Here is a 55469-nt window from a genome sequence, read left to right on the forward strand (position 1 = left end):
CGTCAGCCGGCGTCGATGGCTCGCTGGCGTTGGTCGACACCACCGTTCCGACACCCTTGCTCGCGCCCTCCCGGAACACGAACCGCTGGCCTTCCTCGATGAAGTAGGGTCGGAACTTGAACTCGATTTCTGTTGTCCCGGTGTCGCCGGGCAGGAGTTTGCCGTTTTCGGGCGCAAAGATCGCCGTCTCGCTGAGCGTTTCGAGATGGACAACCGGCTCGTACCCCTCCCGGATTCGGGTTGGGTGGTTGAGCACCATCACCTCAGCCTCGAACGAACGGGTCGCTCTGGGCTCGGCGTGTCTCGGCAACAACGCCATGCCGCGTTCGATCTCGGCTTCGTCGACACCTTTCAGCGCGATGCCGACGATCCGGCCGGCTTTGGCGGCGTCGACGCGGTGGTAATGCATTTCGATCGAGCGGACTTCGACCTCGCGGAACTCCCCGTCGGCCATCGGGCCGAGCAGGAGTTCGTCGCCGGCCTCAACATGACCGGAGTTGATCGTCCCCGAGGCGACCGCGCCGACGCCGGTAACGCTGTAGGTGCGGTCGATATACATCCGGAACTCGCCGTGATCGTCGCTGGCGCGCTTCGGGAGTTGATCAAAGAGGCGGTCGAGGTCGTCCATCCCGTCGCCGCGAACCGCGCTCGTCCGGATGATCGGGACGACCGTCTCGCTGAGCTCCTCGGCAGCGGTCTCGATACTGTAGCGATCGGTTCGAAGCGGGCTGCGCTGGACATCCCGGAGCATCGATTCAACCTCCTTTTCGACCTCGGCGACGCGCTCCTCGCTGACGGCGTCGACCTTCGTGATCGTCACAATCGTCGGCAGGTCGGTTGCCAGCAGGATGCCGAGATGTTCGCGGGTCGTTTTTGTCGGGCCATCATCGGCGGCGACCGCCAGCAAGCCATAATCGAGTTTCTGCCCCACAAGGCCGCGGATCGTCGTTCGGAGCCACGGCTCATGGCCGACGGTGTCGACGAAGGAGACGAGGCGGTTGGACTCTTCGACCACGCGTGCGCGATCACTTTTCCGGTGCGGGTTGTCCATGTGGATCGGCTCGCCGGCCTCGTCGAAGCCATACACCGCATACGAGAGATCCGCTGAGAGACCGCGTTCGACCTCGTGGGGCTGCACGTCGAGAAAGCCCCGGGTCGCGCCGTTGCCGTCGTCGGCCTCGCCGGTGACCAGCGAGCCGACGAGTGTCGATTTCCCGTGGTCAACGTGGCCAGCAGTGCCGATGACGATATGGCCGTCGTCGGCCTCTAACATCGCCCCCTCGCGGATCGTTGCCATGCCGACGAGGCCGCTGTCACCGGCAGCCCACGTCTCCACGTCGTCGATGTGGGCATCGGCCTCCTCAGCGAGCAAGGAGAGGACGTCCATCGTTTCCGAGAAGGCGTCCTGTGAGATGCCGGCGATCCCGCCGTCGTCGGTGACGCCGACGACGTAGGTCGCTTCGCCGTCGCCGGAAAGGACGCGATGCCGGAGTTGGGCGACGAGACTTTCCTTTCGGCCGTCTTCGAGATGGAGGCTGCGAGTAAGACGTTCCTTGAACTCGATGTGACCGCCTTCCTCTTCGCCGTGCGCTAGGGCCTGCTCTAAGGCGGCCCGATCCGCGCTCATAGGGAGGCGTTAGCAAGGGGCGGTAAAAACGCTTTCCGTGGTGTGACAATACATGTCATAAGAGGGTTCTGTACTGATCAGCGGTATGAAAAACGCCGCACACCTACCCTATTCGCCAAGCGTCTCGTAGGCGTTTTTCACCGATTTGAACTCGTCTTCGTCGCCTTCAGGAGCATCAGGGTGGGCGGTTTTGACCTTCTCGCGGTAGGCGGATTTTACCGTCTCGGCGTCGGCACCGGTGTCGACATCGAGGATGTCAGCGGCCGCCGACTTCGAGAGCCCAGTTTGCTGGCCGACGCTTCCACCGCCGCGAGCGCGTTGTCGACGGCGGCGGCCTTGCCCGCGTGTTTGCCGGCGGTTTGCACGCTCGCGGGTGAAGCGACCCTCAAATGGGCCGGCATCGAACCCGCCCGGGCCGCCACCGCCGCGGGTCGATCGGGCGTAGCCAGCCGGATCGGCACGGATGCGTTCAGCGAGCTTCCCGCTGGCCTGATACCACAGGAGATAGGCCGCGCCGCCGAAGGGTGCGGCGACAAGGAGGAAAAACGGGGAGACGACGACCCCGGCGATCAGCATGAGCGCGGTGATCCCGATAAACACCGCCGCGATCCCCATGAGCAGGCCGTCTCGGTTCACACCCGGCGTTGGGGTTCCACCGGTGAAAATCTCTCGGCCGGACGACGCGATCGGATCCAGCGAGGACAGTGATACTCAGTCGTCGCTGCGGTGCTGATTGAGTCGTTGTTTGAGCTGTTTGGCTGACTGACCCGCAGCAGCGGCGAAGTCCTCGCCCGTGTCCTCGCCAGCGAAAATGATCCCCCGCGAGGAGTTGACAAGGCCGACACCGTCCTCGCGGAGGCCATGTTCGACGGCGGCTTCGGCGTCGCCACCCTGCGCGCCGACGCCGGGGACGAGGAAGGGCAGGGAGGGCACCTGCTCGCGGATCGCTTTGAGTTCGTCGGGGCCGGTCGCACCGACGACGAGGCCGATGTTGTTGTGCTCGTTCCACGCGACGGCGCGGTCGGCGACGCGCTCGTAGAGCGTCCCACCCGAATCGAGTTCGAGATCCTGGAAGTCCGTGCGGCCGGGGTTCGAGGTGCGACAAAGGATGAAAACACCCTTCTCGGCGCGATCTAAGAACGGCTGCAACGAATCGTGGCCCATGTAGGGGTTGACGGTGATCGCGTCCACGTCGTTGAGAATGTCAGCGTACTTCCGGGTCGTGTTGCCGATATCGGCGCGTTTGGCGTCCAGCAGGACGGGCACGTCCTTTCCGTGAGCGTAGGCGATCGTTTCCCGGAGGGCGCGCCAGCCGTCGGCCGATTCGTAGAAGGCGGCGTTCGGCTTGTAGCAGGCCGCATGCTCGTGGGTGGCGTCGATGATCCGGCGGTTGAACGCCCACTGCGGGAGGTCGTGCTCCTGTAGGTGCTCAGGAAGTCGATCCAGTTGGGAGTCAAGGCCGACCGAAACGACGCTGTCGATGGCGGCGATGCGGTCGGCGAGGCGATCGAAGAAGGCGGTGGCCATTTGCCGAAGGGTCGCAGGCAACCCTCAAGCGTCTTTCGTGTCGTCCGATACTCGCAGGCGTTTAGCGATGGCTCTCGCGAGGGACGACCGCCATCGGGCGATCAGAGTGCAGCAACACTTGCTCGCTGACACTGCCGATCGCGGCCTTGTTCGTCTCGGTCGGTTTCCGAACGCCGAGAACGATCTCGTCGGCATCGACCGCCTCGGAAAACGAGCAGATATCTTCGGCGGGGACGTTGCCGCGGCTGAACTGCTCGGTCTCGACAGTTGTCACCGCCGCCAGCCGCGAGGCGACGGCGTTGAGCGCGTCCTTCCCGTCGCGGATCGCCTCGGGATCGGCGTCCTCGTCGTGGATGGAGTTGATCGCATAGACGGTATCGGCCTCATCGATGCGGTCGAAGAGATAGTCACAGAGGGCCGCACTCGTATGCACCGAATCGGTCGCAACGACGAACGTTGTCATGGCTGTCCGGATGTCGCTGGGCGGGTAAACGCTTACTGACGACGTGGCCGCCGAACACCGGAGACCGGTGCCGTTTAGCGGCCACCGAGCGAGAGTCCGGTATGACCGACGATCCCCTCCGCTGGGAGACGCTCGATACCGACATCGACTACACCTGTCCCGGCTTCGACGTGCGGCGCGACGACGTTCGACTGCCTGATGGCACCGAAACCGACTACCACTACGTCGACGAGTCACCCGCCGTCGTCGTCCTTCCGCTGACCCCCGACGGCGATGTCGTCGTGATTGAGGAGTGGCGGCAGGCGGTCGACCGTGTCAACCGCGGACTGCCTGCTGGCTCAATGGAAGGCGACGAGGAGCCAACCGACGCGGCCCACCGCGAACTCCGCGAGGAAACCGGCTACGAAGCCGATCGAATCGAACACCTGTTGACGGCCGAGCCATCAAATGGGATCGCCAACTCAGTGCATCACCACTTCGTTGCCTCCGACTGCGAGCCGACAGCCGAGCAGGAACTTGACGATAACGAATCAATCCGCGTCGACACGGTTGATTACGACGACTATCTCGACAGCGTTGTCGACGACGAACTGAACGATGGGCGGTCGGCACTGACGCTGTTGCAGTACGAGTTCACGCAGCGTGACTAACGGAATAAAAATTTGAACAAAGTTTTATTCCGTTTCAGCTACGATCTTCTGTATGAAAGAGCCGAGTGCGTCGGTGACCGCCGACAGCGGCGAGCCAGCCCCGGCGTTCGACGCGTTGACGCCGATAGACGAACTGACGCGTGGTGAGCGAACCCGTGACGACTTCTTCGACGCCGTGATCGGCCTGGATTCGCCAGCGACGGCCAGCGAGGTCGCCGAGCGTGCCGGCCACGGCGTCGACGCCGCCCGGGAGTATCTAACGTGGTTCGAGCGGCTCGGCGTCGTGACGAAAGTCACCGAGTCGCCGGCGACCTACGAGCGCAACGCGGCGTATCTGGAGTGGCGGCGCGTCCAACGCCTGCAACGGGAGTATACGACCGACGAACTGCTCGCCCAACTCCAAACTGCGACCGAGACCGCCGAGGAGTACGCCGCCGAGTTCGACGCGGACGCACCCGACACGGTATCGATTGCGGGCTACGCGGCTGATACCGACCAGTCAATCGAGGCAGTCTGGGAAACACTTTCGGCGTGGAAGACGGCCCGCCGCCGGATCAACCTCCTCGAACAGGCGATCACGGCTGCCGACGCGGCGGCACAACAGTCCGCGGTATGACCGGCGGCGACCCCAACGAAAGCGGAACACCATCGCCCGATGAGAGCGGCGCGGCGATCGATTTCGACCGGCTCGACAGGCTCGCCGACCGCCTTACCGGCGACAGCCGGTTTACCCGCGTTGTCGCCGAGCCGACTGTCGCCCCGGAGCAACTCCGCTGTGTCTACGCCAAGGAGCTGTATCCCCCTGAGATCAAGTCGGCACGCGTCGAATTCGTGTGGTTCGAAAACGGCGATTTCTCCGTTCATTACCACGAACGCCACCGAACCGGCTCATTCGATCACCGCTGGGATTGTCACCCCTCAAGCCACAACACGCGCGATCACGTCCATCCGGGGCCGGACGCGCCGACGCCGGGACAGGACGCCACCCATCCGCAGGACTGGCGCGACGTGCTGTCGATGGTACTTACCGAAATCGAACAGCGACAGCACGGGTTTTGGCGCGAGTAGCCGACTCGCCGAACGCAATCCTTACCGCCCAGCCCGCGGTAGCCGCGAGCAATGCGCGACCACTTCGAGATCCGGGACGCCGACGCCGCTGGGCGGATCGGCCGACTGGAGGTTCCACGGGCCGGCCGAACGATCGAGACGCCCGCGCTCATGCCGGTGATCAACCCCAACCGGCTCACGATCGAGCCCGCCCGCCTCGAAGCCGAGTTCGGCGTCGAGATCCTGATCACGAACTCCTACATCATCCGCGAAACCGAGGCACTCCGCGAGCAGGCACTCGACAAAGGCCTCCACGAGATGCTGAACTTCGACGGCGCGATCATGACCGATTCGGGTTCCTTCCAGCTCTCCGAATACAGCGACGTTGAGGTGACAACCGAGGAGATCATCGAGTTCCAACACGCCATCGGCTCCGATATCGGCACGCCGGTCGACATCCCGACACCGCCGGATGTGAGCCGCGAGCAGGCCGAATCGGAGTTGGCGACGACCCAGCAGGCCCTCGCCGACGCCGAAGCCATCGATGTCGGCGAGATGCTGCTGAACGCGCCGGTGCAGGGCTCGACGTACCCTGATCTCCGTGAGGACGCCGCCGCCCACGCGGCCGCGACCGATCTCGACGTGTTCCCGGTCGGCGCGGTCGTCCCGCTGATGAACAGCTACCGGTACGACGATATGGTCGAGGCCGTTGCCGCCGCAAAGCGCGGTCTCGGCGCGGATTGCCCGGTGCATCTCTTCGGCGCGGGCCACCCAATGATGCTCGCTTTAGCCGTCGCGCTTGGCTGTGACCTCTTCGATTCAGCCGCTTACGCGCTGTACGCCCGCGCTGGGCGGTATCTGACGGTCGCCGGTACCCAGCAGCTCGATGAGCTCGACTACTTCCCCTGCTCGTGTCCGATCTGCAGCGAGCGAACGCCCGCCGAGCTCCGAGCGGAGGACGACGACACCCAAACACGACTGCTCGCCGAGCACAATCTCCATGTGACCTTCGAGGAGCTCCGCCGGATCAAGCAGGCGATCCGGAGCGGCAATCTCCTCGAATTGGTCGACCGCCGCGCCCGCGGCCATCCGGCGATGTACGACGGCTACCGCGCGCTGTTGGATCACGCCGACCAGCTCGAAGCCGAAGATCCGGTCTCGAAGGGGACGTTCTTCCACACCTCCGCCGAAAGCGCACGCCGACCCGAGGTGCTGCGCCACCACGAGCGACTCGACCGGCTTGCGGTTCCCGAGACGCTGCTGCTGACTGAGGGTGGCGCGCCAGACGACGACACCTATGACGCAGCGTGGCGCGTTGTCCCGCCGTTCGGCCCCTTCCCGCGGGAACTCTCTGACAGCTACCCATTTACCGCAGCCGTCCCCGACAGACCCGACCGCGCAGGGCAAGTGGCCGCGGCCGACGGCGTTCGGGCGCTCGTCGAGGCCAACCCTGACACCGCGTTTACACTCGCTGTCGACGACTGGCACGCCGACGCGCTTGCTCGGGTGCCGGAGCGGGTGGAAGTGGAGTCGCTGTCGACAATCCACGACGGCGAGGATTAGTCGGCTGTCGCCAGGTTCTCGTCGACCTGCACCCGCCACAGATCGGCGTAGGCACCGTTTGTCGCCAGCAGGTCATCGTGGCTCCCCTGTTCGATGATCTCGCCGTCATCCATGACCACGATCCGGTCGGCATCCTGGATCGTCGACAGCCGGTGGGCGATCACGATCGCGGTGCGGTCGGCGATAAGTCGCGAGAGGCTGGCTTGGATGTGCTGTTCGGTTTCGGTGTCGACATCGCTGGTCGCCTCATCGAGGATGATGATCGCGGGATCGTTGAGGATCGCCCGCGCGATGGCAAGCCGCTGTCGCTGCCCGCCGGAGAGCTTCACGCCGCGTTCGCCGATCTCGGTGCGGTAGCCGTCCGGGAGATCCTGGATAAATCGATCGGCTTCGGCGGCATCGGCCGCCTCGACAACAGCGTCCGGAACCGACTCACCGTTCCGGAGCGCGGTCAGCGTCTCCCGATCCCCGTAGGCGATGTTTTCGGCAACCGTCCCGGAGAACAGATACGGCGATTGGCCGACGATGGCGATCCCCCGCCGGAGCGACTGGCGGGCATACTCTCTGACATCAACGTCATCGACACGAACGCTGCCGCTGTCAACATCGTAGAACCGGGGGACAAGTCTCGTCAGCGTCGACTTCCCGGCCCCGGTCTCGCCGGCCAGTCCGATAGTTTCACCGCGCTCGATCGACAGCGACACGTCGGTGAGCACCGGCTCGCGGTCGTCGTAGCCGAAGGTTACGTCCTCGAAGTCGATAGCGCCGCGGATGAACGCCGGGTCGTGTGGGTCGTCGGGATCGTCGATCATCGGGGCGTGGCCGAGCAGCCCGAAGACGCGTTCGGCACTCGATTTGGCCTGCTGGTATTTGTTGGCCGACCGGCCGATTCGTCGCATCGGCGAGTAGAGCCGCCGGAGATACAGGAAAAACAGCGCGAACGAGCCCGTCGACAACGCACCGGCGTCGCCGAGGAAGATGATATCCCGTCCGCCGACAAAGAGGATGGCGACAAAGGCGACACCGGTCATCAGCCGGAGGGCGGCGAAAAATCCGCGTCGGAGCCGGAGGGCGCGGATCTGCTCGTCGTGGTACTGCTCGCTCTGTGTGGCGACCCGCTCGTGTTCGAACTCATAGCGATCAAAGGATTTGATGATATCAACGCCGGCGATGTTGTTTTCGAGGCGGCTGTTCAGCCGGGAGACGGTCTCCCGGATCGACTGGTAGCGCGGCTCGATCCACGTGAGAAACCCCGCGCTGGCGAGGCCGATCAGCGGCACCGGGAGCAGCGCGATCGCGGCAAGCTTCGGCGAGTAGCTCCACAGGATGATCGTGATCCCCGAAACGGTGGCGACAACGCGGATGAGTTGGCGGAACTCGGAGTTGAGGAACTGTTCGAGCCGGTTGATATCGCTGTTGAGCACCGACAGCATCGCGCCGGTCTGGTGGTTGACGAAAAAATCCATCGAGAGCCGCTGGAGGTGGTCGTAGGCGTCGTTACGGAGATCGCGCTGTACCTTCTGGGCGGTCGATTGGAGCAGATACCGCGAGGCAAACCGGGTGACCGATCTGATGAGATACGCCACCGCCGCAATGACGACGAGTCGCCGGAGGAGTTCGAGCCGGGCGGCCTCGCCGACGATCGCCCCGGTCGGCAACAGCCCCACGTCGGTCAGCAAGCCGGGATCGGCCTCGCCGAGCACAACACGGTCGATGGTCGCCGCGACGATCAACGCCGGAACCAGTCGGGCAAACCGGGTGACGACCGCGGTCGTGACACCGACGAGCAGCCGCGGCCAGTACCGCAGCGCGTACGTGATGAGACTGACCATCGGGTGGCCGTCGACGGTGTCACGAATGTGCTCGAACCCCCCGTGGTCGTCGGCCATGCGGTCGGTTGCGGCGCGGGCGGCCTAACGGTAACGCTCCGGGTGTGGTGGTTACACCCAGTCACTCGTTGGGAGACGCTTCCGGCATCCGGTCGGTGAAATCCCACGTGTACAGCCGGTTGGGGTCGATCCGGATTGTGACCTCGTCGCGCTCGGGTGACAACAGCCGGTCGGCGAGATCGGAGTCGGTGCCGCCGAGATATCGCTCCAACAGCTCCCGAAGCAACGCCTTCTCGGGGTCGGCCTCGACGGTGGCGGTTCCGTTGCCGCGAACCCCCTTGTACGGCGGGTCGTTGGTCGATATCTCGAAGGCGACATGGTCGTCATCGGCGAGATAGTCGACCACATCGGCGTTCGCGCTGGTCGCACACCAGAAGGCATCGTCACGATACAAAAACCACAGCGAGAGCATCCACAGCGACTCGCCGTTGGCGTGACAGGAGAGCCGCAGCGGCACCGTCGCCGAATCGAGGAAGGCTTTGGTTTCGGCCTCGTTCCACGCGCCGGCAAGCCGATCCATACCGACCTATCGGGCGGCAGCGCGAAAAACGCTCGGCCCACGCGCTCAGTTTGGTCGATTCCAAAGGCAAGATAGTTGGCCGTCGGCGGCCGACGGGTGGCAATGACCGACTACTTCGAAGTCCTCGACCGCGACGGGGCCGCCCGGATCGGCGAACTCCGGCTTGCCGAGCCGGTGACGACGCCGGCCCGCGTTGACGACGTGCTCGTCGACAGCGGGAGCCTGTGGAACGCCAACCGCGAGGTTCCCGACGGCGACGAGGCGTCGCTGACGATCCTGCCACACCGATCGCTACCGGCCGGTACCCGCGAGGAGGTACAGGACGCCTTCGGCACCGACCACGCTGACACCGATTTTCCAACGGCCGCTGTCGTCGCCAGCGAGAATCCCACCGAACAGGGAACTGACGCCTACATCCTCAGCGACGCCGCGGGGTTCGTCGGCCACGGCGAAGGGTTCAAAGACGCGATCATCAGCGCGAAAGAGGCCCTGCCGGCCGACACCGCGCTCGTCCTCTCGGGCGTCGCCACGCCGCGAAACGTCGCCCTGCTTGCGTACGCCGGCGTCGACGGCGTCGACGCAAAGCTGGCGAAGGTCAAGGGCAGCCAAGGCAAGTACCTCACCAGCGACGACGAGGCATTTCTTGAGGATCTCGACGAACTCCCCTGTAGCTGTCCGGCCTGCCAGCAGCCCCGCGACGAGTTCGACCGCGAGGACTGCATCGACCACAACGTCGCCGCCCTCGACGCCGAACTCCGGCGCGTCCGCGAGCGGGTTCGCGCGGGTCGCCTGCGAGACTATATCGAAGGTCAGGCCCGCCACGACAACTGGCTGACCGCCGCGTTCCGCGAGTTCGACGACCAGTACAGCTATCTCGAAACCCGAACGCCCGTCTTCCGAACCAGCGAGATTTCGGCGGCGACGAGCGACACCCTGCGGCGCGTCGAGATCCAGCGGTTCGCCGAGCGCGTGACCACTCGCTATCGCAACCGCTTCGACAACCCCCTCGTGCTCGTCCCGTGTTCGGCCCGTAAACCCTACAGCGACTCCCAGAGCCACGGCCAGTTCCACGACGCCATCGGCTACCGCGGCCACACCGTCTCGATGACCTCGCCCATCGGCGTCGTTCCGCCGGAACTCGAACTCACCTACCCCGCCCAACACTACGACTCGGTCGTCACGGGTCGGTGGTCAGAGGATGAAAAGGAGTTCGTCGCCAGCGTGCTCCGGCAGTATCTCCAGCGCAACGACTACCCCCGCGTCGTCGCCCACGTGCCTGACCACGGCTACCGGGATATCGTCGAACGCGTCGAAGCCGACAGCGACCTCGACTTCGAGTACACCGTCGAAGGCCATCCAACCGATACCGACTCGCTGGCAAACCTCGCTGGCGCACTGGAGGGTGAACTCAAATTCTCGAAACGGGAACGCCAGCACAACACGATCAAAGCCATCGCCGACTACCAGTTCGGCGAGGACGCTGGCGACGCACTGTTTGGCGATATCGAGATCCAAACGACCGGCCGCTACCCCAAACTCCAGATCCGCAACGGCGACGGCGACCAGTTGGCGACGATGGTTCCGCAGTACGGCCTGCTGGCGATGACACTCGCCGGCGGTGACCGCTGGCTCGCAAGCGACGCGCCGACCAAGACGGTCGACATCGAGGGCTTTGTGCCTCACGGCAGCGTGCTCGCCCCGGGCGTTGTCGACGCCAGCGACGACATCCGGCCGGGCGACGAGGTCGTCATCCAGGGATCGGCCGCCTTCGCTGTCGGTCGCGCGGAGATGAGCGGCCCGGAGGTGGTCGACTCGACCCGCGGCGTCGCCAGCACGGTGCGACACGTCCGTGAGCGATAGGGTCGACAAGTGGCTTATCCAGCCTCGCAGTCGTGTTCGATCAACGTCTGCCGGTACGGCTCATCGTACTCGCCGTCAACGGGGCTATCCTGGATCATCCGGTAGAGCGTGATCGACTCGGTGGGTTGGTCGTAGCGACTGGTCGCCTCTCGGCAGGCCCACTCAGCGTATCCCCGTCCGATGGCTCCGTCGTTGTCGCCGCTCACCGCGGACATGAACTTCCGTTCGCGGAACGATTCGTAGGTCGTCGCCGCATCCGGCGGGCGGTCGAATGAGGGGCTGTCGCCCAACGCCGCCACCGTCGAGCCGTTCTCCAGCGTCGCGTTAGTGATAAACCAGCTGTAGGAGTCCGTCGGATTCGGCGCGTACAACCCCCACGACTGATCGAGGATCGCCGTCGCCTCATCCTCGTATGGCGGATCATACTCGGCAACGTGGCCGACACCGTAGAGCAGGACAAAGGCGAGGGCGAGAACACCCAGCACCGTCAGCAGCGAGGCTGCGTAGGCTCGACTGAAGGAAACGACATCGCCGCGCCCCCGACTGCGAAGCGTGTCAGCAAGCCGGCGTTCGATCGGCTCACCACCGAACCACCAGCCGAGTCGGTGTGCCGGTGGCGGTGTCGTTACCGACTCCGGTAGCACGCGGACGGCGGCATTCCAGAACGGCGGCGTCAGATACGGGATCACCGCGGCCGTCAACACGAAGGGGAACAGTCCGACCATCAGCGTCGGTACCATCCCGAGGAACGCACCGATGTAGACAAGCGCGACCGCCGCCCTGAGCCGCCCAGCAGTCAGAAACAAAAAGACGATCGAGCCGGCCAGCAGTGTCACCCAGCTATAGTTGAGGAGTTCCAATAGCGTCGGATAGGCACTCAGGTAGTTGCCCAACAGGACGGTCATCTCGTCGTTGGCAAAGGCGATCTGGAGAGCCTCGCCGGCATACCACGTCTCACCCTGGTGTTTGAGCACCGCGTTCTGGGTAAAGACGACTAGCGGTTGAGCAAGGACGGCGGTCGTCGCCGCGCTTATCACCGTTTCACGATACTCACCCCGGCGAACGGCATCAATCGACCACCGTTCGCCGAGCGGCGTTAACAGCGTCAGCGGCAGCAGCGTCCGCAGGAGGATGTCGCCGCCGTTGAGCACCGCTGGATTGCGCGCGTGCAACGACACCAGCAGGACGAACGAACAGAAGCCGACGAGCCGCGTGCGGTAGCCGACAACGAAGGCGAGCGCGAACAACCCGGCCAACACGAACAGCAGGGCTTGGAACCACAGCGCGCCGGAAAGTGCGTGAATCGACAGCCCGGCAAACTGTGTGTAGGTTGCCTCGTGAACGGCCAGCGGGTAGACGCCGCTGTCGGTGTAGTATTTCTCGATGCCGGGCGCGCGGTGGGCAAGATCAATGAGCAGAATGGTTCCCAGCAGGATCCGCATGGCGGCCAGCGCGCGGGTATCGACGCGGAGTCGACGACGGGCAGCGGCGATAGCCGGTGCGAGCGGCCCGCCGGAGCCGAACAACCGGGTCGCCGACGCGCGGAACCGAGCGAGGGGCGAGGCGTCGGTCATACGTCCAAGGGAGAGATCACGTATCGTGCCGACAGTACTGCCGGCAGGTGCTTCGAGCCGCGGAGAACTGGCTGTAGCAACATACTCGGGGCTACAATGCGCGGCAGATAGGTTTTGTGTGTCAGCGACCACACGCAGAGCGGCGACGGTTGCAACGGCATCATTGCTGTATCGATATTGACAGCGGACGCTGCCGATGATTCCACTGCTTGCGGTCGATTATCGCGTGAGCGAACCCCCTATGTTGCTACAGTCCCAAGTGATCGTATGGGCATTCCACTGGCGATGGGGTGGCGACACCTGCTGTTTGAAAACTGGCGGGTCGACCCGGATGTGATCGCCGAACGGCTTCCCGAGACGCTCACCGTCGACACCTACGACGGGTCGGGCTGGCTCTCGGTCGTGCCGTACACCAATGTCGCCGTCCGGCCACAGTGGTTGCCGGCCGCGGTCGGCCAGCCGCTGCCGGAGCTCAACCTGCGCACCTACGTCACCTGCGATGGCGAGCCGGGGATCTACTTTTTCAGCCTCGACGCACAGGGGGTCGCCGGCGTGCTCGGCGCGCGGGTGACCCAACATCTCCCGTACTACTACGCCCGGATCAGCCTCGAGGGTGACGGCGACCGAATCCGGTTCGACAGTCGCCGTCGGCATCCCGGCGCGCGGCCAGCCCACTACGCCGCGACCTACGGGCCAAGCGGTGAGGCCTTCGAATCGAGTGAGGATCCACAGGCACAGTTCCTCACGGAACGCTACCGGTTTTACACCGAAGGATCGGATGGCACGCTTCGCTACACCGATGTCGACCACGAGCCGTGGACGCTGTATCCGGCCGAGGCCGAAACAGAGACAAACACACTGTTCCGCGCCGACGGGTTCGAACACCCGGACGGTGAACCAGTGCGATACTACAGCCCCGGGGTTGATGTGACCGCCGGCACAAGCAGTCGGTGGACTGGAGGCACCCAATGAGTAATCAACCGGCGACAACTGACGACGATCCGCTGGCCGAGCTTGGCGGCCGGCCGGTGTTGCTGTTCGATGGCGTCTGCAACCTCTGCAATCGAAGCGTCCAAGAGATCATCCCGCGAGACCCGACCGGCAAGATCGCGTTTGCGCCGCTGCAGTCGAAGATCGGCCGCGCCCTCCAAGATCGACACGGCTTCGACACCGATGACCTCGACACCGTCATCCTCGTTGAGGGCAACTCGGTGCAGACGAAATCCGACGCGGCGATCCGGGTCGCCGAACTGCTGGGGTGGCCCTACGCCGCGCTCGTCCTTGCTCGATTAGTACCGCGAAGCGTCCGCAACGAAATCTACGATTTCGTCGCCGACAACCGGTATGACTGGTTTGGGCGGAAAGACCAGTGTATGGTTCCTGACGAGGACGTAAGCGATCGGTTTCTGGAGTAACACGGCGACGACACCGCATGAGGAGAGCTGACCAGTCGGTGTCGACGCTGTGGCTTGCGGTCGTCGTGCTGGCAGTCGTGATGCTCGTTGCCTCCGTGATTCCGGTTCCGGCAGCGACGCCACGGACAGATCCGACCGGCAGCGTCGACACCACGACACTGCTCCATATCGTCGGCTACGCGACGCTCGCGGCAGGCGGAGTCATCGCGGTCGCACGCGAGGGATGGCCGGGGGGTCGTCGGCCGCGTCGCGTCGAAATCAGTGCTGTCGCCGGCGTCGTCGCCCTCGTCGCACTGTTCGGCGTCGGCACCGAACTGCTGCAGGCGACGATTCCGTGGCGAACCTTCGCAGTCGCCGAAGTCGGACTCAACGCCGCGAGCGCGGCGGGCGGCGGCCTGCTCGCAACGATGTGGTTTTACCGCCCAATCGAGTAAGGCTGGCAATGAGCAAGCCGAGTCCGGAGGTCTACGAGGAAGACCGCGGGATGGACGCCCACAACTCCGTCATGCGGGAGATTCGTGGGCTGAAGGAGAAACACTACGACCCCCACGAGCCGACCCGCGTCTGGCTCGACGAAGACAACACCCCCGGCGGCGTCTACGACTCGCTGACGATCATCCTCAACACCGGCGGCTGTCGGTGGGCACGGGCCGGCGGCTGTACGATGTGCGGCTACGTCGCCGAAAGCGTCGAAGGCGGCAGCGTCGCCCACGACGCCCTGATGGATCAGATTCAGGTCTGTCTTGATCACGAGGCCGACAACGTCGACGAGCCGGCCGAATTGATCAAGATATACACCTCCGGCTCCTTCCTCGACGAGCGCGAGGTCGGCGCGGAGACGCGGCAGGCCATCGCGGAGACGTTCAGCGACCGCGAGCGGATCGTCGTCGAATCGCTGCCCGATTTCGTCGACCACGAGAAGGTCACCGATTTCACCGATCACGGGCTCGCGGTCGACATCGCGGTCGGCCTCGAAACCGCGACCGACCGTGTGCGCCACGACTGCGTGAACAAGTACTTCGATTTCGCCGACTTCGAGGACGCTTGTGCGACCGCACAGGACGCTGGCGCGGGGATCAAGGCCTACCTGCTGATGAAGCCGCCCTTCCTCTCAGAGCAAGAGGCCCGCGACGACATGGTCGACTCAGTCCGGCGGTGTGCGGCGGTCGATGGCTGTCACACGGTGTCGATGAACCCCTGTAACGTCCAGCAGTACACGATGGTCAACGAACTGTTCCGGGCGGGTGGCTACCGGCCACCCTGGCTCTGGTCGGTCGCCGACGTGCTGGAACGAACCGCCGATGTCGACGCCATCGTCGTCTCCGACCCGGTCGGCCACGGCTCGGATCGCGGCCCCCACAACTGCGGCGAGTGTGACGACAGAGTCCAGAAAGCGATCAAGGACTTCGATCTGCGACAGGATCCCTCGGTGTTCGAGCAGGTCAGTTGCGACTGTGAGCGAACGTGGGAACTCGTGATCGAGGAAGAGACGAGCTACGCGATGCCGTTGGCGCGGTAGCGATACGTCCATTCTTTCGGTTCACTCATCCTCAAGAATTTCCTCGCGGCTGAACGTCTCACTGTCGCCCGTTCGGCGGGCGTACTCGACGGCGGCGATCTCCTTCCAGCTTTCACGGGTCAGTCCCGGATGTTTGACCGTATCGCGGAGCGCGTCGCGAATGAACTCACTCCGACTATTGTAGCCCTCTTCCTGCCATGTCGCGTCGATATCTTCGAGAAAGGATTCCGTTAGTCGGATATTGATATTCGTTTTCGCTGGCTCGCCGCCGTCATTTGTATCTGTACTCGACATACATACGAATTACGCGCTACAATAAAAAACGTTCTGTCAACGTATTAATCAGCACGGCACCCGACAGTGACAACAGGAATGTCGAAACAGATCCAGCTCGATGACCGCGTTTATCAGCGGCTCGAATCGATCAAGGACGACAGTGAGTCGTTCAGCGACGCTATCGAACGGCTACTCGGTGAACAGTCGTTCAGCGACCTCCGGGACGTGTCCGATAACAACCAAGTCAACGAGATGCGGGCAGCTATCGAGGAGACGACAGCCGAACCTGACCGATAGGAACCGAGTGAAGGGCGAAAATAAAACTCTCAGGCCCGGAACCCGGTCAGAATGTTCTCGCCATCAGTACCGCCAACATCGGGCAGCGTCGCCCGCTCGGGATGCGGCATCAACACCGCGACCGAGTCGCGCTCGCCGAGGATACCGGCGACGTTGTGCGTCGAGCCGTTCGGGTTCGCCTCATCAGTCACGTTGCCGTCAGCGTCACAGTAGCGGAACAGCACGCGATCGTTGGCGACGAGGTCGTCGTATCGCTCCTCGGTGATCTCGAAGCGACCCTCGCCGTGGGCGATAGGGATCTCGATCACGTCGCCCTCTTCAAAGTGCGCTGTCCACGGTGTATCGGCGCGTTCAACCCGCAAGTGGACGTGTTCACACTGGAAGCGCGCGCTCTTGTTCGTCGTGAACGCGCCCGCGGTGAGGCCGGATTCACAGCCGATCTGCGCGCCGTTGCAGACACCGAGGACGGGTGTGCCGTCGGCGGCCGCGTCTCGAACCTCGTCCATGATCGGTGAGCGAGCGGCCATCGCGCCGGCCCGGAGATAATCGCCGTACGAGAAGCCGCCGGGGATGACGACGCCGGTGGTGTCCGCAGGGAGGCCGTCCTCGTGCCAGACGCGTTCGGCGTCGATATCGAGATATCGGAGGGCGCGAACCGCATCGCGGTCGCAGTTCGAGCCGCCGAACTGGATGACCGCGACCGTCATGCGGACTCCGCGGCGGGGGCCGCCGACACCTCGTAGTCGTGGATCGTCGGATTCGCCAGCAGGCGTTCGGCCATCGACTCGGCGCGCTCCTCGGCTTCGGCGGCGTCGTCGGCTTCGAGATCGATCTCGAAGCGATCGGCCGACCGGAGTTCGGAGAGTTCGAAGCCGAGCCGTTCGAGGGCCTGCTTGGTCGTCTCGGCTTCCGGATCAAGGACGCCGTGTTTCAGGCGGACGGTCACGGTCGCGGTGTAGGCGGTCATTACCGTCGACTGGGTGAGGGGCGCGAAAAACTCTTTTGAACCGGCGGTTCGGAGCGAGTTGGCGTCGAAGCGATCAGGCAAATAGCTGTCGGGCGTCGTCGACGGCCTCGACGAGTGCGTCGATCTCCTCGCGGGTGTTGTAGACGTAAAACGATGCCCGGGCGGAGGCTGCCGCCCCAAGGGTGTCGTGCAGTGGTTGGGTACAGTGGTCGCCGGCGCGGATCGCCACGGCGAAATCGTTGAGGATGCTGGAGAGATCGTGGGCGTGGACGCCGTCGACGTTGAAGCCGACCAGCCCGCCGCGGTCGTCACCCGGCGGGCCGTAGATCGTCACGTCGTCGTAGCGGTTCAACTGGTCGTAGGCGTACTCCGCCAGCAGTTCCTCGTGGGCCTGGATGTTTTCCATCCCGATATCTTCGAGATAGTCGATGGCGGCATCGAGGGCGATCGCCTGGGCGATCGAGGGGGTTCCGGCCTCGAACTTCCACGGGAGGTCTTCCCACGTCGACTCATCGTAGGTCACCTTCCGGATCATGTCGCCGCCGTAGAGATATGGCTGCATCGACTCAAGGATGTGTTCCTTGCCGTAGAGGACGCCGATCCCCGTCGGCCCGAGCATCTTGTGGCCGGAAAAAGCCAGGAAGTCGGCATCGATCTCGCCGACATCAACCGGTCGCGTCGGCACGGATTGGGCCCCGTCGACAAACGAGTAGGCGTCGACCTCATGAGCCATCTCGGTGATCTCCGCGACAGGGTTGATCGTCCCGAGGGCATTGGAGATGTGGACGAGCGAGACCATCTCCGTGGAGTCGTCGATCAACTCGGCGGCGTGTTCCATATCGAGGCGACCCTCGTCGTCGATCTCGATAAACCGGAGTTCCGCGCCGGTGCGCTTGCAGATCTGCTGCCAGGTCACCAGCGAGGCGTGGTGTTCCATCTGTGTGGTGACGACCGAATCGCCCTTGCCGAGTTCGGCCAGCCCCCACGCGTAGGCAACGAGGTTCATCGCCTCGGTTGTGTTTTTGACAAAGATGATCTCCTCTCGGCCGTCGGCACCGATGAAGTCGGCGACGTTGTCGTGGGCCTCCTCGTAGGCAACGCTGGCTTCCTGGCTCAGTTGGTGGATGCCGCGGTGGACGTTGGCGTTGTAGCTGTAGTAGTAGTCAACGATGCTGTCGACGACAGCTTTCGGGGTTTGGCTGGTCGCGGCGTTGTCGAGATACACCAGCGGTTCGGTGTCGTCGTCGCCCTCGCCGGGGGTGGTCACGTCGCCGCCGACGTTGCGGTCGAGCACCGGGAAATCGGCCCGGATCGCCTCGACATCGATCGGATAGGCGTCCTGCGTACTCATTGAGCCTCTGTAGGGGCCCCGGGGGTAACACGTCTTCGGTTCGCCTAAGAATGCGAAATGAATGACGGTTTCGTTGCTCGCCAGACGCAACTCACAACCACAACAGTTGGGCGTGTTCGGTGCCGTCAACGTCCAGCACCCGATCCTCGTCGATGAGGCCGGCGTCGACGGCGACGCCGACCGACTCCTCGCCGACGAGATTGCCGACGGTTGCCCCCCGGAGGGCGTCGATAACGGCCTCGGGGTCGGCGTCGGTCGCCTCCTCGCCAGCGTAGAACTCCTCAGTTACCTCCAGGGAAATATCGCCGTCCTCGTAGGTCTCGCCGAGACAGTCCTCATCGCAGACGGAGACGAGCGCGCCCTTCGGCGTCTCCCGTTCGCGCAGTAGCATTAGAACTCCTCGGTCAACTCTTCCTCGGCGTCGGCACGGATCTCCTCGGCCTGCTCGATGGCTTCCTGGGCCTCCTCCTCACGACCAAGCTCCTCCAGGGCACGGGCTTTCTCCTCAAGAATCTCGGCGTTACGCATCCCCAGGCGGAGCGCGTTGTCGAAGGCGTTGAGCGCGTCCTCAGTCAGCCCGCGTTCACGGAGGAAGAAGCCGCGGTTGTACCACGCCTGCGGGAATCGGGGGTCGATCTCGACGGCGCGCTCGGCGTGTTCCAGTGCCTCCTCGGTGCGACCGAACTCCCACAGCGCGTAGGCGAGATTGGTTTCGGCGGTCGCCGCGTGCTCGGAGTCCTCATCGATGCGAAGAGCCTCCTCGTAGGCCCCGATCGCCTGATCGTACTCCTCCAGTTGGCCGTGGGCGACGCCCTTGTTCACCCAGGCCTCCTGGGCCTCGATAGAGTCCTCGTCGGCAAAGCGGGCGGCGCGCTCGAAGGCAGCGGTGGCCTCCTCGAAGCGGTTGATCTCCATGTAGGAGAGCCCGACATCGATGAGCTCCGGCACGTCGACCTGCTCGGCAGAGACGTTGTGCTTGTCGAGTACGTCGGTCAACACGCGAGAGTCGACCGGGTCGACCTGGTCGGGATCGACACCCAGATCCGTCGGATCGAGGGTAAACTCCTCGTAGTCCTCGTCGACGCCTTGTCCCTCGGAGAAGGCATGTGAGCGATCGTCGGCATCGTCTGTCATACCCGCTCGTTCGACGCCGCGTCGGGTAAGGGTTGCGTCAGGCGGCGTTGGGATCGTCGGCTCTCCGACGTTGGGTCGATCGGCCGTGATGTGGCTGCGCGTTACGCCAGTTTGTAGTAGACAGAGGTTCCGTCGTCTGTCTCCACCTCTTTGGTGGTCACGACCCCTTCCTCGACGAGCTCGGTGAGTGCGTCATCGATATCGTTGACGACGATCGTCGTGGCGGCCACGTCGCCGGCAAAATCGATCAACCCGTCAGCGAACGAACCGAGTGAGCTCTGGGTTCGATCCATGAACACGGGGGTGTAGTCGACGCCGAGGACGATCTCACGCTCGGTGAAGGCCCTGTCCGGTCGCTCGCTCAGAAACGACGTGACGAGATCTTTTTCGGTTTCGATGGGGTCGACCTCGTCGTCGGCACTCGGTTCGTCACCGCTCTCATCGACAGCTCCGGCATCGAATTCATCGGTGGAGATTGGCATTCTGTGTGTGGGTATGACGACGAGGAGTAATTACCTGTCGAACATCCTGAGAGACGCGACACGAGCGCGCCCAAACGCCTTTTTCGCCACCGCCGCAAGGGGTCGGTATGCGATACGGCGTTGTGGCTGACATCCACGGCAATCTCCCCGCCTTCGAAGCCGTGATCGAGGCGATGCCCGCGGTCGACCGATGGCTCTGTGCCGGCGATATCGTCGGCTACAACCCCTGGCCCGCCGAGTGCGTTGACCGGATTCAGGAACTCGACGCCGCGACCGTCATGGGCAACCACGACCGCGCGGTCGCCAGCGACACCGGCTTTCGGTTCAATTCGATGGCCGCCGCCGGCGTCACCTACGCCCGCGAGGAACTCGACGAGGACGCCATCGACTGGCTCGATTCGCTCCCGAATCGCCGAACCATCGCCAGCGGTGAGATCCTGATCGTTCACGGCCACCCCGAGAATCCGGATCGCTACACCTACCCCGATGAGTTTTCGCCTGGAATGTTGGAGGACAACGCCCGCGTGACGATCACCGGCCACACCCACGTGCAGGGCGTCCGGGAGTTCGACGAGGGCGTCGTGATGAACCCCGGCAGCGTCGGCCAGCCACGCGACGGCGACCCGGAGGCCGCGTTTGCGGTGCTCGATATCGACGAGAGCGACGACGGGGGCGGCACCGCCGCCATCGATGTCGAAACCCACCGCGTCGCCTACGATATCGATCGCGTGGTCGACGCTGTCGAGGAAGCGGGTCTCCCGGAAAAGATCGGGACGCGGCTGCGTAGCGGGCGGTAGCCAACCGTTTAGCCGCTATACCTCGCGTTGGACGATCTCTAAGGTCTCTTCGCGGTCGTCCCAGGCGACAAACAGCGCGACCGAGGTCGCACTCGTGATCACGTCATGGAGGTTGATTCCGGCGTCGGCGATCGGCGTGAGGACGCTCTGGATAACCCCCGGTCGGTTCGGGAGTTCGCCGCCGGTGACCCGGATGACGGCGATGTCGTCCTCAACGGTGACACTTGAGAGCGTGTTGCCGCTGACGACCCGCTCGTGGAGGACGGGTTCGGCCTCGTCGGCCAGCTCGCTGTCGACGTAGAAGGTGATCGAATCCATCCCGCTGGCGACGGCGTCGATGTTGATCCCGGCGTTCCGCAGCGCGTCGGAGAGATCCGCCAGAATGCCGGGGCTGTTGCGGATCGACCGCCCGGCGACGGTCAGACAGGCGAGTTTCTGTTCCTGCATGTCGATGAGGTTCTGGAACTCGCCTTCGATCTGGGTGCCGCCGGTCAGCAGATCACCGTGTTGGTAGTGGACGACCCGCACATCGAGGTGTTCGTGTTTGTACGACAGCGCACTCGGGGCGACGACCTCCGCCCCGCGGAAGGAGAGATTCCGGAGTTCGTCGACCGAGATGCGGCCGACGTTGCGCGCGCCTTCGACAACCCGGGGGTCGCCGGTCATGACGCCCTCGACGTCGGTGACGATGACGACCTCGTCGGCGTTCATGTAGTTGCCGAGCATGACCGCGGTCGTATCCGAGCCACCACGGCCCAACGTTGTGATATCGCCGCCCTCGTTTTGAGCGAGGAAACCGGTGATGACGGGAACCACGCCGTCGAGTTTGTCGGCGAGGGCCGTGGCGCGTTTCTTCGTGGCTTCAACGTCGACCTCGCCGACATCGTTGGTGATGATCGGCCACTCGTCGCTGCCGGGCTCCAAAAAGAGGGCGTTGACATCCCGCGCAGCGAGTGCAGCCTTCAGCATCCGGACGCTGGTGCGTTCACCCATCGAGACGATCTCCGCGCGATCCTCGTCGGAGACATCGAACTCGATGTCGTCGAGCAGATCGTCGGTTGTCGATCCCATCGCGCTGGCGACGACGGCGATCTGGTGGCCGGCCTCAACGGCAGCGGCGATCGAATCCGCCGCGCGGTTGATCCGCTCGCCGGTGCCCAGACTCGTCCCGCCGAACTTGGCGACGACCCGCATCAGCACCCCTCCTGTGTCGCTGTAGCCAGCCCAGTGCTCCCGATATCGTAACGACGCATGCCCGCCCGTTGCGTGGGGACCTGCATAACGTTGTTCACTCCGTGTTGCTGGGGCGTCGCCGTCACGGCGAGAGCCACACCGGAGTCGGCTGGCTTTTTGTCCGCCGGCCGTCGAGAAACGCGTATGCAAACGCTGACCGAAAAACGGGTCTTCGGCGCGAAAACCGGCGTCACCGACGTGTTCGTCGCCACCGACGCCGGCGTCGCCGCCGTCACCGTCTCGGCCGACCAGATCGGGGCGTTCGGCCTTGCCAGCCGGGAGCCGGCGACCGCGGTTGCGGCGACGGCCAACCGACTTGTCGTCGGCACCGACGAGGGGGTGCTCGCGGCTGATATCGACGCAGCCGACCGGGGTGCCGACGTGGCGGATCCGACGTTCGAGTCGATCGGTGGCGACGCGATCGGCGCGGTATCAGCCGTCGATATCACACCAGAGGAGATCGTCGTTGCCGACGGCGACGGGGTCGTCTACGGCGGCGAGCACGCCGGCGCGATCACCGAGCCGCCGGTCTGGGAACGCCTCGGGACGACCGACGGGGGTCGCGCCATCGACGCCGGCCTGCTCGCGGCCGCCGACGGCGTCTACCGCATCGATGACGACGGGCTGACCAACACCGGCCTCACCGATGTCCAGAGGGTGACCGGCGTCGGCCAACCGCTGGCGGCGACAGCCGACGGCCTGTTCCGGCTGGGTAACGGCTGGCAGTCGGTCGCCGATGGCGCGTTCCGGGCGGTCGCCGCCGACGGTCACGGCCACGCCCACGCCGTCGGCGAGGCGGGCCTGCTCGTTCGCTCGGCCGAGGAGGGCGCGTGGGCGACGACAACCCCACCGGTCGAGGCACCGATCGTCGATCTGGCGGCCGACCGCGGGATCGTTGTTGGGATAACCGACGACGGAACGCTGTGTGTTACCGCCGGCGACGGGTGGCGACATCAGCGGCTCGGTCTGCCCGGGGCCCAGGGCGTCGCCATCGGTGGCGGCACGGATGGCTCGTAAGCGACGCACACCGAAACCCCGTTTAGGGGTGGCTGAACTAGGGCTCGTATGGCTACGATCGTACCCGCGCCGAGCTCCCAGTCGGTGGCGGCCGCGCTTGCGGCAACCGGCGTCGGCACGCTGACGACCCCGACCTACGAGTGGTTTACCGACGACGAAACGCTGCTTTCGGTTCCCGAGTTTGACGACGACAGGGCGATCATCGTCGGCTCGACAGCAACCAACGATGCCCACATCGAGTTGCTCCAACTCCAAGATGCGGTTCGGGAGGCCGGCGCGACCGACATCACGACGGTCATCCCGTATCTCGGCTACGCCCGGCAGGATCAGGCGTTCAAGCCCGGCCAGCCGGTCTCTGCTCGGGCGATGGCGAAGGCGATCTCGACCGGCACCGATCGGGTGCTCGTTGTCAACCCCCACGAGCCCGACGTGACCGACTTTTTCACCGTGCCGACCGAAGCGGTCGATGCGGCCGCCGCCCTCGCCGACCCGCTCGACGACCTCTCAGAGCCGCTGTTTGTCGCCCCCGACGAGGGCGCGACATCGCTGGCGACGACGACGCGGGACGCCTACGGCCGCGGCGATGTGGACTACTTCGAGAAGGAACGCGACTACGATACTGGAGAGGTCGAGGTGACACCGAGCGACGCCACCGTCAAGGGACGGGATGTGGTGCTCGTCGACGACATCATCGCCACCGGCGGCACGATGAGCGGCGCGATCGACGCCCTCCACGACCACGACGTGGGCCGTGTCTACGCGTGCTGTATCCATCCCGTCTTGGCTGGCGCGGCACGAACAAAACTCGCCGCCGCCGGCGTCGAAGCGGTCATCGGCACCGACACCATCGAACGTGCGGTCAGCGATGTGAGCGTTGCCCCTGCCATCGCCGACGCGATCGGCGAGTAGGTGATGAGCAGCGACGATCCGAACGACAGCGAGCCGTCGATCAGCCACCCGACGGAGCGACACGTCATCGAGTCGGACTGCACGCGCTGTCCGAATCTGGTCGACTCCCGAACCTGTATCTCGTGGGGCAACGGCCCGCTGGATGCGACGCTGTTCGTTATTGGTGAAGCACCCGGCGCAGGCGACCCCGATGCCGATATCTGGAAGGGTGGCAACCACACCGGCTACGCCTACACTTCCCGGCACTCCGGGCGGCGGATTCGCCGGCTAGTGGCCGACCTCGGCTATGATGACGACGCCTACTACACCAACGCTGTCAAGTGTTTTCCCGAGGCCGACGGCTCAAACCGCGAGCCGACACCGGAGGAGCGTGCGAACTGCCGGACGCACCTCGAAACTGAACTCGACCGCGTCGACCCCGAGATCGTGATTCCGACCGGAAAACACGCGACGACAACACTGCTGGCGTTCGAAGATCGGACTGTGGATAGCTTTCTTGAGCTCGTCTGTAAGCGAATCGAGTGTCCCACGCTCGGCGTGACCGCGGTGCCGATCCTCCATCCCTCCTATCAGGAGGTTTGGCAGTCCCGACTCGGGTACGACGACGAGGAATACCGGAATGCGATCGCCGCGCAACTGCCGTAGTTGCATGTCGCCACACCGCCTACAGGCAGCGAGACGAGCAGGTAACAGACGAGTCGGCCGGCCGATCAAACCACGGCCTGGCGGATTGAAAGGGCGAGGTACGCTCGACGAACCCCGGCGACGTAAGCACCGCAACGAACGAAGTGAGTGAGGAGCGCAGCGAGCCGCGGGAGTCGAGCGTGCCGAGGGCTTTCTACATCTATCTCTCGTACGCAACTGTGTCTCTGAATACGATGCCCGCACCGTCACCAACGTTCATAATCTCGCCGCCGAAACCATCGCATATGCCCACGATCTTCGAGCAGATCGTCGACGGCGAGATCCCCGGTCGCATCGTCCACGAAACCGAGACCACGCTGGCGTTTCTCGACGCCAACCCGCTTGCGCGGGGCCACACGCTCGTCATCCCAAAGGAGCCCTACGAGCACCTCGACGACATGCCGGCCGACGTTGCCAGCGACGTGTTCGGCGTCGTCCACGAGTTGACGCCGACCATCGAGGACGCCGTCGACGCCGACGCGACCACGATCGGGATGAACAACGGCGAGGCCGCCGGCCAAGAGGTGCCCCACGCCCACGTCCACATCATCCCGCGGTTCGACGGTGACGGCGGCGGCCCGATCCACGCGGTCTCTCCCAGCCGGCCCGATCTCTCGGATGCCGAACTCGACGAGATCGAAGCGGCGATCAGCGAGGCCTGATCGGCTCGCGCTGGGAGTTCGACCCATACCGTGGTCGCGGTATCGGATAAAAAATGTCGACAAACCCGCAATCTTGTTAGCTATCTAACTATTATCCCACTCGGTGCTAGTACCAGGTGTTGCACCATGGCACCGGAGTGTCCCCGCTGTCCCGAGTGTGACGGACAGCTCAAACGCGAGGCCGAGGAAACGGTTTGTGGCGACTGTGGGCTCGTCGTCGATGCCGATCGGATCGACCACGGCCCGGAGTGGCGATCATTTGACGACAGCCGGACGAACCCCGAACGAACAGGTGCTCCGCTGACGGAGGCCCGCCACGACAGAGGCCTGTCGACGGAGATCGGCTACGACCGGAACCTCAGCGAGCACCGCCGCCGGAAGTTCATCCGGCTGCGACGCCAGCACAACCGCGCCCGCGTCGGGCGGAAACGCGACCGCAACAAGATCTACGCGTTCAAACAGATCCGGCGGCTGATCGGCGAAAAATCGCTGCCGGATTCCGTTCACGATCAGGCCTGTCGGCTGTTCCGATCGGCACAAAAGGAGAGCCTGCTACAGGGTCGCTCGTTGGAGGGGTTTACCGCGGCCTGTGTCTACGCTGCCTGTCGGATCAATGCGGTGTCACGGACGATCGAGGAGACCGTCGCGGCGGCGAAAGCCGACCGCGGGGAGTTTCGGGCGGCCTACGACGCGCTCAACCGAGAGCTCGGATTACCCGTCACGCCGACCAGCCCCGCCGAATACCTCCCGCGGTATGCGACCGAACTGGGGGTGGCGACGGCGGTCGAACGCCGCGCCCGCGAGCTTGTCGACCGCACCCAACAGGAGGGGATCGCCAACGGTCGCAATCCGAGCGGGGTTGCCGCGGCCTGTCTGTACACCGCCGCCAAGGAACACGACGCCGAGGTGACCCAACGCGAGATCGCCGATATCGCCTCGGTGACACCGGTGACGATCCGGAACACGTTTCAGGAGTTGGCGGCCGACCCACCAAAACAGTAGCTGGCGGCCGATCCGCCAACACAGTAGCCGGTAGCTGCTGAAACCGCGACGCCTCGTTAGACGGCCTCGCGCTCCGGGTCAGGAAGGAGATACACGTCCGGGCCATCCTTCAACACCGACACCGTCTCGGCGTCGGGATCGACGAAGTCGGGGCGGGCGACGGTTTTTGCCTCGTAGGTGTCGGGATCGAGAAGCTGGATCGAGTGCTCGTCTTCGACGGCGACGACCGTCGTCTCGACGGCGTCTCGTCGGTGACCGATCGGATCGACGGTTGGCAGCCCATCGCCGTCACCACTTGCCTCGTAGGGCTCACCGGTTGTGAGCCGCCGACCTGTCAGGTTGTTGTGCGCGCTCCGCACCAGTACCGGCCCCTCGCCGTCGCCCGGGTCGACCACATCGCCGGCGGTGTATTTCGGCAGCCGGGCGACGAAGGTGACCCGGTAGACCTCGTTGCCGTCGCTGTCCTCGGTCACCAGGGTTGGGTGGTCGTCGACGGTGCCGCCGAACCGGTCGGTGATGCGGTTGGCGACGGCCTGGCCGAGTTTGTTCGTCGAGAGCTTGATCGTCGGGCCGGCGTCGTCGTCGGTGTCGATCTCGGTGATAAACGCCTCTCGGTCGCCGTCGGCTTCTTTGCCTGCGACGTAGCTTTCAGCGATCTCGATGGCCTCGGCGGCCTCCTCGTCGGTTGGCTCACGATCCTCGGCGCGCACTTGGACGATGCTGGCGTAGTAGCCACCGGCGATCCGCCCACAGCGATCACAGACCTCCGTGGCGATCCGGACGGGCACGATCAACTCCTCCTCAAGCAGGGTCTCACGAACAACCCCCGAGAAGGTGCAGTGCATCCGGATCGTCGTCTCGTCGACCTGTTCGGGCTCGACACCCCACTCGACGTTGTCGGCGTCGATGTGGACGGACAGCGATTCGCTGACCGCGTCGATGGCGATATCGGTGTAGTCAACGGCACCAACATCGACCCAGCGGTTGCCGCGGTGTACCGCGCCACAGCGACCACAGACCGTCACCTGCACGCGCTCGGGCGCGTCGATAAAGTCGAATTCGTCGAAATAGCAGCTGTCACAGAGCGCGTCGCTGTCGGCCCGCGGCGCGCCGGGCCGGGGTTCGGTCCGCTCGGCGACCGTCTCGCCGCACTCCGGACAGAAGCCGCGTGACTCAGTCATGATCGGCTGGTAAACGTGGCGACTGGTTAAGCGGCGCGAATCGGCTGCCGTCGCCGCCGCGACCTCACCGCTTATGTGTGGAGAACCCGACGCTGTCAGTATGGGTTCAGGCTACACCGTTGGGATCGATCTGGGGACGACACGCAGCGCGGTTGCCTACGTCGCCGGCGGCGACCCGGAGGTGATTACGACGGGCAACAGCGGCGAATCGGTCATCCCCTCGGTGGTGCAGTTCACCGAGGACGGCGAGGTCAACGTCGGCCAGACGGCCGCCAATCTCGCCGTCCAACACCCCGAACGGACGGTCACCGAGATCAAACGCGAGATGGGAAGCGAGGAACCGATCTCGGTTGCCGGCGAGGAGTACCTCCCCGAACAGCTCTCCAGCCTGATTCTCGAACACGTCATCGATGAAGCCGAGGCGAGCATCGGCCGCGACGTTGACAGCGCGGTGATCACGGTGCCGGCGTACTTCGACGATCCGAAACGCACCGCAACCGAGACCGCCGGCGAGATCGCCGGCCTTGAGGTCGAACGCCTGCTGCCGGAGCCAAGTGCAGCCTGTCTCGCCTACGGCCTTCACGAGTCGAAACTCGGCTCCGGCGAGGCCGAACTCGCCTTCGTCTACGATCTCGGCGGGGGCACCTTCGATGCGACGCTCGTCGAGATCGATTACGAGATCAACAGCGTCGAGACCCTCCACACCGGCGGCGACAACCATCTCGGCGGCAGCGACTGGACCGAGCGGATCGTCGAGTGGATGATCGAGCAGATCCACGCCGACACCGGGGTCGACATCGAAGACAATCCCGAACAGTTAGCGCGGATTCGACAGGAGGCCAAAAGCGCGAAACACCGACTCTCTGATCTCCCGTCGACCGACGTGAGTGTCCCCTTCGTCGTCCCCGAGCAGTCCTACACCTTTGCGGAGACGCTGAGCCGCGAGCAGTTTGAGGAGCTGACTGCGGATCTCGCCGCCGCGACAACCGAGCCGCTGGACGACCTCTTTTCGCGGGCCGATTACGCGCCCGAAGACGTCGACAAGGTGCTTCTCGTCGGTGGCTCAGTACGGATGCCCCACATTCAGGAGCTTGTCAGCGACTACTTCGGCCAGGAGGCCTCAAATGAGATCAACCCCGAGGAGGCCGTCGCCCTCGGCGCGGCGATCCAAGCCGAAATTATCGATGACAGCGGCGCGGACGCCTCGGCGATGCTGCCCGGCGAGACCGACGACATCGTGTTGATCGATGTGGTACCGCAGTCACTCGGGGTTCGGCTCTCGGATGGCTCGATCGACCACATCATCGAACAGGACGAACAGATCCCGACCTCGACACGAAAGGAGAGCTACGGCACCGTCGAGGAGGGCCAGACCTCGGTACAGATCCGGGTCTATCAGGGCGAAAGCGACACAGCCGCGGAAAACACCAAGATCGGCACCGCCGTGTTGCGGGATATCCCGCCGCGGCCGCCGGGTGAACCGTCGCTGGCCGTCGAGTTTCGGATCACGACCGACGGCCAACTGGAGGTGACCGGCGAGGATCTCAAAACCGGCAAGCAGGTCGAAACCGCGATCGAATCGGCGCTCAGACACTCCCCCGAGGAGATCGATGACCTCGGCGAGGAGCTCCCGGCACTGCGTGAGCCCTAAATGCCAGACAGCTACGGAGGAACGCCGTCGGCGGACTCCTACTACGAGCGACTCGGCGTCGACCGCGATGCCAGCGAGGAGACGATCAAGCGCGCAAGCAAACTCGCTAAGCGTTCGGTTCACCCTGACAACAACAGCAGCGAGCAGGCGACCGCCGAACGCGAGTTCGACCGGGTGACCGATGCCGCCGACGCGCTGACCGACAGCGAGTCGCGGGCCGCCTACGACACCTTCATCGACGACCAAGGAACAGCGACCGGCACCGATCGCTACGAGGAGTGGGACGCGGCCGGCCGACCGAAGTCGCCGACAGCGTGGCTCTCGGAGCCGCGATCGGGCGGGTCGTCGACAACGAACACATCGACGACACAGACAGCGGATACCTCGACCACGGCGTCGACAGCAGACACATCCTCGCGCACACGCACGGACGCGAGTCAGCAAACGAACGCGAATCGCCGGCCAAACGACCGCCGGCGGCCGGGCGAACAGACAGCAGCGTCGACATCGGCCGAGGAGACAGCCGAGACGGCGGCGGACGACGGCTACACCGCGGCCGCCAGCACCCCGGAGACCGAAACCGGGGAGACGACCGAGACAGCGTCGACAACGCCAACCGGGCGGCCGAACTCCAAGCGCGCGCCGGAAAGCGTGTTGGGTGAAGACCCCGAGGAACTGTACAACAAATACGTGCTTGACTCCGATGCTGCGTGGGGGTCAGGCGAGACCGAGGCGGGCCAGGCTGGCGGCGGTAGCGGTACCGGGGGCGTGGCACCTTCGGTGCCGGGAGCCGTTGTGTCGCGGTTCGTCTCGGCGGAGGTCGCCGCCGACATCGATCGGGTCGCCGCCGCGCCGAAACCGTGGTGGCTCCGTGGAAGCCTCGCTGTCGTCCTGTTGGCCCTCGCGGTGGTGGTCGGCCCCATCGCCGAACGCCTCGCGTTGCTTCCCGTTGTCGCGGTGCCACGGATCGGTCTGTGGCTGTATCCGACGCTTGCGGCCGCGGTGACACTCGCTCCGGAGCTGGTTCCACTCGAAACACCGGCCGGCTGGCTGGCGGCCTACGCCGGGCTGTCGGTCGGCTACGCCCTGCTTGGGCGGCGGCTCCGGATGGGTGGACAGTCGTAGCGGTGACCGGCTGCTTCGGTAAGGTTTAGCCCGTTGAACAACTACCTGTAGGTATGCAATGGAAGACAGATTGGGGACTCCGTGGACGCATGGTGTTCACGATGTTTCTCCTGTTCGCCCTCTACATCGTCTTTATCGGTGTGCTGGCGGTCTACTGGGGGAATCTCCTCGGGATCGTCGTCGTGATGGGGCTGTTCTCGATCGCCCAGCTCTTCTTCAGCGACAAGATGGCCCTCTACAGCATGGGAGCCCGCGTCGTCGATGAAAACGAAGCCCCCGAGCTTCATCGGACGACCGAACGGTTAGCCCAGCAGGCCGATCTCCCAAAGCCACAGATCGCCATCGCCGACACCCGCGTGCCAAATGCGTTTGCGACGGGTCGCAACCAGAAAAATGCGACCGTCGCCGTCACCCAGGGGCTGTTGAACACACTGAACCAAGAGGAGCTTGAGGGCGTCATCGCCCACGAGCTCGCCCACGTGAAAAACCGCGACGTGATGGTGATGACGATCGCCTCGTTCCTCTCGACGCTGGCGTTCATCGTCGTCCGCTGGGGCTGGCTGTTCAGCGGTGACGGCCGGAATCAGGCACCGGTGTACGTGGCGATCATCGCCTCGCTGCTCGTGTGGGTCGTCTCGTTCTTCTTGATCCGCGCGCTGAGCCGGTACCGCGAGTATGCGGCTGACCGCGGGGCGGCGTCGATCACGGGCAACCCCTCGGCGTTGGCCTCCGCGCTGATGAGCATCGATGGCCGGATGGATCGGGTACCGGATGACGACCTCCGCGATCAGGCCGAGATGAACGCCTTCTTCATCATCCCGATCCGCTCGGGCTTTATCGGCAAACTCGCCAGCTCCCACCCGCCGACCGAAAAACGGATCGAGAAGCTCCGTGAACTCGAACGCGAGCAGGAAACGGCCTGAACCGATGACGACCGCCGCGCGGAGCCGCGACGACGACCCTTTTACCGCCGGCGACCAACGATTAGCCATGGGTTTGATGGACACCGTCCGGTCGATCTTCGGCGTTTCCGCCGAGGCTGACGCGACACGGAATGCCGATCCGGAGGATCTGTTCGGGATGTCGACGGCGTATATGACGATGGAGGCCGATCTGGGCTACGAGAATGCGGGGCAGGCCGCGCTCTGCTTTTCGTCGGTCGACAGCACGGATTTCAGCGACACCGTCGATGAGGTGAAGTCGATCCTTGAGGCCGGCGAATCCGACACCGGGACGACGTTTGACACCCACAGCGACGACCACGGCTACAGCTGGGTTGTCCTCGACGACACCGACCCCGAGGATCTGTTGACAACGATCCACTTCGCCGCCGACACGTTCATCGAGCAAGGATACGGCTCCCGACTGCTGGCGGCCGTCTTCGCCTTCGACAAAAGCGGTACCGACCACGCCTACTGGATCTATTCGTTCCGCCGAGGGGCGTACTACCCCTTCGTTCCCGAGGGCGACCACGAGCGCGACAACCAAGCCGAGTTCAAACTCCAGTCGGTGCTGGACGGCGAACTCGACATCGAAGCCGACGAGAGCTACTGGTACCCGCTGTGGCCCGACCGCCCCGGCGGCTACCCGTGGGAGTAACGCGCACAGTAGCCCGGCCATAATTCATATATTGTATGCAGTCCAACGGTATGGTGAGGCATGGCACGAACCACCGCCACCATCCCGGAGGATCTCACCGATCTGATGGACGGAGCCATCAGCGCGGGGATCTTCGAGAACAAAAGCGACGCCATCCGCCACGTCCTCCGCGAATATTTCGAGGAGCACCAGAACGCACGGATCGCGGCGGCGGTCGCGTTGTACGACAGCGGTGAGATCACGCTCGGCACGGCGGCCCGGCTTGCCGATGTCAACCGCTTCGAGATGCGGGACATCCTGCGAGAAGAGGAGGTAGCACTCCGCGTTGGGCCAGAAGATATGGAGGCCGCACGCGAGGAGATCGAGACCGCCCGCAACCTCGAATGACACCGCCGCCGACACACCCGACCGTTCTCAACACCACCGTTTTGTCGAACTTTGCGCAGGTAGATCATGTTGAGTTGCTGGTGGCTCTCCCGCGGGTCGTCACGGTGGAAGCGGTGGACGAAGAGCTCAGCACCGGTGCTGAAACGCATTCCTATATTGACCACGCGCTGGCTGTCCTCGGCGAGGAAATCCCGGTCATCAGCCCTGCGTCGGCGGCAGCACAGATCGAAGCGGAACTGCTCGAATCGCTCGATCCCGGCGAAGCACAGGCGTTGGCCGTGGCAGCGGTCGGGAACGGACTCGTCGTCACCGATGACGGCGACGCACGGACAGCCGCGAAACAGCGCGGCATCGACCTGACCGGCTCCATCGGTGTCCTGGTTCGATCTGTCGGCAACGACCGGCTCTCGGTATCGACGGCTGATAGCTATCTGAAACAGTGGATCGATGACGCCGGGTTCCGGTCGCCCGCACACGATTTCGAACGCTTTCTTGACCGATAGCATCGCAGGGTGAGAGTCGACAACGCGAGACGGCCACAGCAGCACCACATTTCACTTTCACTCCGCTGTTAACGAGGCTTTATATGCGAAAGCGAGCAACGTCAGGACACAATGGCTGAGGATGAACTCGAAACGCTGCCCGGTGTCGGGCCGGCAACCGCGGACAAGCTCGTCGAATCAGGATACGACAACTACCAGAGCATCGCCGTCGCCTCCCCCGGCGAGCTCTCGAATCAGGCCGATATCGGCGACAGCACGGCCAGCGACATCATCAACGCCGCCCGCGACGCCGCCGACGTTGGCGGCTTCGAAACCGGCGAGACGATCCTCGAACGCCGCCAGGAGATCGGTAAGCTCTCCTGGCAGATCGATGAGGTCGACGACCTGCTCGGCGGCGGGATGGAAACCCAGTCGATCACCGAGGTCTACGGCGAGTTCGGCGCGGGCAAATCCCAGGTGACCCACCAGATGGCCGTCAACGTCCAACTCCCCCACGAGCAGGGCGGGCTCCGCGGGTCGGCGATCTTCGTCGACACCGAGGACACGTTCCGCCCCGAGCGGATCGACGACATGGTACGCGGCCTCGACGACGAGATCCTCCAGGCAACCTTAGAGGATCGGGAGATGGAGGGCTCGATCGACGACGAGGAGACGATGGAAGCACTCGTCGCCGACTTCCTCGATCGGATCCACGTCGCCAAGGCGTTCAACTCCGACCACCAGATCCTGCTGGCCGAGAAGGCCAAAGAGCTCGCCGGCGAACACGAGGACAGCGAGTGGCCCGTCCGGATGGTCTGTGTCGACTCCCTGACCGCCCACTTCCGCGCGGAGTACGTCGGCCGCGGCGAGCTCGCCGAACGCCAACAGAAGCTGAACAAACACCTCCATGACCTGATGCGGATCGGCGATCTCTACAACACCTCGATTCTCGTCACCAACCAAGTTGCCTCCAACCCTGATTCGTACTTCGGCGATCCGACCCAGCCGATCGGCGGCAACATCCTTGGCCACACCTCCACGTTCCGGATCTACCTCCGGAAATCGAAAGGTGACAAGCGGATCGTCCGGCTTGTCGACGCGCCGAACCTCGCCGACGGCGAGGCCGTCATGCGCGTCCAGAATGAAGGCCTGAAACCCGAGTAACGCCACCGATTCTCGATTGTTACGCCGGTGTCCCGTATCGCTCGCAGTGACAACCACGGTCACCCTTCACCGCGCTGTCGCGTGCCCGCACCGTCACCGGTGACTGGCAGGAAGACGCAATCTCCAGATGAAACGATCGTGGCTGGCGGGGAAACATCCGTTTCGTTCCACGGCAGAAATCGGTTCGTCCAGCGACCGTCTGCGACCTTATATGCATATTATTTGATCCTATATTTGACGCTCGTATATAATTTGGATGTTATTTCTTGAATTGTCAACGGATACCATTATATATGTCGGCTCCATGAGCTACGATCGTGATTCAGAGCACAAACACACGGCGTGATCACAAAATGACCATGAATTGTAAACCAAGCACACGCAGTTCAACGGAGCAACCACAATGACAGAGCTAGCCACAGCAGTCGAAGCGATCAACAACACCTGGATCCTGACAGTATCGTTCCTGATCTTCTTCATGCACGCGGGCTTCGCCATGCTCGAAGCCGGGCAGGTTCGGTCGAAGAACGTCGCCAACCAGCTTACGAAAAACATGCTGACGTGGGCGGTCGGCGTCACCGTGTTCTTCCTGATCGGCACCGGCTTTACCAGCCTCGTGACCGGTGGCGGCTTTGCGCCGGCGGCCGGTGCTGGCGGCTACGTCAGCTGGTTCTACGGAGCAGTCTTTGCGATGACGGCTGCGACGATTGTCTCAGGGGCGGTTGCCGGACGCGCAAAGCTCCGCGCGTACGTCACCTACACCTTCCTGCTGGCCGCGGTGATCTACCCGATGGTCATCGCGATGACGTGGTCGGCACCCGGTGCAGGGCTCGTCGAGCAGATTACCGGCACCGCCTTCGCCGACTTCGCGGGCGGGACGATCGTCCACGGGATGGGCGGGGTCGCCGGCCTCACGGCCGCCGCGATCCTCGGCCCGCGGATGGATCGCTACGCCGAGGATGGCTCACTGAACGTTATCCCCGGTCACTCGATGACCTTCGCCGTTCTCGGCACGCTAATGTTGTGTTTCGGCTGGTACGGCTTCAACGTCGGCACCGCCGGCGCCTTCGATCTCGGCACCGGTGCCAACTCGCTGAGCCTCATCGTCATGACAACGACGATCGCCATGGCGACCGGCGCGATCGGCGCGGCCGGCGTTGCCTACCTCAAAGCCGGCAAGGTCGATACGCTGTACACGGCCAACGGGATGCTCGCCGGGCTGGCCGGCATTACCGCGATTCCGAACACCACCTCCTGGTGGGGCGCCATCGTTGTTGGCCTCATCGCCGGTGCCCAGCTCCCGATCGTCTTCGAGTTCGTCTCCGAGAAGCTCAAGATCGACGACGTCTGTGCGGTCTTCCCCGTCCACGGTAGTGCTGGTATCCTCGGCACGCTGATGATGCCGTTCGTTGCGGTGCCGGGTGCGGTCGACTCGGTCGCCAATCAGTTCATCGCCCAACTCGTCGGTGTCGTCATCATCTGTGGCTGGACGCTCACCGCGACCGCGATCATCTGGTACGCGTTCAAAGCGATGGGCGAGGCACGTGTCACCCCCGACCACGAACAGGACGGCCTCGACATCGCCGAACACGGCGTCGAGACCTACCCCGAGTTCGGTGGCGACCGCGTTGCCACCGACGGCTTCGGCCCAACTGACGACGACGAGATCCGCACCGACGGCGGTAGCGACGACCACGAGATCCGCACCGACGGCGGCGAGGATCCCGATCTGAAGATGGTGTTCTCGGTCGTCCGCCCGGAGAAACTCGGTGACGTGAAGAAAGCCCTCGCCGAGGTCGGCGCGCCCTCGCTGACGGTCACAAACGTCTCCGGTCGTGGCAGCCAGCCCGCCAAGAAGGGGAGCTGGCGCGGCGAGGAGTACACGGTCGATCTCCACCAGAAGGTCAAAATCGAGTGTGTCGTCGCCGATGTCGACGCCGAGGAGGTTGCCACCGCGATCAAGGAGGCCGCCAACACCGGTGAGCCGGGCGACGGCAAGATCTTCGTGCTCGATGTTGAGGACGCGATCCAGATCCGCACCGGCAAGGAGGGCACCGAAGCGGTCTGATCGACAGCTGCCGACACACCGCTGACTGATTTCACCACACCAAGCCCACCGAATCCGACGACACTCCTGGTAGTTCACCTGGCAGGATTCTGTCCTGTCGTCCCTTTTCACGACTCGATCGTCCCGAAAAGCGGCAGCACTCGAATAGCTGCCGTCAGACAGCCGCCCGCACCGATGAGTTGTCGATAGCCACAAGTTCAGGGAGCGAAAACGCTCGGTATGAACCACGAGCAGTCACGCGAGCTGTACGGCCGGGCACTCTCGGTGTTGGCCGGCGGTGTCAACTCCTCGGTGCGGGCGACGAAACCGTACCCATTCTTCATCGAGCGCGGCGACGGTGCCCACGTCGTCGACGCCGACGGCAACAAATACATCGACTATGTGATGGGGTATGGCCCGCTGCTGTACGGCCATGATCTGCCGGAGCCGGTCGCCGCAGCGATCCAGTCGCATGCCGCCGACGGGCCAATGTACGGCGCGCCAACCGAGATCGAGGTCGAACTCGCGGAGTTCGTCGCCCGCCACGTCCCGAGCGTCGAAATGCTGCGGTTTGTCAACTCCGGCACCGAGGCAACCGTCTCGGCGGTCAGACTCGCCCGCGGCCACACCGGCCGCGACAAGATCGTCGTCATGCAGGGTGGCTACCACGGTGCTCAGGAATCGACGCTCGTCGAGGGCGACGCCGACAACCCACAGCCCTCAACCGCGGGCATCCCTGAAGAATTCGCCAAACATACCCTCCCGATCCCGTTTAATGATCCCGCGGCCGCCGAAGCGGTCTTCGAAGAGCACGGCGACGATATCGCGGCCGTCCTCACCGAACCGATCCTTGGCAACATGGGGATCGTCATGCCCGTCGACGGCTTCCACGACACCCTCCGAGAGCTCTGCGACGATCACGGCTCGCTGCTCATCTTCGATGAAGTGATCACCGGCTTTCGGGTCGGCGGCCTCCAGTGTGCCCAAGGCAAATTCGGTGTGACGCCGGATCTGACGACGTTCGGCAAGATCGTCGGCGGCGGGTTCCCGGTTGGGGCGATCGGTGGCCGCGCCGAGCTCATCGAGCAGTTCGCGCCCTCCGGGGAGGTGTTCCAGTCGGGAACGTTCTCCGGGCATCCGGTGACGATGGCGGCCGGGCTGGCAAACCTGGAGTACGCCGCCGAAAACGATGTCTACGACCACGTCAACAGCCTCGGCGAGCAGCTCCGGAGCGGACTCCGGGATATCCTGGCCGATCAGGCCCCGGAATACACCGTCGTCGGGGCCGACAGCATGTTCAAGGTGATCTTTACCCGTGATGGCGCGACCGATCGGGGCGGGGAGTGTGGCGCGGGCTGTCGACAAGATCCGGACTGTCCACACTACGATCACTGCCCGAAGACCGGCGCGGACGTTGCCGACGCCGACACCGAGCGGTGGGAGCGGCTGTTCTGGCAGGCGATGAAAGAGCAGGGCGTCTTCCTGACGGCCAACCAGTATGAATCGCAGTTCATCTCCGATGCCCACACCGAGGCCGACATCGAGGAAACCCTTGCCGCCTACGCCGAGGCGCTGTAGGTCGCTGCCGGAACTGATGGGCTTTTAGACGGTGAGCCCAGAGAGGGCTGTATGTCATCAGCCACGACCGTCAGACTCGCAACGCGGGGCTCGGATCTCGCCCGCCGGCAGGCGACGACGGTCAAATCCACGCTCGACTCCCGTCGCCGGGAGGTGACGCTCACCGAGGTCGACACCCGGGGCGACCAGATCCGCGATGAGCTGATCCACCGCCTCGGGAAAACCGGCGCGTTCGTCCGCGCCCTCGACGAGAAGGTGCTTGACGGCGACCTCGATGCAGCAGTGCACTCCCTGAAAGATATGCCAACGGAGATGCCAGCCGAGCTTGTCGTCGCCGCCGTCCCCGAACGCGTCCCGTCCGGCGATGTGCTCGTCACGCCCGATGGCCGCGATCTCGACGACCTCCCGGAGGGCGCGATCGTCGGCACAAGCTCGCTCCGGCGGAAGGCCCAACTGCTGGCCGCTCGCCCGGATCTGGAGATCGTTGCCCTCCGCGGCAACGTCGACACCCGCCTCGAAAAGCTGCTCGCGCCATCGTTGCAGCGGGAACACCAGGCGCGACTCGAAGCGGTCGGCAAACTTGACGACATCGTCGGCGATGCGGCCGCTGTCGACGACGGCGACAACGCTACCGACGATGACAACGCCAACGACGCTGACGCCGACAGCGAGGACTACGACCGCTCACCCGAGGAGTGGTTCAACGATCGCACCGATCTCGAACGCGACGCGATGGGCCGGAAGGTCGACACCGAGATGGATGCAATCGTCCTCGCGGAGGCCGGCCTGCAGCGCAGCGACCTGCTTGAGAGCGTCCCAACCCACCGGCTGCCCAGAGAGCAGTTCGTCCCCGCACCCGGCCAGGGCGCGATCGCGGTCACCGCCGTCGATAGTGAGGTAATCGACCAGCTTCGGGAGGTCGTCGATCACCCCCGCAGTCGGATCGAAACAACCGCCGAGCGAACGGTGTTGGCCGAGCTCGGCGGGGGCTGTATCGCGCCGATCGGGGTCAACGCGATTCTGCAAGGGGAATACGTCCACACGCGCGTGCAAGTGCTCGGCCCCGAGGGCGAGGAGACAGTCGAGGCAACGCGGAATCTCCCGGTCACCGACCACGCCGATGCGGCCGCCGATTTCGCCGCCGAGCTGCGCGAGCGAGGGGCTGCCGAGCTGATCGACGCCGCCGAAGCCGACGCGGCCACAAGCGACCCTGGGACACAGGAGGACGATGGCTGACGTGCCAGCGACGGTCTATCTCGTCGGGAGCGGCCCCGGCGATCCGGAGCTTCTGACCGTGAAGGCAAACCGCCTGCTGTCGGATGCCGATGTCGTCCTCCACGACAAGCTTCCCGGCCCGGAGATCCTTGAAGCGATCCCCGAACACAAACGCGAAGACGTGGGCAAACGCGCCGACGGCGAGTGGACGCCACAGGAGTACACCAACCGCCGGCTCGTCGAACTCGCCGAGCAGGGCAAAACCGTCGTCCGGCTGAAGGGTGGCGACCCCTTCGTCTTCGGCCGCGGCGGCGAGGAGATGGAACATCTCGCGGCCAACGAGATCCCCTTCGAGGTCGTTCCTGGGATCACCTCCGCGACCGGCGCCCCCGGTGTCGCCGGGGTGCCGCTGACCCACCGCGATCACGTCTCCAGTGTCTCCTTTGTCACCGGCCACGAGGATCCAAGCAAGGATGAATCGGCCGTCGACTGGGAGGCACTGGCCGACACCGGCGGGACGCTCGTCGTGTTGATGGGTGTTGGAAAGCTCCCGCTGTACACACAGGCATTGCGGGATGCCGGGATGGCTCCGGAAACACCGGTCGCACTCGTCGAGCGGGCGACGTGGCCGGAGATGACCGTCGCCACCGGCACCCTTGATTCCATCGTTGAGGTACGCGACGAGGTCGGGATCGAACCGCCGGCGATCACCGTGATCGGCGACGTGGCTGCGACACGGGCGGAGGTTGTCGACTTTCTGTTGAACCGGAGCGACGACCAGCAGACGAGGGCCACCAACCGATGAGCCAGGAGGTCCGCGTGGCCGTCTTCCGGCCCGACGATGACCGCCTGACCGACGCCGTCGGACTCCTTGATTCGCTCGGCGCGACACCGATTGCTGATCCGATGCTCGAAATCGAGCCGACCGGTGCGGTACCACAATCAGATGCCGACTACGTCGTTTTCACGAGCAAAACCGGTGTCGAGCTCGCCGCCGAGGCGGGCTGGCAGCCCGGCGACGCGACGCTTGTCAGCATCGGCTCGGGGACGACCGCCGCCGCCACCAACGCCGGCTGGACGGTCGACCGCGAGCCCGACACCTACAGCTCCGCTGGCCTCGTTGAGCTGTTGGCCGACGATGTTGCCGACAGCCACGTCAACGTCGCCCGCAGCGATCACGGCAGTCAGGTGTTACTGGATGGCCTCGCCGACGCTGGCGCGAACGTGACCGAAACCGTTCTCTACCGCCTGGTTCGCCCGGCTGATGCCGGCGAGAGCACCGAATTGGCGGCTAACGGAGAACTTGAGGCGGTCGCATTCACCTCCTCACTGACGGTCGAACACTTCCTCGATGCGGCTGCCGATCGCGGCCTCCGGGATGCCGCCATCGATGGGCTCGATGGGGCTGTTGTCGGCACGATCGGCGAGCCGACCCGGGAGACCGCCGTCGACCACGGGATCGATGTCGACATCGTCCCCGAGGAAGCGACCTTCGAGGCGTTAGCAACCCGGGTTGTTGAGGCAGCGGCACCCAGTTACACCGAGTGATCGGACGCGATCGGGAGCCGGAGGCTTATATCCGATACCGCACAACCCACAGTCGATGGCTTCGAGCCCCGTTCCCGAACTCGCCGAGCCGGCGGCCGCCTGCGCCGAGCGGCTGCTGGCGGCCGACAGCGTGGTGCTGGCCTCGCATATCGACGCCGACGGGCTGACGAGTGCCGCCATCGCGGCGGCCGCACTCGAACGCGCGGGGATTCGTTTTGAAACTATGTTTGCCAAACAGCTCGACGAGGAGGAGATCGCCGCGATCGCCGCAACCGACCACGACACCGCGTTGTTCACCGATTTCGGGAGCGGACAGCTCGATATCATCGCCGACCACGAGGCTGCCGGCGATTTTACTCCCGTCATCGCCGATCACCACCAACCGGCCGACGCAACGACCGAGTTCCATCTTAACCCGCTGTTGTATGGGCTCGACGGCGCGACCGAACTCTCGGGAGCCGGTGCAACGTACGTTCTCGCACGCGCGTTAGGAACGACCAAGTCGGCGACGGACGGCGCGACCCGCTCGGCAACAGACGGCGGCGTAACCGCCGACGCGACAGCGACCGATGAGCCGGGCCAAGACAACCGCGATCTCGCGGCTCTCGCGGTCGTCGGCGCGGTCGGCGATCGGCAGTCCGGCGTCGACGGGCTGACCGGCGCAAACGAGGGGATCGTCGAGGAGGGGGTTGCTGCCGGCGTCGTCGAGGCCGGCACCGACATCACCCTCTACGGCAAGCAGACCCGGCCGCTGCCGAAGCTGCTGGAGTACGCCACCGAGGCCCGAATCCCGGGGATCTCAAACGACACCGCTGGGGCGATCAAGTTTCTCTCCGAGTTGGATCTCCAGCTCGAAACCGACGACGGCTGGCGGTGTTGGGTCGATCTCACCGATGAGGAACGACAGACGCTGCTCAGCGCGCTGATCCAGCGCGCGGTTGCCAGCGGCGTCCCGGCCGATCGGATCGACGATCTCGTCGGGACGAGCTACCAGCTGGCCGCTGAGGAGCCCGGCACCGTCCTGCGGGATGCCAGCGAGTTCTCGACGCTGTTGAACGCGACCGCCCGGTACGAGCGCGCGGATGTCGGGCTGGCGGTCTGTCTCGGCGACCGCGAGGAAGCCTTCGAGCAGGCCCGAACGCTGCTCCGAAACCACCGAAAGAATCTCTCACAGGGTGTCGACTGGGTTACAAGCGAAGGCGTCACCACCGAGGACAACATCCAGTGGTTCGACGCCGGCAACGAGATTCGGGCGACGATCGTCGGCATCATCGCCGGTATGGCCATCGGCGAATCGGGGGTACGCCGCGATCAGCCGATCATCGGGTTCGCCGAGGACTCCGACGAGGAGATCAAGGTCTCCGCACGCGGGAACCACGCGCTCACCGCCGAGGGGCTGGATCTCTCGGTTGTGATGCGAGATGCCGCCCGCGCGGTTGATGGCGACGGCGGCGGCCATGACGTGGCAGCCGGGGCAACGATCCCGGCCGGGAAACAATCAGCGTTCGTCGCTGTTGCTGACGAGATTGTTGGCGAGCAACTGTCGTCGTAAGGAATTATTGGCCGCCGATGTCGCGAAACATCACGCGGTAGTCGTCGGCCGACAGCGTGTCGGCGAGATCAAGCAGTTCGTCATCAAGGGCTTCGAGGCGATCGAGTAGCTCGTCGTACTCGTCGCTGGCTTCGAGTTCGGAATCGGATTTCTGTGATTCAAGCAGCGCGCGCTTTGAGGCCAGCGACGCCGCCTCCTGTAGCAGATCGCCATACTCAGATCGGGTGAATAGCGTGTCGACGGCTTCCATCAGCTCATCCCGCGTGACGGGTTTGAGGATGTAGAGATCGAAGCCCATGTCGATGATATCGAAGTCGGGCTCAACACCGGTGACCATCGCCACTCGGCACTCCATCTCTTCGTCCTCGATAACGTCGAGAACGACTTCCCCAGGTTCGTCCGGGAGCCGCCGATCCAGAAGGACGGCGTCGATCGAGTCCGGTAGCTCCTCGCCATCCGGGGCGGTCTCACCGTGAAGCACATCGATAGCTTCCGCGGCGGTCGTCGTGGTAACGACGGTGTACTCCGGTTCGAGGAACTTGTTGTAGAGATGGGTGACGGTCGGATCGTCCTCAACCACGAGGATCGTTTCGTCGCTCATCGTCGGCCCACCCACGGCTCCATCCCGGTATGATCGGCCGGTCGGACGCTATCCACCCGCATATGTGTTGTGAGGCTCATGACGCAGCATAAATCCGTGTCAGACAGTCGTCTGACGGCTCTGGGCATGTATGGATGTTTCAGAGAAATAAAGGTATGCACTGCGGCCGGTGGAGGCTCCGGAGCCGGTGGGCTCATTTAGGGGGCGGTCGTATGGCTCCGCATGCCAGAGACAGTACAAACCGGCGTCGACGGCCTCGATTCGATTCTCGGCGGTGGGATCGTCAACAACGCGACCGTCCTCGTCAGCGGCAATCCCGGGACGGGGAAGAGTCTCTTCGGGATCAACTACCTGTACTCGGGTGTCGTCGACCACGACGAACGCGGGATCTACATCTCCTTTGAGGAAAACGCCGAGGATATCAAGATGGCCGCCGAGTCGATCGGCTTCGATCGGTTTGGTGAGCTTGTCGACAACGAGGACATCAAGATCTACGACAAACGCGAGATGCTGCAGGACGGCAACTTCAGCGAAACGATGGATCGACTGCTTGAGGTGTTTACCGAGGAAGACTACGATCGGCTCGTCTTGGACTCGCTGACGATGTTTCAGCTGTTTTTCGAGGACGAACGCGAGAAACGCACCTACCTGCTGAAGTTCTCGGATATCCTCAAACAACACGGCCTGACCTCGCTGTTGATCAACGAACAGGGGGCGGTGTTTCCCGACACCGAGATCGGCCTCGAAAACTTCCTCACCGACGGCAACATCTACTTCATCCAGACGCCGACCGACTCCGGGGTGAATCGGTACGTCTGGGTGGCCAAGATGCGAAAACAGGATATCGACACCGACATCTTCCCGATGGAGATCAGCGACGGCGGGATCACAGTCTACGAGAAGGCAAGCGGCTTTTCGATGATGGCTGGGGAATCCGGCCCCGGCGACGACGGGCCGTCGTTTTGAGAAGCCCTAATTCGACATCGTCCGCCAGACATCGTCGAGTTTGTTTTTGACCGCCGATCGTTCGGCGATATCGACGGAGACACCCCCATCGAAGTTGACCTCGACCTTGTCGACGTTCCGGCGGTAGACCTTGATTCGGCGGTGTTCATCCGACAGCGGCCGATCATGGAGCGTCAACAGATCGGCGTCGGTGAGTTCATCGATCCGCCGGTAGCAGGTGGCGATTGGCACGTCAAGTTCGTCGCTGAGGTCTTGAGCGGATTTCGGCTCGGTTGTCGCCGACAGGATGTCCGTGTTGTACTTGTTGCCAAGCACCTCGATAAGCTCATCCGATGCCATTCTGTGATAATTACCGGTGACTGGGTAAAAAGCGTATCGGTGGCCGGTATGACGGGTGCGACGATCGGCGGCTATCACAGCTAATAGTCACGGTTGAGTTAGGTGAGGGATCACAGGAAGTCGTCCGCTGACCGGTACCGTGCGTGTGATCGGTGTCAGCGGTAGCAACTGTCACGCACAGGGCTTACCGGCTGTATCGACCGATAACTATCGTGTTGGGGGAGGCGCATTCCGGAGGCAAACTGTCGTTAGTTTTAACACCATAGCCATCTAACGTAACGATATCAGACTGGAGTGCGGGCGGTATCCAGTCGGGGGAACACACCATGTTCAGCACAGCAAGCAGGGGTCAAGTGGGGATCGGTACCCTCATCGTGTTCATCGCGATGGTCTTAGTCGCAGCTATCGCTGCGGGGGTTCTGATCAACACCGCTGGACTCCTCCAGGCGCAAGCACAGTCCACAGGTGAAGAAACGACGGCACAGGTTAGTGATCGGATAGCGATCGGTGAAGCGGTTGGCTATGATACAAGCTCGTCCACTGGGACGGACGCAGGAAAGATCGATACCATAAATGTCTCAATGCGGCTGGCAGCCGGTGCTGATCCGATCAATCTAAGCGAGGCATCGTACACCCTTGACACTGACGGGAGTGCAAGAGTTATTAGCGGTGTGAATTCGAGTGATCCGTTAACGTTCTATCAGGTACAGGGCTTTGATGAGAAACCACTGATCCTAGCAGATCAAAACGATCTCATGGTTGTCCAATTTAACCTTAATGACACTTCCGGCAATAGTAATGGGATAGAGGGTATCAACGCTATCGAAGATGGTGATGATATAACAATCATCGTGCAGGCTCCGGCAGGTGGGAGCACCTACGCTACCCTGAAGGCACCACGGCGGATCAACCAAGGCGAATCTTACATCCTCTCCTAAGTCCTGTTTCTCCCGCTGGATCAGTTTCCAACTTTGATTCCAATGTGGCTGCACCCTGTTTGCGGCACCACTGTTTGATAGATAGCAGAACTAATCCAATGTTGTGACGTAGTGAGTTGGGTTATTTCGACTATTCTCTCCCCATGAGAGCAACAACTCACCATCATTCTGTTTCGATTACATTATTCTCAGAAAAGATAATTTGAAGACCATTTTTATGTGACTCCTCGGTTGATGTTCAGGTAACGCCTGCCCTGTTCCGGGTCAGGCAAGTCACACTATGTTCGAGTCAGCCACCCGAGGTCAGGTCGGCATCGGGACGCTCATCGTGTTTATCGCGATGGTACTGGTCGCGGCGATCGCGGCTGGTGTCCTCATCAACACCGCCGGCCTCCTCCAAGCACAAGCACAGCAAACCGGCGAGGAAACAACTGCCGAGGTCAGCAACATCGTCCAGATCAATCAGGTGATCGGCGAAGACACCACCCCCGACGGGCGGATCGATATCCTCAACGCAAGCGTCCGGCTCGCCTCCGGCTCCGATCCGGTCAACCTGAGTGAGGTCTCCTATACGGTCGAAACAAACGGGAGTGCGACCGTCATCAATGGGAACAACCAGACAAACAACGCGGTCTCGCTGTTCCAAGAACAGAGTCTTGAGGATGGGACAAGCATCCTCTCGGAGCAGGAGGATCTCATGGTCGTCCAGTTCGATCTGGCAGAATCGTCCGAGCTGGATCCGCTTGGAGAGTCTGATACAATCACCCTCGTCGCGCAGGCCCCCGCGGGCGGGAGTACATACAAACAGCTCCAAGCACCCCGCCGGATCAAGGACGGTAACTCGTACATCCTCTGATGAGGCAATAGGTCGAATCGCCGGGGCTGACTTGTTGTGGGTAGATCTACTCGTGATCGGTGGTTGATCGATTGAACCATCGGCGTAATCCGAGATATTATTACTCCAAGACATAGTATAGCAGCCATATCACCGTCATTTTTATTATCATGTACCGACAAAGGTAGCCTAACGTCTGACCTTCAGTGGGTTCAGGCGGGGTCAACCATGTTCAGCACAGAACGCCGCGGCCAGGTAGGGATAGGTACGCTCATCGTGTTCATCGCGATGGTGTTAGTGGCTGCGATAGCCGCTGGCGTGCTTATCAATACCGCTGGCCTCCTGCAAGCACAGGCTCAACAGACAGGCGAAGAGACCACCGCCGAGGTGAGTAATGTTATTCAGATCGGTTCAGTTGTTGCAAAAGATACCGGTTCTGGTAATGGCAAACTTGATCAAATAAATGCAAGTATCCGTCTTGCGTCGGGAGCCGACCCGATTAACGTGAGTAAGGCGTCATACACGTTAGCCACGGCCGGGAACGCATCGGTGATCAGCGGCAATCCAGATGAAAGTGATGTGCTTGATAGCATCACTGAAAAACAGGGGGATGTGGATAACAAAATCATCGCCGACCAGGAAGATTTGGTTATCGTCAGCTTTGATCTTTCGGCCGGCAGCTCCAATCTCCAACCACTCAAGGCTAATCAGGAGTTGGAAATAATCGCTCAAGCCCCCGCGGGCGGAAACACATACCGGTCACTCACGGCACCACGCCGAATCAAGGATGGTGAATCCTACATCCTCTAAGATACCTGCGGCTCACAACCCACCGTCGCGACGTGGGTGGAACACACTACGGTAGCATCGGCACGCCCGGTGCCGGCTACTGTATATGGGTTTGGTACGCTTGCGCCCGGACACTCTCGTTCTGGGCTTTTCTGAGAGAACACAAAACTCGCTACTGCCAAGAGTAGCGTCAGGCCTGGTCGTTGCTGGTTTGTGACTTACTGTTGGCTGCGTAGATAGTCACTTCAAATTGTACTATTATCAGGACAGATAATTTGGTAGTCATTTTTATACCGATCCACTGTCACCGTTTCAGTACCGTCTGGTCCAATTACGGGCTCAGGCGTACCAAACCATGTTCAACACAGACGACCGAGGTCAGGTGGGGATCGGAACACTCATCGTGTTCATCGCGATGGTTCTGGTCGCAGCGATCGCGGCCGGTGTTCTGATCAACACTGCAGGCCTCCTACAAGCACAAGCACAGCAAACAGGTGAAGAGACGACTGCTGAAGTCAGTAATGTCGTCCAGTTTGGAGAGATTGTCGGGATCGAAGACGACGGTGACGACCAGATCGAAACGCTGAATGCGACGCTTCGACTGGCGTCGGGCTCTGATGCGATAAATGTCAGCCAGGCGTCGTACACGATCTCGAGTCCTGAAGGGAATGCAACAGTCGTGAGCGGAAACGAAAACTCAAACGGGGCGATCACTCTCAGCTCGAAACAGAGTTTGGAGCCTGGTGCCCAGATCCTCGCAGAACAGGAGGATCTAATGGTTGTCACAATCGAGCTTGACGACCAGAACGGCATCGAACCGCTTAATTCCTCAGAACGAGTCCGGATTGTCGCGCAGGCTCCCGCTGGCGGGAACACGTACACGGAGCTGAAGACACCACGCCGGATCTTCGACAACGAGTCGTACATCCTCTAAGCTGACCTCGATCCTTTCCCCATTTTTTATCGAACAGCCTGATAGCAGCGGCGTTGTGCCGACCGACTACGATCGACAACCCTCGGTCGCCACGACAACAATTATTACGATCGTGGGAATTGGACATCGTATGGATCGACGACGACTCCTAATGGCCGGAAGCACAGCGGTCACAGCCGGACTTGCTGGCTGCAGCGGCCTGCTTGGTGGTGGTGGCTCTGAGGACGAGGAACCCGCACAACCAGAGATCACTCGCATCGGGATCGAGATTACCGGTGGGCAGGGACAGGTCACTGGTACAATCTCGAATCCGACTGATAGTCGTGTGACCCTCGATCTGTTCGTTCGTATCTATTCGAGCGTAGACTCTCCTGGAACGCTACAGGATCAGAGTCCGGAGGAAGAGCTCGATCGACCTGACATTGGTATTCCAGCAGGTGAGGACGGTGGTATTTTTCTTTCTATCCCGGAGGTGATTACAGTCAGCCGTCTCAGTGATAATCTCGAGGCTGCGCTTGTTGAGGCCGGTGAGACGCCAGCCGAAAGCGATTATCGGTGGTACGGCCCCGATGCTGCCACGCTCAACGGAGAGGGCCAGTAGCAACCTTGCTGAGTAGTCGGCCACGACGCGACGGCCTGATCGGTGGAATATTCACGCGAGGTGAGGACAACACTCTTTATCATACCGACGGAACGCATCGATATGAGCTCGGATGATCCAGAAGACGATCTCCAAGAGAAAGGGATTCTTGCGCCCGACGAGCTCGATATCAGCGATCATCCGAAGGTCGAATCGCTCTCGGAGGGCCGGTACGTCGTCTCGGCGGAGGGGACACCAGACAGCCCGGAGGCTGCGCAAGGCGACCAGTCGAGCGCTGAGAAGACACAGCTACCGGCGAGTGAAACGGACGCAGACGACGCGGCCGACGAGGACGACACCGAAGTCGACGAGGACGAGATCGACGACACCGACGACAGTGGTCAGGAACCGACGACCGATAGCGATGAAAGCGAGTCCGGTTCCGAACCGCCAGCTGAGAGATCGGATGACACCGACGACGGGGAGACAGCCGAGCCGCCAGCCGTCGAGTTAACCCAACAGACGGTTAGCCAGTTTCTCGCGGAGTCGCTGACCTCGACCGAGACCTCCTATGGGTTCGATGCCACGGTCAACATCGAAGGGAACGTCAAGCGCGGGCGGATGAGCTCCGACGATGTTGCCGAAACCTTGGAGGGCCTGTTGCGGTGGTACGCCGAACAGACAACCGACGAGATGGAGCCGGAGGCCGCCCTCGGGATCATCCTTGCCGGCAGCACACTTGAGGTCGAGTATCCGGTACAGAGCGTCTACGCGATGCTCAAGCGGTATGAACTGGAGCCGGATGACTCGATCAGTGAGCTGCTGGCGGCGATCCGCGAGGAGGGATCGTTCACCGTCCCACCATCAGACAGCCGGTGATCGGCCGCGGTTCCTTTCAGACATGATAGCTATAGGGGAGCGTTTATATTACCTCGGGTGTCCTATGTTCGATATATGGCAAAGCGTGTGATGATCGCTGACGACTCGGAGTTCATGCGGAACCTGCTCCGGGAGATACTCGAAGACGACTTCGAAATCGTCGGGGAAGCCGAAAACGGCGTCGAGGCGGTCGACCTCTACGAGCAAGAGGAGCCCGACATCGCCATGATGGATATCGTCATGCCGATCCGCGATGGGATCGAGGCCACAAACGAGATCACAAACAACTACGACGACGCCAAGGTGATCATGTGTACCAGCGTCGGCCAAGAGGAGAAGATGAAGCAGGCGATCAAGGCCGGCGCGTCGGGATACATCACCAAACCGTTCCAGAAACCGAACGTCCTCAACGAGATCAACGACGTCATCCCAGCCTAGCATGAAGGTCGATATCCGCGAGCTGGGGCAGTTCAACCACCTCGCGTCACAGGGCGCCGAGCGCGCCGCGGAGTCGCTGTCGCAGCTCGCGGGCGTCCAGATGGATGTCGATGTGACAGACGTGAGTCTCGTCACCGAAAACGTGCTCGCAGAGACGTTCACCGACCGATCGTTTGTCGGCGTCGAACTCGGGCTCGAAGGCGGGCTCGAAGGCGAAACCGTCCTGGCCTTCGAGCGCGAGCGCGCGATGAAACTTCAAGACCTCCTCATGGACGTCACCGACAACGCCGACTCCGAGGAGCGGCTGGCGAAAAGCAGCGTGACTGAGCTTGGCAACATCATGATCGGCGGCTTCATCGACGGCTGGGCGAACCATCTCGGGACGGCAATCAACATGACGCCGCCGCGGTACACCGAAGCCAACGGGCCGCGCATCCTCCCGGATCAGGCCATCGAGGCCGCAAAAAACCACGGCGTGTTCCTCTTCGAGAGCAAGCTGACCGGGATGGATGTCGATCTTGATTTCTCCCTGTATATGTTGCCGGAGTACCGGCAGTTCGTCCAACTGCTGTCGGGCAACGATCAGGGCAACCAGATCCCGGTTAACCGACTCAGCACCTTCGAGGAGCTGGCAAAGGAGGGGGCTGGCAACGCCGCCGACCAGATCGGGATGATGACCGGCCTCGACACCAACGTCGACGTGAGCCGACTGCGGTTTGTCCCGCTGGCCGGCGTGCCGAAACAGGTCGGCAACGACCAGTTTGTCGGCGTCGTCTTCGAGCTCACCGGGCTCCCCAGCGGCTATCTCGTCGTCTTGTTCGGCGAGGACTCCGCGACAACGATCGCGAATGCGATGATGCCCGGCGGTGGGACGGAAGATGAGATCGGTGAGATGACCGAAGGCGCGATCAAGGAGCTCGGCAACATCATGACCAGCGGCTTTATCGATGGGTGGGCGAATGTCCTCCAGACAAGCATCGAACACTCCCCGCCAAACTTCGTCCACGACATGGGCGAATCCATCATGAGCCCCGTTGTTGGCAAGCTCGGCCAACAACAGGATTACGCCTTTGTCATCGATTCGACGATCGAGATCGACGGCAACACGGGACAATGCGACATCTACGCACTACCCAACGAGCGAGAACTCGCCCGTGCGCTGTCGGCACTGCCGGCGCGGGACTAATCGCCAGGAGGATCGCGTGACACGGGATCGGCGGCGCGCTGACAGTCCGCCAACGAAACAGGTCGGCATCGCGGAGTACGCCGTGGTAACCGATAACACACGACTGTCGACCAGTGGGGTCGGCTCCTGTCTTGGGATCGTGCTCCGGGATTCGTTCAACGACGTATCCGGGCTGATCCACGTCATGCTGCCGACAGCCGCCGAGAGCCGCGACGGCAACCCCGCGAAGTTCGTCGACACGGGGCTTCCGCTGTTGATCGAGGAGATGGTCGAGGCGGGTGCAAGCAAACGCCGGCTGGAGGGGTGGGTCGTCGGCGGCAGCGAGATGCTGTCGTTTTCATCGGACAGCGACAGCATCGGGAGCCGCAACATCGCCGCCGCAAAACGGGCCTTCGAGCATTACGGGATCGATGTTGCGGGGACTGATGTCGGCGGCAACCACGGGCGATCGATCCGCTTCGATCCGGCGCGTGAGTCGGTGGTGATCCAGACGGCCGACGACAACACGACACAGACGATCTAATGCCGTGTAGAAATATCAGTTGTGATATGTGTCTGACGGGAACTATCAATGATGAGAGTTAAATGGGTGGTTTCAAGTGTATCGGTGGTGATAAACCGTTACAATGGGTCTCGGAATCGCACTCCTCGTCGCAGCACCCACGGTTGAGATCGGCTCTCAGTTGGGGGGAGCGCTCTCGGTGTGGGCTGTGACGACCGCAACCATCGGCTTGGTCGGGGCGAGCATCATCGACCGCATCCTCGAAGGCGAGGAAGAAGCCGGTGGGGGCGGCGGCGACGGGGGTATGGACGGCGACCTTGGTGGGGGAATGGACGATGACCTTGGCGGCGGGATGGACGATGATCTCGGCGGGATGGGTGACGATCTCGGCGGTGGGATGGACGATGACTTCGGCGGTGGGATGGATGACGACTTCGGTGGGATGGACGATGACTTCGGCGGTGGCGGTGGCGATTTCGGTGGCGGTGGCGGCGGCAACACCGACGAGATCGCCCACCAGGTCGAGGAGCTAGAAACTGAGGTCTCGGATCTCTCCTCGACAGTTGGCACCATCCGCGAGGAGAACACCGAGATCAGCGAACGCGTCGAGGAGGTCGAAGAGGATGTCCGCAATCTGCTTGACATCTACGAGATGGTGACCCGTGGCATCAACCCCTTCGTCGACGACGGCGGCGGTGGTGGCGGTGCCGGCGGGTTCGGCGGTGGCGACGGCGACGGCGGTGGCCTCGGCCTCTTCGACGATGACGAGGACGGCGAGGCCGAGGATGTCGACGACTCGGTGATGGATGCCGACGCCGACGGCTTCTTTGACGACGAACTGACCGAAGAGGAGATCGAGGCCGAGGATATGGATGACGACGCCGACGAGATGGGCGAGAGCTTAGACGAGATGGGGGAAGGCGATTTCGCCGATGATCTCGACGGTGACGACGAAGGGTTTGCCGACGATCTCGACGACGAGGACGACTTCGCCGAGGATCTCGATGACGACGAGGCAGGGTTCGAAGATGACCTTGACGACGGTGATGGTGGGTTCGAGGATGACCTCGACGGCGAAGATGACTTTGGTGATGACCTCGAAGGAGATGCAAGTGATCAAGATATGTCCGGCGAAAAATCATTCAGCGAGCTAAAAAACGAGTACGACTCCGGTGATGCAGAATGGGCCGACGAAGACGAGATCGATGACGAGGAGGCGGACGAGATCGATGACGAGATGGAGGCGGACGCCGACTCCGAGGCGTTCGACGAGAGTTTCGAGGACGAGGACGACGCCTTCGATGACGAGGACGACGCCGCCTTTGAGGAGGGCTTTGACGAGGACGACGAGGCCCTCGATGACGGCGAGGATGTCTTCGACGAGGACGATGGCGGCTTCGACGAGGACGACGATACCTTCGGCGATGAGTTCGGCGGCGACACAGAGCCAGCCGACGCCGCAGAAACACCGGAGTCCGATCCCAGCGAATCGGCCCAACAACAAGCAGCCGGACAACAACAGATGGACGACCAACAGACCCAACAAGAGCAACAGCAGGCGGCCGGACAACAGTCACAAACAGCTGACGAACAGGCCCGCGGTGGCCACGAGGAGGCCGGCGGCTCACGGCCGCTGTCACCGATCCAAGAGCGCGGTGCGGGTGACTTCGAGTACGTCACCTCCGATCACCTCTCGACGGCCCGCGAGAAGCCCTACCTCACGACACTGCCGAGCGATTACCTCGGCGATCTCGTGATCATGGAGTGGCTGGAATTCCTCGTCGATGAGTCGACGGTGACCGACGCCGCACGCGCGGTCAACTACTACGAGCGCATCGAGTGGGTCGATCCGGCTGTCGCCGACCATCTCCGGTCGTTCCTCTCCGGGTTCGGCAACGTCGATCGCAACAAGATCGACCGCCCCGGCACCGAGTACCTGACCCGAGAACACCACATCCACAGCCTCAAATACATCATGCAGCTCAACGGCACCACCGCGACATCGGTCATTATCGACCGCTGGGACAGCTTTACCCCAGACAACAATGGGTTTTAGCGTCAGTGCCGCGACCGCGGTCATCTTCGCCGGGCTGTTTTTAGCCCTTGGTATATTCTACCCAGCAATGGCCAACAGCTACGAGCGCGTGCAGACGGCTGATGCCAATCAGGCGGATCGGGCATTGGAGCAGGCGAATACCGATATTCAGCTCGACAGTACCACGATCAATAACATACCAGCCGGAGGCAGTGAGGTGGTTGTCACACTCACCAATAACGGCTCGACATCACTGACGGTTTCGGAGACCGATCTCCTGATTAACGGCACCTACATACAGCGGAGCGAACTAAATACAGAAGTTGACACTGATGCAAGTACCGACCTCTGGCTGCCTGGTGAAACCCTCGATATCACGTACGATACGTCTGGAACGGTTAATCGCGTTCGGGTTGTCACCGAACACGGTGTGGCTGTTTCGGAGGATGTCTAACCATGGCCAGTGTCTCCGTCTCTCATCTGATCATCTTCATCGCCAGCCTTGTCGTCGCCGCCGGGGTAGCCGGCACGCTAACGACCGGCGTCGAACGCGTCAGCAACGCCGTTGAGGACGGCAGCCTCGATGTCAGCCAACAGGTGAGAACCGATATCGATATCGTCAGCGATCCCGACAGCCCCTCACTCAACGGCAACAACAATCTAACCATTCACGTCCGCAACACCGGCTCACAGGGGATCTTCATACAACCCGACTCGATCGATATGGTGGTTAACGGCGAGTTTGTACCGAACAGTGATCTTACCGTCACCGATGCCAACGGCGACCGGACGACAGCCCGCACCGGAGACGTAATGGAGATCACGGTCGACAACACTGACACCGAGTACATACCAGACGGCGAAGACAATCGGGTATACCTAACAATCAATAGCGATGAGGAAGTATACGAGTTTAGGAGCTGACCAATGAGCACTACACGCCGTGATATCCTGTCGATCGGGCTCGAAGGCCACGACCAGCTAAACGCTGAGCTCGGCGGCGGGTTCCCGCCCGGCAGTATTGTGCTCATGGAAGGGGATTACGGGGCGGGGAAAAGCGCGCTGAGCCAGCGGCTTACCTACGGGTTTACACAGGAAGAAACGACAGTAACCTATCTATCGACTGAGCTAACGGTCAGCGGCTTCATCAACCAGATGCACTCGCTGTCCTACGATATCACCTCCGAACTGCTCGAAGAGAAGCTGCTGTTTTTGAGCGCGGATTTCGACAGCGGTGGCGCGCTCCGCGGTGAGGGCGAACAGGAGCGCAAGGAGCTACTCAAACGACTGATGGACGCCGAGGCGATGTGGGAGCCGGAGGTCGTCATCATCGACACCTTCGATGCGATCCTCCGCAACGATCCCAAATTCGAATCCCTCGTGCGCAACGACGAGGGGCGACAGGCCGCCCTTGAGATCATCTCGTATTTCCGGGATATGATCTCGATGGGGAAGCTTATCGTCATCACCGTCGACCCCTCGACGGTCGACGACGACACGATCGACCCCTTCCGGTCGATCGCCGACGTCTTCCTTGAGCTGGAGATGGCCGAGGTCGGCAGCGAAACCCGCCGCTCGATCTCGGTGAAGCGGTTTGCGGGAATGGGCGAACAGGTCGGTGACAGCATCGGATTCTCGGTGCGCTCCGGCACCGGGATCGTCATCGAAAGCCGGAGTGTGGCCTAACGATGACCGATCAAGGAACACCAACGCCATCGGACGAGCTCAGACAGGTCGCCAACCGACGGCCCCACCTGCGGGAACACCTCCAGAAGTTCAAGCAGATCGCCGGGGAGTTCCCGATGTTGGTGGAGGATCCCGAGGATTACGAGACTGACCGTCCGAACGTCATCTATCCGGTCGGCGGCGCGGTCTACTGTCACGTGTACGGCGACCTTGGCCAGAAGACGAAATACTACACCATCGAGCCGACGCTGTCGGAAGACGAGACCGTCACCCTCCAGAAGGTCAAACGAAAGCTGCTGTCGATGAGCGGCCACAAGGAGTCACCGGACGACGACGCCGGCTACGACGACCTCATCGAGGAGCTGCTCGAAGAGACGACCTACGTCACCGACGGCGATATGTCGTTTTACGACCGGGTCAAACAGCTCTGGAACTTCGGGAAGGTGAAAGTCGACCAGAACACCTACGACAGCATCCGCTACCGGCTCAACCGGGATATCGTCGGCTTCGGGCCGCTGGAGCCGATCATGCGCGACGATCAAAACGAGGATATCCACGTTATCGGCGCCCACGAGACCCACGTCGACCACGCGACATTCGGGATGTTGCCGACCACGGTCGATTTCGGCACCTCCCAGGAGTTCGACACCTGGCTGAAGAATATGGGCGAGCGGATGGGCGATCCGATCTCGGATTCGAATCCGATCGTCGACTCAACGATGCCGGATGGCTCCCGTATCAACATCATCTACTCCGAGGATGTGTCG

General features: G+C 62.9%; 62 protein-coding genes (2 of these 62 only partly in view). 44 read left to right on the plus strand and 18 right to left on the minus strand.

All coding sequences use genetic code 11. The annotated features are described in order from the left end of the window. From HKK80_RS08030 to HKK80_RS08045, 4 genes are all read right to left on the minus strand, one after another. Positions 1–1627, minus strand: the 5' portion of a protein-coding gene (locus tag HKK80_RS08030; protein WP_411799088.1) for a GTPBP1 family GTP-binding protein. The gene continues 5 nt to the left of window position 1, outside the view; only the first 1627 of its 1632 coding nucleotides appear in the window; its start codon is at positions 1625–1627; its stop codon lies beyond the left edge, outside the window. Positions 1628–1735: 108 nt separating this feature from the next. Further along, positions 1736–2263, minus strand: coding sequence for a J domain-containing protein (locus HKK80_RS08035; protein WP_411799089.1), 528 nt, complete (start codon positions 2261–2263; stop codon positions 1736–1738). Positions 2264–2338: 75 nt separating this feature from the next. Next, positions 2339–3154, minus strand: a complete 816-nt coding sequence (gene pyrF / locus HKK80_RS08040) for an orotidine-5'-phosphate decarboxylase (RefSeq protein WP_411799090.1) — start codon at positions 3152–3154, stop codon at positions 2339–2341. A gap of 61 nt (positions 3155–3215) precedes the next feature. Next, complete coding sequence (locus HKK80_RS08045; RefSeq protein WP_411799091.1) at positions 3216–3617, minus strand: universal stress protein; 402 nt, start codon at positions 3615–3617, stop codon at positions 3216–3218. Between the two features lie 101 nt (positions 3618–3718). Between HKK80_RS08045 and HKK80_RS08050 the strand changes: the two genes are divergently transcribed. The 4 genes from HKK80_RS08050 to tgtA are packed head-to-tail and all read left to right on the plus strand — an operon-like array spanning position 3719 to position 6877. Further along, positions 3719–4267, plus strand: coding sequence for an NUDIX hydrolase (locus tag HKK80_RS08050; RefSeq protein WP_411799092.1), 549 nt, complete (start codon positions 3719–3721; stop codon positions 4265–4267). A 52-nt stretch (positions 4268–4319) separates the two neighbouring features. Beyond that, a complete protein-coding gene (locus HKK80_RS08055) occupies positions 4320–4883 on the plus strand; it encodes a hypothetical protein (protein ID WP_411799093.1) in 564 nt (187 codons plus the stop codon). Continuing rightward, entirely contained in the window at positions 4880–5335 is a 456-nt protein-coding gene (locus tag HKK80_RS08060) for a hypothetical protein (protein ID WP_411799094.1), read from the plus strand. The genes HKK80_RS08055 and HKK80_RS08060 overlap by 4 nt, the downstream gene beginning before the upstream one ends. A 51-nt stretch (positions 5336–5386) precedes the next feature. Then, positions 5387–6877: a tRNA guanosine(15) transglycosylase TgtA gene (tgtA, locus tag HKK80_RS08065; RefSeq protein WP_411799095.1), complete on the plus strand. Its 1491-nt coding sequence runs from the start codon at positions 5387–5389 to the stop codon at positions 6875–6877. Here tgtA and HKK80_RS08070 read toward each other — a convergent pair. Both HKK80_RS08070 and HKK80_RS08075 read right to left on the minus strand, forming a co-directional pair. Next, a complete protein-coding gene (locus HKK80_RS08070; RefSeq protein ID WP_411799096.1) occupies positions 6874–8766 on the minus strand; it encodes an ABC transporter ATP-binding protein in 1893 nt (630 codons plus the stop codon). The genes tgtA and HKK80_RS08070 overlap by 4 nt on opposite strands. Before the next feature lie 61 nt (positions 8767–8827). Continuing rightward, positions 8828–9286, minus strand: a complete 459-nt coding sequence (locus HKK80_RS08075) for a pyridoxamine 5'-phosphate oxidase family protein (protein WP_411799097.1) — start codon at positions 9284–9286, stop codon at positions 8828–8830. Positions 9287–9388: 102 nt separating this feature from the next. Between HKK80_RS08075 and arcS the strand changes: the two genes are divergently transcribed. Next, positions 9389–11146: an archaeosine synthase subunit alpha gene (arcS, locus tag HKK80_RS08080; RefSeq protein WP_411799098.1), complete on the plus strand. Its 1758-nt coding sequence runs from the start codon at positions 9389–9391 to the stop codon at positions 11144–11146. A 14-nt stretch (positions 11147–11160) separates the two neighbouring features. On the opposite strand, the gene HKK80_RS08085 is transcribed toward arcS, so the two are convergent. Continuing rightward, positions 11161–12720, minus strand: coding sequence for an HTTM domain-containing protein (locus HKK80_RS08085; protein ID WP_411799099.1), 1560 nt, complete (start codon positions 12718–12720; stop codon positions 11161–11163). 267 nt (positions 12721–12987) lie between these two features. Between HKK80_RS08085 and HKK80_RS08090 the strand changes: the two genes are divergently transcribed. Genes HKK80_RS08090 through HKK80_RS08105 form a run of 4 tightly spaced genes read left to right on the plus strand, consistent with a single transcriptional unit; the run spans position 12988 to position 15654 of the window. After that, positions 12988–13692: a YqjF family protein gene (locus HKK80_RS08090; RefSeq protein ID WP_411799100.1), complete on the plus strand. Its 705-nt coding sequence runs from the start codon at positions 12988–12990 to the stop codon at positions 13690–13692. Continuing rightward, positions 13689–14135, plus strand: a complete 447-nt coding sequence (locus HKK80_RS08095) for a thiol-disulfide oxidoreductase DCC family protein (protein WP_411799101.1) — start codon at positions 13689–13691, stop codon at positions 14133–14135. The genes HKK80_RS08090 and HKK80_RS08095 overlap by 4 nt, the downstream gene beginning before the upstream one ends. A 17-nt stretch (positions 14136–14152) precedes the next feature. Further along, on the plus strand, positions 14153–14569 hold the full coding sequence (locus HKK80_RS08100) for a hypothetical protein (RefSeq protein ID WP_411799102.1): 417 nt from the start codon (positions 14153–14155) through the stop codon (positions 14567–14569). Positions 14570–14577: 8 nt separating this feature from the next. Continuing rightward, the gene (locus HKK80_RS08105; RefSeq protein WP_411799103.1) at positions 14578–15654 is read left to right on the plus strand and encodes an archaeosine biosynthesis radical SAM protein RaSEA; all 1077 of its coding nucleotides are present in this window, start codon (positions 14578–14580) and stop codon (positions 15652–15654) included. A 21-nt stretch (positions 15655–15675) separates the two neighbouring features. On the opposite strand, the gene HKK80_RS08110 is transcribed toward HKK80_RS08105, so the two are convergent. After that, positions 15676–15948, minus strand: a complete 273-nt coding sequence (locus HKK80_RS08110) for a ribbon-helix-helix domain-containing protein (RefSeq protein WP_411799104.1) — start codon at positions 15946–15948, stop codon at positions 15676–15678. 78 nt (positions 15949–16026) lie between these two features. Here HKK80_RS08110 and HKK80_RS08115 point away from each other — a divergent pair, with 78 nt between their 5' ends. After that, positions 16027–16227, plus strand: coding sequence for an antitoxin VapB family protein (locus HKK80_RS08115; RefSeq protein ID WP_411799105.1), 201 nt, complete (start codon positions 16027–16029; stop codon positions 16225–16227). 29 nt (positions 16228–16256) lie between these two features. On the opposite strand, the gene purQ is transcribed toward HKK80_RS08115, so the two are convergent. The 6 genes from purQ to HKK80_RS08145 all read right to left on the minus strand — a co-directional run bounded on the left by purQ (position 16257) and on the right by HKK80_RS08145 (position 20161). Beyond that, positions 16257–16934, minus strand: a complete 678-nt coding sequence (gene purQ, locus HKK80_RS08120) for a phosphoribosylformylglycinamidine synthase I (RefSeq protein ID WP_411799106.1) — start codon at positions 16932–16934, stop codon at positions 16257–16259. After that, positions 16931–17194 carry a phosphoribosylformylglycinamidine synthase subunit PurS gene (purS, locus tag HKK80_RS08125; RefSeq protein ID WP_120103490.1) on the minus strand — a complete coding sequence of 88 codons (264 nt, stop codon included), beginning with the start codon at positions 17192–17194 and terminating at the stop codon, positions 16931–16933. The genes purQ and purS overlap by 4 nt, the downstream gene beginning before the upstream one ends. 73 nt (positions 17195–17267) lie before the next feature. Continuing rightward, a complete protein-coding gene (locus HKK80_RS08130; protein ID WP_411799107.1) occupies positions 17268–18545 on the minus strand; it encodes an aminotransferase class V-fold PLP-dependent enzyme in 1278 nt (425 codons plus the stop codon). A 91-nt stretch (positions 18546–18636) separates the two neighbouring features. Further along, positions 18637–18936: a DUF424 domain-containing protein gene (locus HKK80_RS08135; RefSeq protein WP_411799108.1), complete on the minus strand. Its 300-nt coding sequence runs from the start codon at positions 18934–18936 to the stop codon at positions 18637–18639. Next, entirely contained in the window at positions 18936–19679 is a 744-nt protein-coding gene (locus tag HKK80_RS08140) for a tetratricopeptide repeat protein (RefSeq protein WP_411799109.1), read from the minus strand. Before HKK80_RS08140 ends, HKK80_RS08135 begins: the two co-directional genes overlap by 1 nt. Before the next feature lie 101 nt (positions 19680–19780). Further along, positions 19781–20161, minus strand: coding sequence for a hypothetical protein (locus tag HKK80_RS08145; RefSeq protein ID WP_411799110.1), 381 nt, complete (start codon positions 20159–20161; stop codon positions 19781–19783). 107 nt (positions 20162–20268) lie between these two features. Here HKK80_RS08145 and HKK80_RS08150 point away from each other — a divergent pair, with 107 nt between their 5' ends. Then, positions 20269–20958: a metallophosphoesterase family protein gene (locus tag HKK80_RS08150; RefSeq protein WP_411799111.1), complete on the plus strand. Its 690-nt coding sequence runs from the start codon at positions 20269–20271 to the stop codon at positions 20956–20958. Between the two features lie 15 nt (positions 20959–20973). Here HKK80_RS08150 and HKK80_RS08155 read toward each other — a convergent pair whose 3' ends face one another. Next, positions 20974–22152, minus strand: a complete 1179-nt coding sequence (locus tag HKK80_RS08155; protein WP_411799112.1) for an aspartate kinase — start codon at positions 22150–22152, stop codon at positions 20974–20976. 183 nt (positions 22153–22335) lie between these two features. Between HKK80_RS08155 and HKK80_RS08160 the strand changes: the two genes are divergently transcribed. From HKK80_RS08160 to HKK80_RS08180, 5 genes are all read left to right on the plus strand, one after another. Further along, complete coding sequence (locus tag HKK80_RS08160; RefSeq protein WP_411799113.1) at positions 22336–23208, plus strand: hypothetical protein; 873 nt, start codon at positions 22336–22338, stop codon at positions 23206–23208. A gap of 48 nt (positions 23209–23256) precedes the next feature. Beyond that, positions 23257–24117, plus strand: coding sequence for a ribose-phosphate diphosphokinase (gene prs, locus HKK80_RS08165; RefSeq protein ID WP_411799114.1), 861 nt, complete (start codon positions 23257–23259; stop codon positions 24115–24117). Positions 24118–24120: 3 nt separating this feature from the next. Beyond that, the gene (locus HKK80_RS08170) at positions 24121–24762 is read left to right on the plus strand and encodes a uracil-DNA glycosylase (protein WP_411799115.1); all 642 of its coding nucleotides are present in this window, start codon (positions 24121–24123) and stop codon (positions 24760–24762) included. Positions 24763–25046: 284 nt separating this feature from the next. Continuing rightward, positions 25047–25463, plus strand: a complete 417-nt coding sequence (locus HKK80_RS08175) for an HIT family protein (RefSeq protein ID WP_411799116.1) — start codon at positions 25047–25049, stop codon at positions 25461–25463. 126 nt (positions 25464–25589) lie between these two features. Beyond that, positions 25590–26465, plus strand: a complete 876-nt coding sequence (locus tag HKK80_RS08180; protein WP_411799117.1) for a transcription initiation factor IIB — start codon at positions 25590–25592, stop codon at positions 26463–26465. Between the two features lie 56 nt (positions 26466–26521). On the opposite strand, the gene HKK80_RS08185 is transcribed toward HKK80_RS08180, so the two are convergent. After that, positions 26522–27646, minus strand: a complete 1125-nt coding sequence (locus HKK80_RS08185; protein ID WP_411799118.1) for a 60S ribosomal export protein NMD3 — start codon at positions 27644–27646, stop codon at positions 26522–26524. A 100-nt stretch (positions 27647–27746) separates the two neighbouring features. Between HKK80_RS08185 and HKK80_RS08190 the strand changes: the two genes are divergently transcribed. The 13 genes from HKK80_RS08190 to HKK80_RS08250 all read left to right on the plus strand — a co-directional run bounded on the left by HKK80_RS08190 (position 27747) and on the right by HKK80_RS08250 (position 41994). Further along, the gene (locus HKK80_RS08190; protein WP_411799119.1) at positions 27747–29297 is read left to right on the plus strand and encodes an Hsp70 family protein; all 1551 of its coding nucleotides are present in this window, start codon (positions 27747–27749) and stop codon (positions 29295–29297) included. Then, positions 29298–30422, plus strand: a complete 1125-nt coding sequence (locus HKK80_RS08195) for a J domain-containing protein (RefSeq protein ID WP_411799120.1) — start codon at positions 29298–29300, stop codon at positions 30420–30422. Positions 30423–30475: 53 nt separating this feature from the next. Further along, positions 30476–31345 carry a zinc metalloprotease HtpX gene (htpX, locus tag HKK80_RS08200; protein ID WP_411799121.1) on the plus strand — a complete coding sequence of 290 codons (870 nt, stop codon included), beginning with the start codon at positions 30476–30478 and terminating at the stop codon, positions 31343–31345. Positions 31346–31412: 67 nt separating this feature from the next. Continuing rightward, on the plus strand, positions 31413–32021 hold the full coding sequence (gene pspAB / locus HKK80_RS08205) for a PspA-associated protein PspAB (protein WP_411799122.1): 609 nt from the start codon (positions 31413–31415) through the stop codon (positions 32019–32021). A gap of 60 nt (positions 32022–32081) precedes the next feature. Continuing rightward, on the plus strand, positions 32082–32408 hold the full coding sequence (locus HKK80_RS08210) for a UPF0175 family protein (protein WP_411799123.1): 327 nt from the start codon (positions 32082–32084) through the stop codon (positions 32406–32408). 80 nt (positions 32409–32488) lie between these two features. After that, positions 32489–32911 (plus strand): twitching motility protein PilT, encoded by a 423-nt coding sequence (locus HKK80_RS08215; RefSeq protein WP_411799124.1) that lies wholly within the window; start codon positions 32489–32491, stop codon positions 32909–32911. Between the two features lie 111 nt (positions 32912–33022). Next, complete coding sequence (gene radA / locus HKK80_RS08220; RefSeq protein WP_411799125.1) at positions 33023–34054, plus strand: DNA repair and recombination protein RadA; 1032 nt, start codon at positions 33023–33025, stop codon at positions 34052–34054. 403 nt (positions 34055–34457) lie between these two features. Continuing rightward, the gene (locus HKK80_RS08225; protein WP_411799126.1) at positions 34458–36122 is read left to right on the plus strand and encodes an ammonium transporter; all 1665 of its coding nucleotides are present in this window, start codon (positions 34458–34460) and stop codon (positions 36120–36122) included. 219 nt (positions 36123–36341) lie between these two features. Then, positions 36342–37679 (plus strand): glutamate-1-semialdehyde 2,1-aminomutase, encoded by a 1338-nt coding sequence (gene hemL / locus HKK80_RS08230; protein WP_411799127.1) that lies wholly within the window; start codon positions 36342–36344, stop codon positions 37677–37679. Between the two features lie 51 nt (positions 37680–37730). Beyond that, positions 37731–38915, plus strand: coding sequence for a hydroxymethylbilane synthase (gene hemC / locus HKK80_RS08235; RefSeq protein ID WP_411799128.1), 1185 nt, complete (start codon positions 37731–37733; stop codon positions 38913–38915). Then, positions 38908–39699, plus strand: coding sequence for a uroporphyrinogen-III C-methyltransferase (cobA, locus tag HKK80_RS08240; RefSeq protein ID WP_411799129.1), 792 nt, complete (start codon positions 38908–38910; stop codon positions 39697–39699). The genes hemC and cobA overlap by 8 nt, the downstream gene beginning before the upstream one ends. Next, positions 39696–40442 carry a uroporphyrinogen-III synthase gene (locus HKK80_RS08245; RefSeq protein WP_411799130.1) on the plus strand — a complete coding sequence of 249 codons (747 nt, stop codon included), beginning with the start codon at positions 39696–39698 and terminating at the stop codon, positions 40440–40442. Before cobA ends, HKK80_RS08245 begins: the two co-directional genes overlap by 4 nt. 55 nt (positions 40443–40497) lie before the next feature. Further along, a complete protein-coding gene (locus HKK80_RS08250; protein WP_411799131.1) occupies positions 40498–41994 on the plus strand; it encodes a DHH family phosphoesterase in 1497 nt (498 codons plus the stop codon). A 4-nt stretch (positions 41995–41998) separates the two neighbouring features. Here HKK80_RS08250 and HKK80_RS08255 read toward each other — a convergent pair whose 3' ends face one another. Beyond that, a complete protein-coding gene (locus tag HKK80_RS08255; protein WP_411799132.1) occupies positions 41999–42595 on the minus strand; it encodes a HalX domain-containing protein in 597 nt (198 codons plus the stop codon). A gap of 222 nt (positions 42596–42817) precedes the next feature. Here HKK80_RS08255 and HKK80_RS08260 point away from each other — a divergent pair, with 222 nt between their 5' ends. Beyond that, on the plus strand, positions 42818–43561 hold the full coding sequence (locus HKK80_RS08260) for an RAD55 family ATPase (protein ID WP_411799133.1): 744 nt from the start codon (positions 42818–42820) through the stop codon (positions 43559–43561). A 6-nt stretch (positions 43562–43567) separates the two neighbouring features. Here HKK80_RS08260 and HKK80_RS08265 read toward each other — a convergent pair whose 3' ends face one another. Continuing rightward, positions 43568–43900 (minus strand): ArsR/SmtB family transcription factor, encoded by a 333-nt coding sequence (locus HKK80_RS08265; RefSeq protein ID WP_021041328.1) that lies wholly within the window; start codon positions 43898–43900, stop codon positions 43568–43570. A gap of 386 nt (positions 43901–44286) precedes the next feature. Between HKK80_RS08265 and HKK80_RS08270 the strand changes: the two genes are divergently transcribed. The 14 genes from HKK80_RS08270 to HKK80_RS08335 all read left to right on the plus strand — a co-directional run. Beyond that, a complete protein-coding gene (locus HKK80_RS08270) occupies positions 44287–44838 on the plus strand; it encodes a hypothetical protein (protein ID WP_411799161.1) in 552 nt (183 codons plus the stop codon). A 280-nt stretch (positions 44839–45118) separates the two neighbouring features. Next, positions 45119–45694: an archaellin/type IV pilin N-terminal domain-containing protein gene (locus HKK80_RS08275; RefSeq protein WP_411799134.1), complete on the plus strand. Its 576-nt coding sequence runs from the start codon at positions 45119–45121 to the stop codon at positions 45692–45694. A 267-nt stretch (positions 45695–45961) separates the two neighbouring features. Further along, on the plus strand, positions 45962–46483 hold the full coding sequence (locus tag HKK80_RS08280; protein ID WP_411799162.1) for a hypothetical protein: 522 nt from the start codon (positions 45962–45964) through the stop codon (positions 46481–46483). 334 nt (positions 46484–46817) lie between these two features. Continuing rightward, positions 46818–47396, plus strand: coding sequence for an archaellin/type IV pilin N-terminal domain-containing protein (locus tag HKK80_RS08285; protein ID WP_411799135.1), 579 nt, complete (start codon positions 46818–46820; stop codon positions 47394–47396). Between the two features lie 130 nt (positions 47397–47526). Beyond that, on the plus strand, positions 47527–47997 hold the full coding sequence (locus HKK80_RS08290) for a hypothetical protein (protein ID WP_411799136.1): 471 nt from the start codon (positions 47527–47529) through the stop codon (positions 47995–47997). A 102-nt stretch (positions 47998–48099) separates the two neighbouring features. Continuing rightward, entirely contained in the window at positions 48100–48855 is a 756-nt protein-coding gene (locus HKK80_RS08295) for a hypothetical protein (protein WP_411799137.1), read from the plus strand. A gap of 75 nt (positions 48856–48930) precedes the next feature. Next, on the plus strand, positions 48931–49293 hold the full coding sequence (gene cheY / locus HKK80_RS08300) for a chemotaxis protein CheY (protein WP_411799138.1): 363 nt from the start codon (positions 48931–48933) through the stop codon (positions 49291–49293). 1 nt (position 49294) lies between these two features. After that, entirely contained in the window at positions 49295–50479 is a 1185-nt protein-coding gene (locus tag HKK80_RS08305) for a chemotaxis protein CheC (protein ID WP_411799139.1), read from the plus strand. A gap of 16 nt (positions 50480–50495) precedes the next feature. Then, positions 50496–51002: a chemotaxis protein CheD gene (locus HKK80_RS08310; protein WP_411799140.1), complete on the plus strand. Its 507-nt coding sequence runs from the start codon at positions 50496–50498 to the stop codon at positions 51000–51002. A 103-nt stretch (positions 51003–51105) separates the two neighbouring features. After that, positions 51106–53037 (plus strand): FlaD/FlaE family flagellar protein, encoded by a 1932-nt coding sequence (locus HKK80_RS08315; protein WP_411799141.1) that lies wholly within the window; start codon positions 51106–51108, stop codon positions 53035–53037. After that, positions 53027–53470 (plus strand): hypothetical protein, encoded by a 444-nt coding sequence (locus HKK80_RS08320; RefSeq protein ID WP_411799142.1) that lies wholly within the window; start codon positions 53027–53029, stop codon positions 53468–53470. Before HKK80_RS08315 ends, HKK80_RS08320 begins: the two co-directional genes overlap by 11 nt. A 2-nt stretch (positions 53471–53472) precedes the next feature. After that, the gene (locus HKK80_RS08325; protein ID WP_411799143.1) at positions 53473–53940 is read left to right on the plus strand and encodes a flagellar protein G; all 468 of its coding nucleotides are present in this window, start codon (positions 53473–53475) and stop codon (positions 53938–53940) included. Between the two features lie 3 nt (positions 53941–53943). Next, positions 53944–54702, plus strand: a complete 759-nt coding sequence (locus HKK80_RS08330) for an ATPase domain-containing protein (RefSeq protein WP_411799144.1) — start codon at positions 53944–53946, stop codon at positions 54700–54702. A gap of 2 nt (positions 54703–54704) precedes the next feature. Further along, positions 54705–55469, plus strand: partial view of a type II/IV secretion system ATPase subunit gene (locus HKK80_RS08335; protein WP_411799145.1) — the 5' end (the start) only. The gene runs 912 nt beyond the window's last position; only the first 765 of its 1677 coding nucleotides appear in the window; the start codon lies at positions 54705–54707; the stop codon falls past the right edge of the window.

The organism is Halonotius sp. F2-221B (genome assembly GCF_046719765.1).
Classification (GTDB): Archaea; Halobacteriota; Halobacteria; order Halobacteriales; family Haloferacaceae; genus Halonotius.

Bases quoted from the DNA above. Each gene is read 5' to 3' on its own strand.
- pyrF (WP_411799090.1), bottom strand. From the start codon at position 3,154: ATGGCCACCGCCTTCTTCGATCGCCTCGCCGACCGCATCGCCGCCATC.
- HKK80_RS08045 (WP_411799091.1), bottom strand. From the start codon at position 3,617: ATGACAACGTTCGTCGTTGCGACCGATTCGGTGCATACGAGTGCGGCC.
- HKK80_RS08050 (WP_411799092.1), top strand. From the start codon at position 3,719: ATGACCGACGATCCCCTCCGCTGGGAGACGCTCGATACCGACATCGAC.
- HKK80_RS08055 (WP_411799093.1), top strand. From the start codon at position 4,320: ATGAAAGAGCCGAGTGCGTCGGTGACCGCCGACAGCGGCGAGCCAGCC.
- HKK80_RS08060 (WP_411799094.1), top strand. From the start codon at position 4,880: ATGACCGGCGGCGACCCCAACGAAAGCGGAACACCATCGCCCGATGAG.
- tgtA (WP_411799095.1), top strand. From the start codon at position 5,387: ATGCGCGACCACTTCGAGATCCGGGACGCCGACGCCGCTGGGCGGATC.
- HKK80_RS08070 (WP_411799096.1), bottom strand. From the start codon at position 8,766: ATGGCCGACGACCACGGGGGGTTCGAGCACATTCGTGACACCGTCGAC.
- HKK80_RS08075 (WP_411799097.1), bottom strand. From the start codon at position 9,286: ATGGATCGGCTTGCCGGCGCGTGGAACGAGGCCGAAACCAAAGCCTTC.
- arcS (WP_411799098.1), top strand. From the start codon at position 9,389: ATGACCGACTACTTCGAAGTCCTCGACCGCGACGGGGCCGCCCGGATC.
- HKK80_RS08085 (WP_411799099.1), bottom strand. From the start codon at position 12,720: ATGACCGACGCCTCGCCCCTCGCTCGGTTCCGCGCGTCGGCGACCCGG.
- HKK80_RS08090 (WP_411799100.1), top strand. From the start codon at position 12,988: ATGGGCATTCCACTGGCGATGGGGTGGCGACACCTGCTGTTTGAAAAC.
- HKK80_RS08095 (WP_411799101.1), top strand. From the start codon at position 13,689: ATGAGTAATCAACCGGCGACAACTGACGACGATCCGCTGGCCGAGCTT.
- HKK80_RS08100 (WP_411799102.1), top strand. From the start codon at position 14,153: ATGAGGAGAGCTGACCAGTCGGTGTCGACGCTGTGGCTTGCGGTCGTC.
- HKK80_RS08105 (WP_411799103.1), top strand. From the start codon at position 14,578: ATGAGCAAGCCGAGTCCGGAGGTCTACGAGGAAGACCGCGGGATGGAC.
- HKK80_RS08110 (WP_411799104.1), bottom strand. From the start codon at position 15,948: ATGTCGAGTACAGATACAAATGACGGCGGCGAGCCAGCGAAAACGAAT.
- HKK80_RS08115 (WP_411799105.1), top strand. From the start codon at position 16,027: ATGTCGAAACAGATCCAGCTCGATGACCGCGTTTATCAGCGGCTCGAA.
- purQ (WP_411799106.1), bottom strand. From the start codon at position 16,934: ATGACGGTCGCGGTCATCCAGTTCGGCGGCTCGAACTGCGACCGCGAT.
- purS (WP_120103490.1), bottom strand. From the start codon at position 17,194: ATGACCGCCTACACCGCGACCGTGACCGTCCGCCTGAAACACGGCGTC.
- HKK80_RS08130 (WP_411799107.1), bottom strand. From the start codon at position 18,545: ATGAGTACGCAGGACGCCTATCCGATCGATGTCGAGGCGATCCGGGCC.
- HKK80_RS08135 (WP_411799108.1), bottom strand. From the start codon at position 18,936: ATGCTACTGCGCGAACGGGAGACGCCGAAGGGCGCGCTCGTCTCCGTC.
- HKK80_RS08140 (WP_411799109.1), bottom strand. From the start codon at position 19,679: ATGACAGACGATGCCGACGATCGCTCACATGCCTTCTCCGAGGGACAA.
- HKK80_RS08145 (WP_411799110.1), bottom strand. From the start codon at position 20,161: ATGCCAATCTCCACCGATGAATTCGATGCCGGAGCTGTCGATGAGAGC.
- HKK80_RS08150 (WP_411799111.1), top strand. From the start codon at position 20,269: ATGCGATACGGCGTTGTGGCTGACATCCACGGCAATCTCCCCGCCTTC.
- HKK80_RS08155 (WP_411799112.1), bottom strand. From the start codon at position 22,152: ATGCGGGTCGTCGCCAAGTTCGGCGGGACGAGTCTGGGCACCGGCGAG.
- HKK80_RS08160 (WP_411799113.1), top strand. From the start codon at position 22,336: ATGCAAACGCTGACCGAAAAACGGGTCTTCGGCGCGAAAACCGGCGTC.
- prs (WP_411799114.1), top strand. From the start codon at position 23,257: ATGGCTACGATCGTACCCGCGCCGAGCTCCCAGTCGGTGGCGGCCGCG.
- HKK80_RS08170 (WP_411799115.1), top strand. From the start codon at position 24,121: ATGAGCAGCGACGATCCGAACGACAGCGAGCCGTCGATCAGCCACCCG.
- HKK80_RS08175 (WP_411799116.1), top strand. From the start codon at position 25,047: ATGCCCACGATCTTCGAGCAGATCGTCGACGGCGAGATCCCCGGTCGC.
- HKK80_RS08180 (WP_411799117.1), top strand. From the start codon at position 25,590: ATGGCACCGGAGTGTCCCCGCTGTCCCGAGTGTGACGGACAGCTCAAA.
- HKK80_RS08185 (WP_411799118.1), bottom strand. From the start codon at position 27,646: ATGACTGAGTCACGCGGCTTCTGTCCGGAGTGCGGCGAGACGGTCGCC.
- HKK80_RS08190 (WP_411799119.1), top strand. From the start codon at position 27,747: ATGGGTTCAGGCTACACCGTTGGGATCGATCTGGGGACGACACGCAGC.
- HKK80_RS08195 (WP_411799120.1), top strand. From the start codon at position 29,298: ATGCCAGACAGCTACGGAGGAACGCCGTCGGCGGACTCCTACTACGAG.
- htpX (WP_411799121.1), top strand. From the start codon at position 30,476: ATGCAATGGAAGACAGATTGGGGACTCCGTGGACGCATGGTGTTCACG.
- pspAB (WP_411799122.1), top strand. From the start codon at position 31,413: ATGGGTTTGATGGACACCGTCCGGTCGATCTTCGGCGTTTCCGCCGAG.
- HKK80_RS08210 (WP_411799123.1), top strand. From the start codon at position 32,082: ATGGCACGAACCACCGCCACCATCCCGGAGGATCTCACCGATCTGATG.
- radA (WP_411799125.1), top strand. From the start codon at position 33,023: ATGGCTGAGGATGAACTCGAAACGCTGCCCGGTGTCGGGCCGGCAACC.
- HKK80_RS08225 (WP_411799126.1), top strand. From the start codon at position 34,458: ATGACAGAGCTAGCCACAGCAGTCGAAGCGATCAACAACACCTGGATC.
- hemL (WP_411799127.1), top strand. From the start codon at position 36,342: ATGAACCACGAGCAGTCACGCGAGCTGTACGGCCGGGCACTCTCGGTG.
- hemC (WP_411799128.1), top strand. From the start codon at position 37,731: ATGTCATCAGCCACGACCGTCAGACTCGCAACGCGGGGCTCGGATCTC.
- cobA (WP_411799129.1), top strand. From the start codon at position 38,908: ATGGCTGACGTGCCAGCGACGGTCTATCTCGTCGGGAGCGGCCCCGGC.
- HKK80_RS08245 (WP_411799130.1), top strand. From the start codon at position 39,696: ATGAGCCAGGAGGTCCGCGTGGCCGTCTTCCGGCCCGACGATGACCGC.
- HKK80_RS08250 (WP_411799131.1), top strand. From the start codon at position 40,498: ATGGCTTCGAGCCCCGTTCCCGAACTCGCCGAGCCGGCGGCCGCCTGC.
- HKK80_RS08255 (WP_411799132.1), bottom strand. From the start codon at position 42,595: ATGAGCGACGAAACGATCCTCGTGGTTGAGGACGATCCGACCGTCACC.
- HKK80_RS08260 (WP_411799133.1), top strand. From the start codon at position 42,818: ATGCCAGAGACAGTACAAACCGGCGTCGACGGCCTCGATTCGATTCTC.
- HKK80_RS08265 (WP_021041328.1), bottom strand. From the start codon at position 43,900: ATGGCATCGGATGAGCTTATCGAGGTGCTTGGCAACAAGTACAACACG.
- HKK80_RS08270 (WP_411799161.1), top strand. From the start codon at position 44,287: ATGGTCTTAGTCGCAGCTATCGCTGCGGGGGTTCTGATCAACACCGCT.
- HKK80_RS08275 (WP_411799134.1), top strand. From the start codon at position 45,119: ATGTTCGAGTCAGCCACCCGAGGTCAGGTCGGCATCGGGACGCTCATC.
- HKK80_RS08280 (WP_411799162.1), top strand. From the start codon at position 45,962: ATGGTGTTAGTGGCTGCGATAGCCGCTGGCGTGCTTATCAATACCGCT.
- HKK80_RS08285 (WP_411799135.1), top strand. From the start codon at position 46,818: ATGTTCAACACAGACGACCGAGGTCAGGTGGGGATCGGAACACTCATC.
- HKK80_RS08290 (WP_411799136.1), top strand. From the start codon at position 47,527: ATGGATCGACGACGACTCCTAATGGCCGGAAGCACAGCGGTCACAGCC.
- HKK80_RS08295 (WP_411799137.1), top strand. From the start codon at position 48,100: ATGAGCTCGGATGATCCAGAAGACGATCTCCAAGAGAAAGGGATTCTT.
- cheY (WP_411799138.1), top strand. From the start codon at position 48,931: ATGGCAAAGCGTGTGATGATCGCTGACGACTCGGAGTTCATGCGGAAC.
- HKK80_RS08305 (WP_411799139.1), top strand. From the start codon at position 49,295: ATGAAGGTCGATATCCGCGAGCTGGGGCAGTTCAACCACCTCGCGTCA.
- HKK80_RS08315 (WP_411799141.1), top strand. From the start codon at position 51,106: ATGGGTCTCGGAATCGCACTCCTCGTCGCAGCACCCACGGTTGAGATC.
- HKK80_RS08320 (WP_411799142.1), top strand. From the start codon at position 53,027: ATGGGTTTTAGCGTCAGTGCCGCGACCGCGGTCATCTTCGCCGGGCTG.
- HKK80_RS08325 (WP_411799143.1), top strand. From the start codon at position 53,473: ATGGCCAGTGTCTCCGTCTCTCATCTGATCATCTTCATCGCCAGCCTT.
- HKK80_RS08330 (WP_411799144.1), top strand. From the start codon at position 53,944: ATGAGCACTACACGCCGTGATATCCTGTCGATCGGGCTCGAAGGCCAC.